Consider the following 50355-nt stretch of genomic DNA (forward strand, 5'->3'; position numbering starts at 1 on the left):
AGCCCGTCCGCGCCACCGAGTGCCGTGTCCGACGTCGCCTGCACGGACGCCGTACCGCCGGCCGGGACGGTCACCGAGTCGGCGCTCAGCTTCAGCGCACCGGCCGGAGCCGCCGTACCGTCAGGCCCGTTCAGCACCGACGTCAGCGACAGCGTGACCGCGGTCTCGCCGAGGTTGCGGAACGTCACGTCGCGCGTCACCGGCTGGTCGTCGGAATGCGGGTACGTCGCCTTCCCGAACGACACGCTGCCGGACTCGGTGACCACGGTCTGCTTGATCGCCGTGGTCAGGTCGATCCGGCCTGCGCCCTGCTGGAACGACGTCTGGCCGGCCGCGACCTTCGCCGAACCCATCAACGCCGCCTTCACCTCGGCCGGCGTCCAGGACGGGTGCTCCTGCAGCAGAATCGCGGCAGCGCCGGCGGTGTGCGGCGTCGCCATCGACGTACCGGAGAGCCGCAGGTACTTGTCGCCAACCGGTTCACCGATCGACGAGTCCTTCGACTTCGCCGCCACGATGTCCGTACCCGGCGCGGTGACGTCCGGCTTGAGCGCGCTGTCCCCGACGCGCGGCCCGCGGCTCGAGGTCGGGTTGAGCTGGTCCTGCTTGGTCACGTTGCCGACGGTCAGCGCCGCGTCCGCGCTTCCGGGCGAGCTGATCGTCCCGTCCCCCGGACCTTCGTTGCCAGCGGCAATCACAAACAGCGTGCCGGACTGCGCGGTCAGCCGGTTCACGGCCTCCTCGACCGGGTCGAGCTCCGGCGTGTCCTGGCCGCCGATGCTGAGGTTGACGATCTTCGCCTTGACCTCGTTCGCGGCCCATTCCATACCGGCCAGGATCGCGGACTCCTCGCAGCCGTAGACCTCACAGATCTTGCCGTCGTAGATGCGCGCGTCCGGTGCAACGCCCTTGTAGCGCCCGTCCGACGCGGCGCCGGTGCCGGCGATCGTCGATGCGACGTGCGTACCGTGGCCGACCACGTCGTCCGCGGACTCCGTGGTGAAGTTCTTCTCCCCCGCGACCTGCGTCGCGAGATCCGGATGGGTCGCGTCGACACCTGAGTCGAGCACCGCGACCGACACCCCCTTGCCGGTGTACCCGGCCTGCCACGCGGCCGGTCCACCGATCTGCGGGACCGACTGGTCCAGCAGCAACTTCCGCCTGCCGTCCAGCCACAGCTTGCTGAACCCGGCCGACGACATGAACGCCTTGGCGTTGCTCTTGCTGACCTTCATCGCCGCGCCGCTGATCGACGGCAACTGCCGCGTGACCCGCGTTCCGGACGGTACGGCGCGCTTCGCGGTGCCGGCGTACGTCGTCAGCACCGGGATCGTGCTCGTCGACGCATCGTCGTACCCGTCCTTGACCAGCTGCACGACGTCGAACAGCCGGCGATCGATCCGGCCGTCCCCCACTGCCTTGTAGACGTCGGCCGGGATCACGTAGGCGTGGTCCCGGATCCGGTAGGTGTTGAAGCCGACGTGCTCCCGGCCGGCGGCGGGCTCGACCGTCGCCTTGGTGATGTCACCGCCGGCCAGCCGCACCCGGTCGCCGGTGATCAGCGTGACGCTGACGTCCTTGCCACCGGTTGCCGGCTGAGCAGCAGGTGCTACCGACGCCGCGTGCGCCGGTGTCAGCACCCCGACAGCAAGGCCCGCGACCGCCAGTACGGCGATCGCGGGCTTTCCTCTGCGCGTAGATCTCGAACTCACTGCCTCACCCCAAATGTCGGTTGTCTGCGCAACTCGTAGAACGCGACAACCGGCCCCCGGGGTTGCGTGCTCAGCCCAACCCGTACGACCTGATTACGGTCAGGTCCGTTACGTTGCCCGAACCGTCGACCAGATGCGACCGCAACGAGACCGACTGCCCGGCCGGTGTCGCGAAGATCGCCTTGTACCGGCCGTGACCGATCGGCGCGACAGCGGCGTTCTTCCAGGTCTTGCCGTCGTCGCCGGACACCTGGACCGTCAGCTTGCGGATCACCGGCAGCTGCTGCCCGGCCTGCGGGTCCACCACGACGGGCAGGACCGTGACCGGCTTGCGCTCGGCCACGTTGTGGACGTCCACCGTGGGCTGGTAGCGGATACCCAGCAGCGGCAGCCTGGTCGCCGCCGACGTGGCCGCCGAGCTGAACGTCCACCGCAGATCGGTCCGGGTGGCGAACGGGCTCTTCGACTGTGTCTGCGTCGACTCCAGCGTGTACGTCGTCTTCGCCGCGGGCAGCTCGGATGCCTCGACGTACCCGAAGAACGGCGACTCGGCGACGACCTTCCCGTCCTGGATCAGCTTGCTGGACTCGGAATCGGTGGCGATGAACCCACCGTTCCCGTCCGCGTCACCCAGGCCGTAGGCCGACAGGAACAGGAAGTTCCCTTCGCGGACCGCCGCGTCCGGCGCGATCGAGAACGCCGCCGCGTTGAATCGCTCGTCGTACGACTTGCCGGCCCGGTACTCCTTCGACGGCGACATGAGCCGGCTGATCGTCTGCGGGAACGGGTCCTCCGGGTCGGTGCTCGGGATGATCTCGTCGATCTCGGTCCGCCACGTGGCCGGCTTGGCGTCGACGTACGCCGTCAGGGTCAGCGGGGCCTTGCCGTACGTCAGCCCGACCGCCCAGCCGCCGTTCATCCCCGGCCCGCTGCCGAACACGATCCGCTCGTGCTCCCGGTCGCTCGTGGCGTTGACGGTCTGCTGGAGCGTGGCCTGCTCCTTCGCCTGCACGTTGCGCACGAACCCGGTCGGGAACACGCCCGGGAACGTGTTGACCTGACCGACGACGTACGGCGAATTGCTGAACGAGCCGTCGGCGTCCGGCTTCGCCCACTGCGACGCGACATGGCCGGTGAACTGCTCCTGCGGCAACACCGACGATCCCACCTGCGCGGAGTAGATCGCCCCGAATCCGAACGACAGGTTGGCGGAGCTCAGTCCGTACCGGCCGTCCGCGGACGTCCGGTCGAATCCGACGTCGGCGAGCGCGGCCTCCGCGCCTGGCTGCGGCACGGTCACCTTCACCGGCTTCGTCGTCCGCGCGTCGAACACCACCGTGGTGTCCTCGGCGAGCTTGATCGACGGCTGCACGAGCCCGTAGCTGGCGAAGCTGCCGTCCGCCTGCTCGACGAACTGACTGCTCTGCACCAGGTACTCGCCCTTCAGCAGGCGCGTCGTCAGCGAGTCGGTTCCGTCGCCGAGGAACTGGAACAGGCTCCGGTCCATCGCGAACAGCACGCCGTCGAACTGGGCCGGCTTTCCGTCCGCACCGATCGCCTTCAGGGTGAGGTTGTAGCTCTCCTTCTCCTTGTTCACACCGATCGCCGACGTGACGCTGACGTCGCCCGCGCCCGCGGTGAGGCGGCCGGAGTACGTGCCGTCCGGGCCGTCGTGCTTGGTGTTCGAGGTCGCCTGGACGGTGGCGGTGCCGCCCGCCGGGACCGTGACTGTGGTTGCACTCAGCTTGAGCGCGTCCGCCGGAGCAGCGCTGCCGTCCGGTCCGGTCAACGTCGCGGCCAGGTTGAGCGTCACCGCCTGGTCGCCGAGGTTGCGGTACGTCACGGCCTTGGTGACGGGTACGTCGTCGTCGTGCGGCCAGACCGCCGTACCGAACGAGACGTTGCCGGGCTCGGCGATCACGGTCTGTTTGATGCCCTTGGCAACATCCACCCGGCCGGCGCCCTGCTCGAACGCGGTCTGCTCCGCGGCCGGCTTGGCCGAACCCATCAGCGCGCCCTTGAGCTCGGCGGCCTTCCAGTTCGGGTGTTCCTGCGCGAGGATCGCGGCCGATCCGACCACGTGCGGCGTCGCCATCGACGTACCGTCGAGGCGCAGGTAGTCCTCGCCGACGGGTTCGCCGATGATCGAGTCCTTCGCCTTCGCGGCGACGATCGAGACACCGGGGGCGCTGATGTCCGGCTTCACGGCCCCGTCGCCGACCCGCGGGCCGCGGCTGGAGAAGTCGGCCAGCTGGTTCTGCTTGTCGACCGCGCCGACGGTGAGCGCGGCGTCCGCGCTGCCCGGCGAGCCGATGGTCTGCTCACCCGGGCCCTCGTTGCCGGCGGCGATCACGAACAGGGTGCCGGTCTGCGCGGTCAGCCGGTTCACCGCCTCCTCGAGCGGGTCGATCCCCGGTGTGTCGGTGCCGCCGAGGCTCAGGTTGACGACCTTGGCCTTCACCTCGGTCGCGGCCCATTCCATCCCGGCCAGGATCGCGGAGTCTGGGCAGCTGCCGAAGTCGTCACAGACCTTGCCGTCGTACAGGCGGGCGTCCGGCGCCACGCCCTTGTACTTGCCGCTCGACGCGGCCGCCGTACCGGCGATCGTCGAGGCGACGTGCGTACCGTGACCGAAGTGGTCGCCGTCGGGCGAGTCGGTGAAGTTCTTGCCGCCGGCCACCTGGGTGGCGAGGTCGGGGTGCGTCTTGTCGATCCCGGTGTCGAGGACCGCGACCGGGATCCCCTTGCCGGTGTAGCCCGCCTGCCACGCGGTCGGCGCGCCGATCTGCGGGACCGAATGGTCCAGCGTGACCTTGCGCTTGCCGTCGAGCCAGATCTTGTCGATCCCGGCCCCGTCCAGCACCTTGGAGTCCTTCGTGACCTTCAGCGCAGCGCCGTTGATGACGGGCAACTGCCGCGAGACGGTCGCTCCCGGAATCGCCGCGCGCTTCTGCGCCTTGCCGGTGTACGTGACGATCAGCGGCAGCGTGTCCCTCGAGTTGGCCCCGTACCCGTCCTTGATCAGCGCTGTCACGTCGAACAGGCGGCGGTCGAGCTTGCCGCCGGCCAGGCGCGCGCTGACGTCGGACGGTACGACGTACAGGTGGTCCTTCAGCCGGTACGAGCTGAACGCGACGCCGGTCCGGCCGTTACCGGGCCGAATCGTGGCGCGCGCCGGGTCTCCACCGCGCAGGGTGACCCGGTCGCCGGTGATCAGCGTGACGCTCTGGTCCTTCCCCTGCGCGGGGGCTGGTTGGGCTTGGGGGCCGGCCAGTGCCTGGCCCGGGGCAGCGAGCCCGAAGGCAGCGATCAAGGCGACGGCGGCAACGCCGATGCGCCTCGATCGTGGTGTGGATACCACGATGAGTCCCTCCCGATCGGTTGTCCTCACAGCGGGCCGCACCAGACCGCTCACAGAGCGGAGCCGTGCGACCACTCACCGATAGATGTCCGGACTCTATCGAGTGGTTGCCAGAACCACCTGCCACGGCAGGTTGTTGCCTCGTCACTGCCCGTAAGGGAACCCGTGCTCAGGCCGATGGGGCAACGGCTGCGTCCGCCTGACCGGAGGCGGCCAGGGACGCGGCGATGAAACCCGACGCTTTCAGGTCCTCGATCAGGTCGTGCAGGTAGGCGACCGTCTCCGGGTGCTTCGACTTCGCGGTGCCGACGGCCTGCTGGATCTGCATGAACCGCTCGTCGATCAGGCGCAGGTCCGGGTGCTCGGCGACGTACCGCGTGATGGGCTGCCGGATACCGGCCGCCACCTCGAGCCCCTGCTCGCGGAACACGTCGACGCCCTCCTCCCCGCGGACAACCGTTGCCTGCTGCAACGTCCTGGTCAGGTAGAGGTCGTACGCCGACCCCTGCTTCACCCCGATCCGGACTCCTGGCGCATCCATCGCGGCGACGGTCGTCAGCGCGGAGTCTCGCGGTACGGCGAACACTCCCTCGATCACGACGTACGGCGCCGTGAACGCCACCTCAGCCGCCCGCGCCGGATCGATCGCGAGAAAACACAGATCCGCCCGCCCGGTCGTCATCGCCTCGAACGACTTCCGCGCCGCATCAAAACACACCAACTCCAACGACACCCCGAGCCGCCGCGCCAACTCCCGCGCGATATCCACCGTCACCCCACCCGGGTCCTCCGCCGTTCCCCGAGCGAGCACCGGGTTCCCCAGGTTGATCGAAGCCCGCAGAACCCCGGACGGCGCGAGATCACCGGCAACAGTCGTCATACCGGCATCCTAGTTTTTGCAGAGTCATTGCGTAAGTCGGGGTGGGGTCCTACTGTGTGCGCAGGAACCGTCCGATGGGGGTGTTATGAGGCGTCGGAGTGTGGGGCTGCTGATGGCGGCTGCGCTGGTCGCGCCAACGACTGCCGCGGTACCTGCCGAAGCGCACGGCAGCACCAAGCGAGTGGTGGGGTACTACACCAACTGGAGTGGGTACGGCCGGAACTTTCTGGTCAGCGATCTGGTGAAGAACGGGTCCGCGGCCCGGCTGACCCAGATCAACTACGCGTTCGGCTTCGTCGACGCCCAGGGGAACTGCCTGAGCAGTGACCCGTGGGCCGACTACCAGCGACCGTTCACCGCCGAGCAGAGCGTCAACGGCAAGGCCGACGAGCCCGGCCAGGTGCTCAACGGCAATCTCAATCAGCTCAAGCAACTGAAGCAGAAGTACCCGAAGCTCCGGATCAGCATCTCGCTCGGCGGCTGGACCGGCTCGGCGCACTTCTCCGACGCGGCACTCACGCCCGCCTCCCGGACCGCGCACGTGAAGTCGTGCCTGGACCTGTGGCTGAAGGGCAACCTGCCGGGCCTGCCGGCCGGTGCCGCGAAGGGCATCTTCACCGGCATCGACCTGGACTGGGAATGGCCGGCCAGCGAAGGCAACCCAGGGAACGTGATCCGGCCCGAGGACAAGCAGAACTTCACCGCGCTGGTGCACGAGTACCGCAAGCAACTCGACCGGCTGCCGGGCAGACACGACCTGACCGCGTTCCTGCCCGCGAACCCGGCGATGATCGACCGCGGCTTCGAGGTCCGTCAGCTGTTCAAGGACCTGACCTTCGGCACGACGCAGGGCTACGACTACCACGGCCCGTGGGAGACGCTCACCAACCAGCAGTCCGCGATCGACGGACCGGCAGGCGATCCGACGACACCGGAGTTCAGCTCACAGGTGACGATCGACGCCTACCTGGCCCGGGGCGCGCCGCGGAGCAAGCTGGTGATGGGAGTGCCGTTCTACTCACACGGCTGGACGGGAGTGACTGATGTGAACCACGGTCTCTTCCAGCCGTCGACCGGACCGGCGCCGTCGACGTTCGACGCCGGCACCGAGGACTACCGCTACCTGAAGGCCCAACTGGCGAACTACACGGTCTACCGCGACAATCGCGCCGGTTTCGCGTGGCTGTTCGACGGTACGACGTTCTGGACCTGGGACGACCCGGTCGAGATGAAACGGAAAGCGCAGTACATCTCGCACCGCGACCTGGGCGGCGCGATGATCTGGTCGCTCGACGGCGACACCGGAAATGGGGAGCTGATCTCGGCGTTGCACCGTAACCTTCGCTGAGTGGATCTGAATCTTCTCCAGGACCGGTTCGGCGCCGACAGCGCCGAACCGGTCCATGTCGGCTGCTCCGGCGCTACGGTCGTCCGCCTCGACCGTGGCCCGGAACGCCTGTACTACAAGGCGGGTGACGGCGTCTCTGATGAATCCGACCGATTGGCCTGGCTCGGCTCGACCGGGTTCCCGTGCCCCCAGATCGTTGATCGCGGCAACAACTGGCTGCTCAGCACCGAGTTACCCGGCCGCGATGCCTCTCAGGAGTGGCCCGCTGCCGACCGTCCCGGCGTCCTCGCCGCGATGGCCGATGGCCTCCGTCGGCTCGACGAGCTCAGCGGCTGTCCGTTCAGGTCGCTGTTCCCGGGCGTCGGCGAGGCGGTCACACACGGGGACTATTGCGCGCCGAACGTTTTCATCGACCCCGAAACCCTGCGTTTCACCGGCGTCCTCGATCTGAGCCGGCTCGGCGCCGGCGACCGGTACATCGACCTGTCGCTCATGTTCGGCAGCCTCCGCGGCGACCTCAACCCGCAGTACGGCGGCCTGCCCGCCGCGCGGCGATTCGTCGAGCTCTACGGCGGCGATCCGGACGACCCACGCATCGAGCACTACCTCACCCTCGACTACCTGCCCTGATACGCGCGGCGGTAGGCGCTCGGGGTGGTGCGGAGCGCGGCGCGGAATCTTCTGCGCAGATTGGTCGCCGAGGAGAGGCCGACCCGGGTCGCGATGGCGTCGACGGAAAGGTCCGTTTCCTCCAGCAGAACACGTGTTCTGGCGATCCGCTGGCCCAGCAACCACTGCCCCGGCGCCATCCCCAGCTGCTCCTCGAACCGCCGCGCCAACGTCCGCCCCGACACGTTCACCCTGCTGGCGAGGTCGTCGACGGTGATCGGCTCGCCCAGGTGCGCGACGGCCCAATCCAGGACCGCACCCAACGACTCACTACCTCGGTTGATCAGTTCCGGACCCTCGGAGCGGTACTGGACCTGACCGCCTTCACGATGCGGTGGCATCACCATCCGGCGCGCAACCCACGACGCGTAGGACGCCCCGTGATCGCGGCGCACCAGATGCAGGCACAGATCGATCCCGGTCCCCGACCCGCCGCTCGTCGCCACATCCCCGTGGTCGACGTACAGGACGTCCGGATCCACCTGTACCGCGGGGAATCGGCGCTGCAGTTCGTCGGCGTACCGCCAATGCGTCGCGACCCGGCGCCCGTCGAGCAGGCCGGTCGCGGCGAGCAGGTACGCACCCGAGCAGATGCTGACGAGCCGCGCGCCGCGTCGATGGGCCCGCGTGAGTGCGCGGAGGACCTGCTCGGACGGTTCGCGATTGATCGGCAGCCACCCCGGCACGACGATCGTGCCGGCGCTGTCGAGCGCGCGCAGACCGGACGTCACCACCATGTCGAATCCCTCGGTGGTGCGGAGGTTTCCGGGCTGTTCGGTGCAGACGCTGAAGCGGTACGGCGGATCGCGGAAGACCGCCGCCGCACACCCGAGCTCGAAGCTCGCCTGCGGAGCGGTCACCAGAGCGACGACGCGATGCCTGCTTCGGGGCATGGCAGAAAAGTACCTGACCGAGACTATCCTGACACTGGGGGCAACCGCGTGGACGAGGCGAGGATCGGAGGTATGGAGAACTACGAGTGGGCGTCGGTCGACGACGCACCGGTCCGCGAACTGTTTCCGGGCATCAGACTGCGGCCGCTGTGGTCCGGGTCGGTCGCCAAGGCGTTCGTACTGCAGATGGATCCCGGATCACGCTGGGAAGGGATCGACGTTCACGATCCCGGTCCGGAGGAGGTGTTCGTCGTCGACGGCGTGTTCAACGACGGCGACCGCGACTACCCGGCCGGATCGTTCATCCACGCCCCGGCCGGGTCGTCCCACGTTCCGCAGTCCGCCAAGGGCTGCACGCTGTTCCTGTTCTACCCCGAGGGCTGATCAGGGCTTGTCGAGCTGCACCACGTCGAAGTCGGTGCCGGCCGGCGCACCAGGTCCGAACGGGGGCGGGAAGCCGAGGTCGAAGCGGCCGTTGACCAGCGCCAGCCGGTGGCCGTCCTCGGCGACGGTGGTCGGCACCCTGAACAGGGAACTGGAGACGGCGGCAACGATCTCGCCGCTGGTCAGGTCCGCGCCGAGCTCGACCTTGACGAGGCGGTTGGCGAAGTTCTCCACCACCCACAAGGTCTTGCCGTCGAGCAGGATGCCGTCCGGCGTACCGGGTGTGATCGTGCCACCGGTGATCGCGATGGCCCGGCTGGCGCCGGTCCCGGGATCCACCAGGTACATCGTCGCGCGCGACGAGTGCCCGACGATCAAGTGCTTGCCGTCCCGGGTGGCGTCGATGCCGTTCCAGTTCGGGAAGTCCCCCATCACGGCCGCCGGACCACTGTACGGGATGGTCTGCGGTGCGCCGATGCGGCCGCCGGGCTCGATCGGGACCTTGTAGAACACCGGGCTGAACGTGTCGGTGAAGTACGCGGCGTCGTTGGTGACGACGACGTCGTTGATCAACGTGCTGGGCGCCGAAGTGAGCACCAGGTCGGCGACCGTCGAGCCGTCGCGGGTGCTGTAGACGTAGGCATGGCCGCTGGCCCCGCCCGCGACCCAGAGCCGCTGCTCAGCTCGCTCGACCTTCATCCCGACCGCAGTCCGGCCCGGCGGCGCGTCGACGAAGATCGCTCCCTCGCCGGTCCGCAGGCTGCCGCGATAGATGTCACCGCTGCGCAGCGAGCCGGCGTAGAACGTGCTCTGCGGGCCGGTGGCGATGCCTTCCGGCTGGAAGTCCACCGGCAACGGAATCCTCGCCGGGAACGGTGCGGCCGCGGCGACCGTCAGTGCTACCGCGGACACGATCAGCGCAAGTTTCCGCAAGTACGACATGATGCCCCCTGCAACTTCCCCGAATCCCCTTGCTGCGAAGGTAGATCCGGGGGTTGCCGGTGTCCAGGGGCGGGACTCCTCGGGACTGCTCGGGACTACTCGGTACTGCGGAGTTCCGTCGGAGCGCCGTGGACGGCCGGGATGCTGCCGAGTTTGCCGGCCTGGAAGTCCTCGAACGCCTGGATGACCTCGGCGCGGGTGTTCATCACGAACGGCCCGGCCATCGCGACCGGCTCCCGGATCGGACGGCCGCCGATCACCAGTACGTCGAGGTTCGGCTCGGCCTGCGGCTGCGACGTACTCGCCGCCGTACGGATCGTGTCGCCCGGACCGAAGACAGCCAGCTGACCCTTGCGGATCGGGCGCCGCTCGGAGCCGACGGTGCCCTGACCGGCCAGCACGTAGACGAGCGCGTTGTAGTCCGGCTGCCACGGGAGGACCATCTCGGCGCCAGGGCTGACCGTCGCGTGCACCAACGTGATCGGGGTGTGGGTCGAACCAGGCCCGTTGTGCCCGTCGACCGAGCCGGCGATCACGCGGATCAGCGAACCGCCGTCCGGCGTGGACAGCAGCGCGGAGTCGCCGCCGCGGATGTCCTGATAGCGCGGCGGGGCCCACTTGAGCGCCTTCGGCAGGTTCACCCAGAGCTGGATGCCGTGGAACAGGCCGCCGCTCACCACCAGGTGCTCCGGCGGGGTCTCGATGTGCAGCAAGCCGCTGCCCGCCGTCATCCACTGGGTGTCGCCGTTGGAGATCACGCCGCCACCACCGTTGGAGTCCTGGTGCTCCATGATCCCGTCGAGCATGTACGTCACGGTCTCGAAGCCGCGGTGCGGGTGCCACGGCGTACCCTTCGGCTCGCCCGGCGCGTACTCCACCTCGCCCATCTGGTCCATGTGGATGAACGGGTCCAGGTCACGGAGGTCGACGCCCGCGAACGCCCGGCGTACCGGAAAGCCTTCGCCCTCGTACCCGCTCGGCGCCGAGGTCACCGACTTCACCGAACGCTCGTTCACCGAATCCTGCGCACTGACGCGGGGCAGAACGGTGATGTCACTGACGGTCACGGCGGGCATGATGTGCTCCTCGCTGATTGGTAGTTCAACAATAAACTATCTTCCCGAACCACTGCAAGGGCGCAGGTATTCCCGGCTCACAGCGAGCTCCCAGCCGACGCCCAGGGAGGCCGAAGACCCACTTGTCATCGTCACCAGTGGAAGCCGTACGCCGAACTGGAGACGATCATGACGACGCTGCTCGACCGACCCGCTCGCACTCTTGAACCACCGGCCGCGGATCCCCCGCCCGGTCCTCCGCCAGGGAGGCTCCGGCGGCTCGTGCGCGGACCTGCCGGGCAGGCGGCGTACGTTCGGCCGGCGGCGCTGGCGATGCTGGCCGGTACGGCGTTGCTGTACCTGTGGAATCTGACCGCCTCGGGGTACGGGAACAGTTTCTACGCCGCCGCGGAGCTGGCCGGGACGCAGAGCTGGAAGGCTTGGCTGTTCGGGTCGCTCGACGCGGGGAACGCGATCACCGTCGACAAGCCGCCGGGCGCGCTGTGGGTGGCGACCGCGTTCGCGCGGCTGTTCGGGTTCAACAGCTTCACTGTGCTGGCGCCGCAGGCGTTCATGGGGATCGCGGCGGTCGGCCTGACGTACCTGACCGTGAAGCGCGTGGCCGGTCCGGCCGCAGGGCTGATCGCGGGTAGTGCGCTGGCGTTGACGCCGGTCGCCGTACTGATGTTCCGGTTCAACAACCCGGACGCGTTGCTCGTGCTGCTGATGGTGACCGCGGCGTACTTCGTCGTACGGTCGCTGGAGAAGGCGTCGGCGCGCTGGCTGGCGCTGGCCGGGGTGGCGATCGGGTTCGCGTTCCTGACCAAGATGGGGCAGGCGCTGCTGGTACTGCCGACCTTCACGCTGGTGTACCTGATCGCGGCGCCGACGTCGTTGCGCCGGCGGCTGCTGCACCTGCTCGGCGCATTGGGTGCTCTGATCGTCGGTGCCGGTTGGTACGTCGCGCTCGTCGAGCTGTGGCCCGCGTCGAGCCGTCCTTATATCGGTGGTTCGACCAACAACTCGCTGCTCGAGCTTGCGCTTGGGTACAACGGCCTCGGGCGCCTGCTGGGTGGTTCGGGCAACGGTGGCGGTGGTGGCGGGAGCGCGAACACCGGGTTCGGTGGGAGCACCGGGATCACGCGGATGTTCGGATCCGCCTTCGGCACCGAGATCTCCTGGTTGTTGCCTGCGGCATTGATCGCACTGGTCGGCGGGCTGTGGCTGACGCGTCGCGCGCCGCGGACCGACCTGTTCCGCGCCGGGCTGGTGCTGTGGGGCGGCTGGCTGCTCGTGACCGCGGGTGTCTTCAGCTTCATGAGCGGGACGATCCACCCGTACTACGCCGTTGCGCTCGCCCCGGCCATCGGCGGTCTGGTTGGGATGGGTGTTGTGATCGCGTGGAAGCAGCGGGCGGCGCTGGCGGCGCGGATCACGTTGGCCGCGATGGTGCTGGCGACGGGCGTTTGGGATTACGTACTGCTGGGCCGTACGTCGGACTTCCTTCCTTGGGCGAAGTACGTCGTACTCGCGGCTGGTGTTCTGGCTGGGCTTCTGCTGCTGGTCGGGCACCGGATGCGGCGGGTGCTGCCTGCGGTTGTTCTGGCGGTGGTGGTTTCGCTCGGCCTCGGCAGCACGGCGTACGCGGCGGCTACGGCGGCGCAGACGCACAACGGTTCGATCCCGACGTCGGGGCCGGGCAGCAGCGCGATGGGCGGAGGCGGCGGCACCCGCGGAGCAGGCGGCCCCGGCGGCTCGGGCGCGCCCTCCGGCACACCTCCCAACGGAGCAAACGGATCCACGAGCTCAGGTTCCAACGGGTCGAGCAGTTCGGATGATGGTGGAGGTGGGATGGGTGGGGATGCCTCGGCCAGTAGTGAGCTGACGGCTCTGCTGTCGAACACCACCACGACCTGGGCAGCCGCCACCAGCGGCTCGCAGTCGGCAGCCTCGCTCGAGCTCGCCACCGGAAAGTCCGTCATAGCCATCGGCGGCTTCAGCGGCACCGACGACGCACCGACCCTCGCCCAGTTCAAGCAATGGGTAGCCGAAGGCAAGATCTCGTACTACATCTCCGGCGGCCAGGGCGGCGGCGGACGCGGCGGCTCCTCCGCCGCCAGCGAGATCCAGTCCTGGGTCGAATCCAACTACACGGCGACCACCGTCGGCAGCACCACCGTCTACGACCTGACGAGCTGACCCGGACGCCCAGCCCATCACAATCGCCCACCTCGGCCGGGCGGCCCGCGTGGCCGCCCGGCCGACGAGCATTTGTGATGGCCTGGCGATCCGGACCCCCGGTCCGGGCGTGCGGGTGGGGAGCCGGGGGTGGCGCGTGGCAGACTCTGGGGTCGTGACGGCGCAGATTCTGGATGGCAAGGCGACGGCGGCGGCGATCAAGGACGAGTTGAAGGTCCGGGTCGCGAAGCTCGCCGAGCAGGGCGTGGTGCCCGGGCTCGGCACGATCCTGGTGGGTGACGACCCGGGCAGCCGGGCGTACGTGGCGGGGAAGCACCGCGACTGCGCGGCAGTCGGGATCTCCTCGATCCAGGTCGAGTTGCCGGACACCGCGACCCAGGACGAGATCGCCGCGCAGGTGCAGGCGCTCAACGACAACCCGGAATGCACCGGCTTCATCGTCCAGCTCCCACTCCCGAAGCACGTCGACACGAACACGATCCTCGGCCTGATCGACCCCGCCAAGGACGCCGACGGCCTGCACCCGGTCAGCCTCGGCAAGCTCGTCCTCGGCCAGGACGGTCCGCTGCCGTGCACCCCGAAGGGCTGCGTGGAGATCCTCCGGCGGTACGACGTACCGATCGCCGGCGCGCACGTGGTCGTCGTGGGCCGCGGGGTGACCGCGGGACGGCCGATGGGGCTGCTGTTCACCCGGCGCAGCGAGAACGCGACCGTGACGCAGTGCCACACCGGCACGAAGGACCTCGCCGCCGTCGTACGGACCGGCGACATCGTGATCGCCGCCGCGGGTTCGGCCGGCCTGATCACCGCGGACATGGTGAAGCCCGGCGCCGTCCTCCTCGACGTCGGCACCAGCCGCAACGCCGAAGGCAAGATCGTCGGCGACATCGAGCCCGCTGCCCGCGAGCACGCCGCCTGGATCGCCCCGATGCCCGGTGGCATCGGCCCGATGACCCGCGCAATGCTCCTCACCAACGTAGTAGAAGCCGCCGAATCGAGCCTCCCCCAGTGACCCCCAGCGGTACGGCGTACGGGGTCGAGTTGGGTGTGGCGTGCTGATGGCGGGTGAGGCCCAGCGTCGGAGTCAATGGCCGTTGGGGTTGACGCTTCTGGTCGCACTGGTCGGCCTGGTCGTGCTCTGGTTCTACAACTGGCGCAACGGCGTCTTCGTGTTCGCCGGCGCCGTAGGCCTGGCGGGCCTCCTCCGAGCCACCCTCTCCGACCCAGCCGCAGGCCTCCTCCACGTCCGCAACCGCATGTTCGACACCACCTTCCTCTTCCTCACCGCCGCGGCCATCGCAGTACTCGCCATCATCGTCCCCAACTGACCCCGCCGTCGCCCACCGCAACTCATGGGTGGACGTCCGAGATGCTGGGTTTGCGTCCCGGATCCAGGACGCAAACCCTGCATCTTGGACGCCTACCCACCAACGCCGACCGGGGGTCGTTCGTCGGCGTCGGGCCGAGCCGGGATCCGATCGATCCCGAGCTGGGCGAGCTCGACACGATCGCCGTCGACCCGCCGCACTGGCGTCGAGGGGTTGGCACCGCCCTCATGCAGAAAGCCCTCGAAGAACTAGCCGCCCAGTACGACGAAGCAATCCTCTGGACCCTGGCCAACTACCCCCCAAGGCCAAACCTTCTACACCAAAACCGGCTGGACCCTAGCCCTCGATTCCCGCGACGACGGCCACCAGGTCGCGTACCGGCGCACCTTTTAGATAGTCCACTTCCACGGCGCGTACACGCTGACCTTCACGGCGTCGAGAAGGGGCGCGGTGTACTCGACCGAGCAACCCTTGGCGTACGCGTTCCGCGCGGCCAGAACCTTCGCACGGGTGAGGTTGGCGCGCTTGACCTCGTACACCGAGGACTCGTAACCAGCTCCCGCTCCGGGAACCTGGGTCTTGGGTCAGTGGAAGAAGTGGCGGGTGCCGGTGAAGTACATGGTGATGCCGGCTTTGGTGGCGGATTCGATGGCTGCTTCGTCTCGGATGGAGCCGCCGGGCTGGACTACTGCTTTGACGCCGCCTTCGATGAGGACCTCGAGGCCGTCGGGGAAGGGGAAGAAGGCGTCGGAGGCGGCGACCGAACCGGACGCACGCTCGCCCGCGCGGGAGACGGCGAGGCGGCAGGAGTCGACGCGGTTGACCTGGCCCATGCCGACGCCGACGGAGGCGCCGTTGGAGGCGAGAAGGATCGCGTTGGACTTGACCGCGCGGCAGGCCTTCCAGGCGAAGGCCAGGTCGGCCAGGACCTCGTCAGAGGCAGGAGAACCAGCGGCGAGGGTCCACGCGGACGGGTCGTCGCCGGAGGCCTGGAAGCGGTCGCGGTGCTGCAGCAGCAGGCCGCCGCTGATCGCCCGCAGCTCGACGGTCTCGTCCGACAACACCTCGGGCGCGACGAGCAGCCGGATGTTCTTCTTCGCCTGCAGGATCTCGACGGCGCCGTCCTCGAAGCCGGGCGCCACCAGCACCTCGGTGAAGATCTCCGCGACCTGCTTGGCGAGGTCGACGGTGACCGGGCGGTTCGTCGCGATCACACCGCCGTACGCCGAGACCGGGTCGCACTCGTGTGCGCGCCGGTGGGCTTCGGCGATGTCCTTGCCGACGGCGATGCCGCACGGGTTGGCGTGCTTGATGATCGCGACGGCCGGCTCGCTGAAGTCATAGGCGGTACGCCGGGCCGCGTCGGCGTCGACGTAGTTGTTGTACGACATTTCCTTGCCGTGCAGCTGCTCCGCCGCGGCCAGCCCGCCGCGCCCGTTCAGGTACAGGGCGGCCGGCTGATGCGGGTTCTCGCCGTACCGCAGCACAGCGGACTTCTCCCACGAAGCGCCCACCCACGCGGGGAAGCCGGAGCCCTCGGAAGAGTCGGTGAGCACGTTGCCCATCCAGGACGCGACCGCGATGTCGTACTCGGCCGTGTGCACGAAGGCCGCCGCAGCCAACCGGGCCCGATCCTCCAAGGAAAAGCCACCCTCGCCGAGCGCGGCGAGAAGCGCGGGGTACTGCGCAGGGGACGTGACCACCGCGACGTTCGCGTGGTTCTTCGCCGCGCCGCGCACCATCGACGGACCGCCGATGTCGATCTGCTCGATGCACTCGTCGACCGACGCGCCGGACGCGACCGTCTCGGTGAACGGATACAGGTTGCTGACCAGCAAGTCGAACGGCTCGACCCGCATCTCCTGCAACTGCTCGACATGATCGGCCTTGCGCAGGTCGGCGAGCAGACCGGCGTGCACCAGCGGGTGCAGCGTCTTGACCCGCCCGTCCAGGCACTCCGGGAACCCGGTCAGTTCCTCGACCTTGGTCACCGGAACCCCGGCCGCCGCGATCCGCGCCGCGGTCGAACCGGTCGACACCAGCTGAACACCGGCGGCGTGCAGCGCGGAAGCGAGCTCCTCCAGACCGGTCTTGTCGTACACGCTGATCAGCGCGCGGCGGATCGGCCTGCGGTCGGTGCTCACTTCAGTCGAACCTTTCGTCCAGTGATAGTCCAGCCGTCCCGGACCAGGCGGCCGACCCACTCCACCAGCTGGCGGCGTTCGACGTCCTTGATCCGTTCGGTCAGGTCTTCTTCGGTGTCGTCGTCCAGCACGGGTACGACGACCTGCGCGATGATCGGCCCGGTGTCGACGCCGCCGTCCACGAAGAACAGCGTCGCCCCGGCGACCTTCACGCCGTACTCCAGCGCGTCCCGGGGACCGTGGATCCCGGGGAACGCCGGCAGCAGCGCGTTGTGGGTGTTGATGTAGCGGTCGCCGAACGCCTCGAGGAAATCGTCCCCGACCAGCTTCAGGAACCCGGCCGAGACCACCAAGTCGGGCTTGTAAGAAGCGACCGACGAGGTCAGCGCCCGATCCCAGTCGGCGCGCTCGGCGAACGACTTCACCTTGTGCACGAACGTCGGCACACCGGCGGCCGCGGCCCGGTCCAGGCCGGCGATCCCGTCGCGGTCGGCGCCGACGGCGACGACCTGGGCGCCGTACGCCGGGTCGGCGCAAGCGTCCAGCAAGGCCTGCAGGTTCGACCCCGACCCCGATACGAGCACGACGAGGCGCGCAGAACCGGGACCGGCAGCAGAAGTCACGGCGGGAAGCTTATCGCCCGCTGTCGGGCTCCCCGTCAGCCGGTCGCCGCGCCGAGACCACCGCGGCCGTGATCGCCGCCCCGATCGCCATCCCGGCCGCCAGTACGCCGGCCGCCGGCAACGCCCCCGGAACTCCGACCGCGGACATCCGCCCGGGCCCCGCCGATCCGCCCGACAGCGCCAGCAGCGCGAACACGATCACGCCCGCGACAAGCGCCGCCATCGCACCGCGCAGCGCGAACGCGTCCCACCCGAGCGCGTCGGCGTCCCGCTCCGCGAGCCCACGCCGTACGACGACCAGCCCCGCGACCGCACCGGCGACCAGCGGCACCACGGCCGTCAGCACCAGCAGGTACGACGGGGTCGCGCCGTCGGCAGGTACCGCCGCCAGGAGCGGGAGCGCGGGCAGGTTCCCCACGTCCACGCCGGTCGGCGCGATCGTCGTACCGGTACCGAGCTGGAACCCGGGTCCGGCGAGGAACGCGACGACGTACAGCACCATGTTCGGCACCAGCATCAGGCAGATCGCGAACAGTACGACCGACCCGATCACGCCGGCGTTCAGCAGTTCGAGCATCCCGGTGATCCGGGAGAAATGGATCGCGAGCAGTACGCCGTACAGCAGCGAGGCGATCGCGATCACGGTCAGGACGGCGGCCAGCGCGGCGGGTACGGCGTCCCGCAGGCCGGCCGGTGTGGCGTCGGCGAGGTCCTCGGCCGCTCCGGACTCGACCGCGATCCCCGCGAGCCCGGCCACCAGCGCCAGCGAGAACGCACCCAGGAACGCGGCCAGCGGCGACACCTTGAGCGGGCCCTCGGCCGTGAGCAACGCCACGACGAGCCCGCCGAGGCCGTAGACGAGCGCGAACGCCCCGGCCAGCGAGATCAGGTCACGGGTCCGGTCGGCCGCGCTGGACCGGGCCGCGGACCTGCCGCCGCGGTACAGGCACCAGGCGAAGAACAACGTCAGGCCGAGCGGCGCGATGCTGATCCGGCCGGTGCCGATCGTCACCCCCGCCTTGTGCGCGATCAGCCAGGCCGAGGCGCCGGCCCGGACCGCGCCGGAGGCGCCGCCGAACGTCGCGCCCAGCCAGCCGACGACGGCGACCGCGGCGCAGGTGAGCAGACCCGTCAGCAGACACGCTCCGGCGGAGATCACGGCCGACACGACCAGCGGCTTGGTCTGGGCGGCGATCTCCGACGTCTGCGCAGCGCTCGTTTCGCCGTCCCGCGCGCCCGGGCGGCTCAGCATGTCGGTCATCTGACTCCCATGGTCTCCCCGCGCACGGACGCCACTCGTCCTGACACGCCGGATGTGGGAGACTTCAGCCCGCCTGCTAGGTCGTGCCTGGTGGTCCAGCGCCGTAGCGAGGAGGTGCTCGGTGCGGTAGCTCGGCGTGCGGGGGCGAAGGTCTCGATGCGGAGCATCGTGGCCTTTGCACCCGTGCGGCGAGGTGCCGTGCCGAGTGCCCCGCAGTAGGCGATGGACCACCAGGCACGACCTGACGCTCAGTACTGGCGAGTTCGCCTGTTGGTAGCTGAGTGGGAGCTGCGTGGGTTCACCCGGTACTGTCGGGTGGAATCAGTCAGGAGGACGAGCTTTGGCCGGTTCCCACCGTGCATCACGCGGCGGCGGTCGCGCCGCTGCCCGGGAGGCGCGTCGCCAGAAGGCGCGCAAGCGGAACCAGACGATCGCAGCAGGCGTCGCGGTCGTGGTGCTGGTCGGCGGCGGCGGTGTCGCCGCGCTGAACGCGTTCGGCGGCGACAAGGAGCCCGGCGCGAAGGCCGGCAACGGCCCGTCGGACGACAAGCCGTCCAATTCCGACGTACTGGCCGACGACAAGGCGCTGCTGGACGCCGCGGGCGCGAAGACGCTCGGCGCGACCGGCACCTGGGCGGTCACCAAGACCGCGGACGGCGACTCGGCCCCGGACAACGCGTTCGCCTGCCAGTCACAGCGGTTCGCCGACCCGTCCGGCCTGCGGACCTGGGTCCGCACCCTGCAGAACTCGGCCACCAAGGACACGGCCGTCCAGTACGTCGACGTGTCGAACGACAAGGCCACCGCCGCGAAGACCTACGCCACGGTCGTCCACTGGCTCAGCCAGTGCACGACACCGCAGACCCGGTTGTCGGCCGGTTACGTGACCACCGGCGTCGGCGAGCGCGGCGTGATCGCCGTCTTCGGGCAGGTCCCCGGCGCGAAGACGAAGTACCGGACCGTCGCGGTCACGCTCGCCGGGCAGGCGACCATGGTCGTCGAGCACGACACGATCGCCGCGACACCGCCCCGCCCGGACCTGGTGCTGGCCACCGCGAGCGCGGCGGCGAAGAAGATCTGCGCCCAGACCGGCGGCTGCGCGACCGGCGCCCCGATCGCGAAACCGGCCCTGCTGCCGAACACCGACACCCCGGGTTTTATGGCCTCGGTCGACCTGCCACTGCTGGATGAGATCGACAAGCCGTGGGTGAGCGCCCCCGCGACGAGCAATGACGGCACCGGCTGCGAGAAGCTCGGCCTCAAGAAGGCGAAGGCGACGAAGTACGGCACGGTCACGTATGTGACGCCGGAGGCGAAGGTGCCGACCGAGTTCGGGCTCGACGACACGGTGATCAGGTTCGCCACCGCGGCCGCGGCCGCGAGTTACGTCAGCCAGATCAAGAAGAACGTCGACGCCTGCGAGAAGAACGTCTCGAACGCGAAGGTCGACTCCACCGGCACGGTCAAGACCAACACCCTCGCCGGCAAGAGCTGGAAGGCGACGTACGACACCGGCGACGGGAAGAAGTTCGTCTACCGGATCGGGATCGCCTCGTCGGGGAACCGGGCGGTCTACGTCCTGTTCCCGGTCCTCAAGGCGCTGGATCTCACCGACGCGGCGTTCAACGAGACGCTGGCCCGCGCGGCCGACCGCTCCGCCACCTACAAATAGCAACGGGACCCACCCCGTGAGGGGCAGGTCCCGCTGCACGCCTGGTCGTTACTTGTTCAGGCCCTGCATGATCTCGCGCATCAGGTTGGCGGTCTCGGTCGGCGTCTTGCCCACCTTCACGCCGACGGCCTCGAGGGCCTCCTGCTTCGCGGCCGCGGTGCCGGACGAGCCGGACACGATGGCGCCGGCGTGGCCCATCGTCTTGCCCTCCGGTGCGGTGAAGCCCGCGACGTACCCGACGACCGGCTTGGTCACGTTCTCCTTGATGAACGCGGCCGCCCGCTCCTCGGCGTCGCCGCCGATCTCACCGATCATCACGATCGCGTCGGTGTCCGGGTCGTCCTGGAACGCCTGCAGTGCGTCGATGTGCGTGGTCCCGATGATCGGGTCGCCGCCGATCCCGATCGCGGTCGAGAACCCGAAGTCCCGCAGCTCGTACATCATCTGGTAGGTCAGGGTGCCGGACTTCGACACCAGACCGATCCGGCCCTGGCCCGCGATGTCGGCCGGAATGATGCCCGCGTTCGACGACCCCGGGGTGATGATGCCGGGGCAGTTCGGGCCGATGATCCGGGTCTTGCCGGACGCCTGCGCGGCGGCGAAGAACGCGGCGGTGTCGTGCACCGGCACGCCCTCGGTGATCACCACGACCAGCGGCACCTCGGCCTCGACGGCCTCGAGTACGGCGTCCTTGGTGAACTTCGGCGGGACGAAGATGACCGACACGTTCGCGCCGGTCTCCTTGACCGCGTCCGAGACGGTGCCGAAGACCGGGACGGACTTGCCGTCGAAGTCCTGGCTCTGGCCCGCCTTGCGCGGGTTCACGCCGCCGACGATGTTGGTGCCCGAGGCGAGCATCCGGGTGGTGTGCTTGGTGCCCTCGGAGCCGGTCATGCCCTGGACGATGACCTTGCTGTCCTTGGTCAGGAAGATAGACATTGTTCGGCGATCCCTTACTTCGCAGCCAGCTCGGCGGCGCGCTTGGCGGCGCCGTCCATCGTGTCGACCCGCTCCAGACCGGCGAGACCCGCCTCGTCGAGGATCCGGCGGCCCTCCTCGGCGTTGTTGCCGTCCAGCCGGACGACCAGCGGCTTGGCGACGTGCTCGCCGCGGCTCGACAGCAGCTCGAACGCCTGCACGATGCCGTTCGCGACCGCGTCACAGGCGGTGATGCCGCCGAAGACGTTCACGAACACGCTCTCCACCTGCGGGTCGGAGATGATGATCTCCAGCCCGTTCGCCATCACCTCGGCGGACGCGCCGCCGCCGATGTCGAGGAAGTTCGCGGGCTTCACGCCGTCGAACTGCTCACCGGCGTACGCGACCACGTCCAGCGTGGACATGACCAGGCCGGCGCCGTTGCCGATGATGCCGACCGAGCCGTCCAGCTTCACGTAGTTCAGGCCCTTGGCCTTGGCCGCCGCCTCCAGCGGGTCGGCCGCCGAGACGTCCTCGAACTCGGCGTGCTCCGGGTGCCGGAAGTCCGCGTTCTCGTCCAGCGTGACCTTGCCGTCCAGCGCCTCGACGTTGCCGTCCTCGAGCTTGACCAGCGGGTTCACCTCGACCAGCGAGGCGTCCTCGGCGATGAACACGTCGTACAGCTTGACGATCTCCGGTACGACGGCGTCGATCACGTCGGCCGGGTACTTCGCGGCGACCGCGATCTCGCGCGCCTTCGCCTCGTCCACACCGGTCGCCGGGTCGATCGAGATCTGCGCGACCGCGTCCGGGTTGGTGTGCGCGACCTCCTCGATCTCCATGCCGCCGGCGGCGGAGGCGATGCAGAGGTAGTTGCGGTTGGCGCGGTCGATCAGGAACGAGAAGTAGTACTCCTCGCCGATCGCCGCGGCCGGGACGATGTTCAGGATCTTGACGACGTGACCCTTGATGTCCAGCCCGAGGATCTCGCGGGCCTTCTCCTCGGCCTCGTCCGGGTTCGAGGCCAGCTTGACGCCGCCGGCCTTGCCGCGGCCACCGGTCTTGACCTGGGCCTTCACGACCACCCGGCCGCCGATCTTCTCGGCCGCCGCGCGGGCTTCCTCCGGAGTCGTGACGACCGCACCCACGGTCGTCCGCACTCCGTGCTTGGCGAAGACCGTCTTCGCCTGGAATTCCATCAGATCCACGAGTGTGGTCCCTCTCTCGCCTGTACGGGGCTTCTGACAGTAGCCACCCTCGTGCCGCGAGCAACAGCCGGGGTCCTTCCTGAGACGACTGTCACAGCCTCCGTGCCCGGCATGTCAGGCTGGTTCGCATGAGTAATCCAGTGCCTGATTCCGGGACCAGACCACTCGACGACTGGTGGCGTAGCGCCGTCGTCTACCAGGTGTACCCGCGGTCGTTCGCCGACGCCGACGGTGACGGGACCGGCGACGTGAACGGGATCCGCGCCCGGCTGCCGTACCTCGCCGAGCTCGGCATCGACGCGATCTGGATCAGCCCGTGGTACCCGTCCCCGCTGCTCGACGGCGGGTACGACGTCGCCGACTACCGCGACATCAACCCGGAGTTCGGCACCCTCGCCGACGCGGACGCGCTGATCGCCGAGGCGCACGCGCTGGGCCTGCGGATCCTGATCGACCTGGTGCCGAACCACTGCTCCTGGGACCACCCGTGGTTCAAGGCCGCGCTGGCGGCGGGCAAGGGCTCTCCGGAGCGCGAGCTGTTCTGGTTCCGCGACTCCGAGGACGGCAAGCCGCCGACCAACTGGCCGGCCGCGTTCGGCGGGCCCGCCTGGCAGCAGATTGACGACGGTCAGTGGTACCTGCACCTGTTCGACATCTCCCAGCCGGACTGGAACTGGGACCACCCGAAGGTGATCGAGGAGTTCGACGCGATCCTGCGGTTCTGGTTCGACCGCGGCGTCGACGGCTTCCGGATCGACGTGGCCGACTCGATGGCGAAGGACCCGGCGTTGCCCGACGTACCGCTGCACAACGGGGAACCGACGCGGGAGAAGTACGTCGGGAACCCGTTCTACGACCAGCCCGGGGTGCACACCATCCACCAGCGCTGGCGCGCGATCGCCGACGAGTACGCCGATACGCCGCAGGGACCCCGGGTGTTCGTGGCGGAGGCGTGGCTGTCGCCGGCCGAGCGGCTGGCGCAGTACGTGCGGCCGAACGAACTGCACTCGGCGTTCAACTTCGACGCCCTGCGCGCGGCGTGGGACGCGAAGGAACTGCGTGAGGTCATCGACCACACCACCGACAACCTGTGGGCGGTCGGGGCGCCGGCGACGTGGGTGCTGAGCAACCACGACACGATCCGGCACCGCACGCGGTACGGCCGCGACCGGAAGGACGCTCTGGAGGGCGCAGGCGTCGTACCGACCGATCTGGAGCTCGGACTGCGCCGGGCTCGGGCCGCCGCGCTGCTGGAGCTGGCACTGCCCGGCGGCGCGTACATCTACCAGGGCGACGAGCTCGGGCTGCCCGAGGTCGAGGACCTGCCCGAGGACGTCCTCGACGACCCCACGTGGGAGCGCTCCGGCCACACCGTCCGCGGCCGCGACGGCTGCCGCGTCCCGATCCCGTGGTCCGGCTCCACTCCGCCGTACGGCTTCGGGTCCGGCACCAAGCAGCCGTGGCTTCCGCAGCCGGCCGACTGGGCCGGCCTGACCGCCGAGGCCCAGGCGGGAGACCCAGACAGCCATCTCAGCCTCTACAAGGCGGCCCTCAAGATCCGGCGCGAACACCCCGCCCTCGGCGAAGGCCGCCTCGTCTGGGACCCGGACGCCGCCGACGGCATCCTGTCGTTCACCCGCGACCCCGGCTTCCGCTGTGTGGTGAACCTGACCGACGTCTCGGTCCCGCTTCCCCCGCACCAGAAGGTCCTGCTGAGCAGCGAGCCGCTGCCCAGCGGCGAACTCCCGGCAGACACGACTGTCTGGCTCGAGGTGTAGCCGACTGGGGCCTCAGGTTAGGCCGGGCCTGGTGTGCGCCGACGTACAACCAGTCCGAGCACGCCCAGCAAGACGCCGAGGATCAGGAGCACGAGCGGACCCCAGGACTCGATCCAGGCGAGTTCGAGTCCTGCGGCGTCGACGTCTTTCACCGCCTGCTGCACCGATGCCTGATCGGCGGTGACGTCGATCGCCAGGACGGGCAGCAGCGGTATCGGCGTGCTGCCGAGCGCCACGTTGGCAACCACCGAGCGGTTGATCTTGGTGTCGAGCGGAGCACCGAGCTCGGCGTCGGCCCAGACGTCGTACGTGCTGGAGGCCGTGTAGCTGAGTGGCACCTGTTCCGGCAGTCTGGATACGAGCGGAGCGAGCAATTGCTGGGTCTCCGCCGGCAGCAAAGCCAGCAGCGCAGGTGCGAGTGTCCTCGGCAGTGCGGCCGGCAGTTGCTGCTGCATCGCAGGATCAGCGAGCGCGCCCGACGCGGTGGCCCGGTAATGGTAGGTGTCACGCCCGCCGCGCTTCTCCGTTCCGACGTACTTGACCGGTACGGCGGTGCGGGTCGGCGTGTCCCAGTACATGTACACGTCGGACGCGGCCTTCGGATCGACCGGCATCGTGATCGTGAGGCCTTGGTGCTTCTCGACCTGGGCGCCGTTGACGGTCTCGGCCTCGGTGAGCTTCGTCCGGTCGACGGCGTACGTGTGGTTGTCCTTGGACGACGAGGACCCTGCCTTCAGGGTGCCGTCGTCGTGGACGATGGCGGTGCCGCCGTCGGTGTCGCTGACGTAGACGCGCCGGTCGAGAGTGACCGGAATGTCCCGGGCGATGGCGTTGGCCATGTCGCCCGACTGCAGGGCGGCCGCGTTGAGCACGGTGCCCTTACCGCTGTACGTCGTCGTGCTGTCGGTGTCGCCGGGCAGCTTCGTCGCGGACGGTGCGACGACGAACCTGAGCAGTGCCGCCAGAACCACCAGCAGCACCCCGAACCCGACGAGAATCCATGCTGAACGTCGCATGGCGCGCCCCCTGACTGCGACGGCCGCCGGCTGACGGCCCGGTCCCTTGGGGCATCGTCGCAGGACCATGCGGCCCGCAGACCCGTCATCGGTCCCCGATCCGGACCCCATGCGGCCCTATCCGAACCGCCCGTCGCAGTGGTACAGAACCCAGAGGGCCGGGACCTGTCCGGTCCCGGCCCTCTGCCACTCACCTAGCGATACCGGTTGCGGCGGTCCCGGTCTTCCCGGTCGCGCCGGTCCCGATCCTCGCGGTCCCGGCGGTCCCGGTCTTCCCGGTCCCGGCGGTCACGGTCCTCCCGGTCCCGGCGGTCACGTTCCCGCCGGTCCCGCCAGTTCACTTCACGCCACCTGCCGTGAGGCCGGCGACGATACGGCGCTGGAACAGCAGTACGGCGATCACGAGCGGGATCGTGACCACCACACCGGCGGCCATCTGGCTGCCGAACGGTTGGTCACGGCCCGACGTACCGGTGAACTGGGAGATGACGACGTTCGCGGTCTGGAACTCCTTCTTGTTCACCATGCTCAGCGCGATCAGGAACTCGTTCCACGCCGCGATGAAGGTGATGATCGCCGTGGTGAACACACCGGGCGCCGCCAGCGGGATGATCACCTTGCGGAACGCCTGCGCCGGGGTGCAGCCGTCCACCATCGCCGCCTGCTCGAGTTCCCGCGGCATCTGCCGGAAGAACGCGGTCAGGTTCCACACCGCCAGCGGCAGCGCGAACGACAGGCTCGGCACGATCATCGCCTGGTAGGTGTTGATCCACTCGATGTCGCTGAACAGCTTCTTCAGCGGGATCACCAGCGAGATCCCGGGGAACATCGAGGTGGTGATGATGATCGCCAGCACGAAGTTCTTGAACTTGAAGTCCAGTCGCGCCAGCGTGTAGGCCGCCACCATGCCGATCACCAGCGTCAGGATCGTCACCGTGCCGGCCACGATCAGGCTGTTCAGCAGACCGCGGCCGAACCCGGTGCCCGCCTTGAACACGTCGGTGAAGTTCGTGAACGACCAATGCCTCGGGATGATCGAGTTGTCGAACTGGTCGGTCGGCCGGCGCAGGGCCGACACGATCATCCAGTAGAACGGCAGCAGGCAGTACAGGACGATGATCCCGACACCGATCAGCGGCAGCCACCGGCGGTACCAGGGCGCCTCGGCGGCCTTGACGTCGACCACCTTCGGAGCTTTCTCAGCGACGGCCATCAGACACCTCCTCCACCGGCAGTGACGCTACCGGTCGCCGCGCCCGCCGCCGCACCCGGCTCGAGCTTGTTGTCGCGGCGCCCGCCGCTCTTCTTGTTGTTCTTGGGCGTCTTCGCACGGGCCTCACCGATCACGTCCGCACCGAGCACCTTCACGAACATGTACGCCACGAGCGCCACGTAGACGAACAGCAAGGTCGCGTAGGCGGCGGCCGGCCCGTACCGGGTCTGGTTCGCCTCGAGGTACGCCAGGATCGACAGCGTCTCCACCGACGACTTGTTCGGCCCGACAAGCACGAACGGCAGGTCGAAGATGCGCAACGTGTCGAGGATCCGGAACAGCACCGCCACCAGCAGCGCCGGCTTCACCAGCGGCAGCGTGATCCGGGTGAACGTCTGCCACGGGTTCGCGCCGTCGACCTTCGCGGCCTCGTAGACCTCGTCCGGGATGGTCTGCAGGCCCGCCAGCACCAGCAGGCCGATGAACGGCGCCGTCTTCCAGGTGTCGGCGATGATCACCGACAGCACCGACTGCCAGCCTTCGGTGGACCACAGCACCTGGGTGCCGAGGATCGCGTTCGCGATGCCGTCGGCCTGGAAGATCCACTTCCACAGCAGCGCCGAGACCACTGTCGGGATCGCCCACGGGACCAGGATGCTGGCCCGGACGATCCCCCGGCCCTTGAACGCCTTGTGCATCACCAGGGCCATCGCCACACCGAGCAGGGTCTCCAGGACCACGCAGGTGACGGTGAAGAACGTGGTGTTGTAGAAAGCGTTCCAGAATCGATCCGCGGTCTCGCCCTGGAAGATCGCGGCGAAGTTGTCCAGCCCGACGAACTCCGAGCCCTGGACGATGAAGCCGTCCGCGTCGACCCGCTGGCCGCTCTGGTAGAGCGACTCGCGCAACGCCGACAGGATCGGGTACACGACCACGAGGACCAGCACGATCAGGGTGGGCGACAGCAACATCGCCGCCAGCCGCCCGGTGCCCTCGTTGAACGAGGTCTGCCGCCGAGGCTTGTTGTTCTCCGGCTTCGCCGGTCGCTCTGCGACCGGGGCGGATGTACTCACCTCTGCCTCCTTCACTCTGCCCGCCTTCAGCGGGCATCGACGGGGCGGGGCCGGCCCGCAGCAGTGTCGCTACGCGCCGGCCCCGCCGCTTCGGTCATTGGGTGATGAGCGTGCTCAACTTGGTCTGCAGCTGGCTGAGCGCGTCCTTGGGAGGCGTGGTGCCGGACAGTGCGCCGTACGCCGCTTCCTGGATCGCCGTCGTCACATCGCCGTACTTGACGACCTTCGGCCGCGACTTCGCGGTCTCGATGGAGGCCTTCAGCGGGGCCAGGTACGGGAACTGCTTGTTCAGCGTGGCGTCCTCGTACAGCGAGGCCCAGGTCGGCGCCTGCGAGGTCTTCTCGATGTTCGCCTTCTGACGCTCCTCGCTGGACATGAACTTGATGAAGTCCGCCGCGGTCGCCTTGTTCTTGGCGAACTCGGAGATCGCGTAGTTGTGCCCGCCGAGGGTCGACACGCCCGGGCCCTTCAGACCCGGCAGCGGCGCGACCGCGAACTTGCCGGCGATCTTCGAGGAGCCGTCGGTCTTGCTCGCCAGCGCGTACACGTACGGCCAGTTGCGGTGGAAGATCAGGCTGCCTTCCTGGAACGCCCGGCGGCCGGGCTCCTCCTGGTAGGTGATCGCGGCCTTCGGGATCTCACCGGTCTTGAACCCGTTGACCAGGAAGTTCAGCCCTTCCAGGGCCTCCGGGGTGTCCACGTTCGGCTTGCCGTCGTCACCGACGACCACACCGCCCGCACCGTTGACGGCCTCGGAGAAGTTGACGGTCAGGCCCTCGTACTTCTCGTACTGGCCTGCGTAGCAGCTCATCGACTTGGCCTCGGGCAGCGCCTTGACCTTGTCGCAGGCGGCCTTCATCTCCGCCCAGGTCTTCGGCGGCTGTACGCCGGCCTTGTCGAGCAGATCCTTGCGGTAGTAGAGCAGTCCACCGTCCGACGTGACCGGGACGGCGTACAGCTTGTCGCGGTACTTCGCGGTGTCGACCGTCGACGGCAGCAGCTTGCCGAGGTCCGGGAACTGGTCCTCGGGCAACTGGGTCACCCAACGGTTCGCGGCGAACTCGGCGGTCCAGACCACGTCGAGGTTCAGCACGCTGAACGCGTCCGACTTGATCTGGGCGTTCTGGATCATCTGGGCCCGCTGCTGGTCCGCGGACTCCGGCAGCTCCGACACCGTGACTTTCTCTTCCGGGTGCTGGGAGTTCCACGCCGCGACCTGGTTCGTCAGGTTCCCGGAGGTGTCCTTGCCGGTGGCAAACGTGATCGGGCCGCGGCCCTCGAGTGCGCCCCCCGACGACCCGCTGCCACTGCCGCTGCTTCCGTCGTCTCCACCACCACACGCCGACACGAGCAGCACCAGGCTGCCCACGGCGGTCAGCGCGACCGCCCTACGTGTGTGTGATCGTTCAAACCTCATCGTTTACCTGCCCTCTCCCGATGGGACGTATCGCTTGGTCCGGCCCGGCTGATCGCAGACCCCCACCGCACTGCGATCCGCCATGTCCGGACAGTAACCGAGAACGGGGCCGATGTGTTCTGAGCCACACACACAGTCCTGCTCGGCGGTCTCTGAAACGGACAGCCGCATGGCTGTATGCGACCGCGTTTGGGAAGCCCGCACAACCGGGCATTTCCTAACGATTCGGTATTACCGATTAGTAACCTTGCTGAATCGGGCAAGAGCGTTCAGAACGACTCCAGGCAGTCGCCATCACGCTCCGGAGCGGATGCGCCACTCCGGAAGCCTCCCGGACAGTCCCTCAGGCGGGCGAGGCCGACGCGTCGCCGACGTTGCCGCGGACCCACTCGACGATCTCGGTGGTGGTCGCGCCCGGGGTGAAGATCTTGTGTACGCCGAGCTCAGCCAGCGGCTGCAGGTCGGCGTCCGGGATGATGCCGCCGCCGAACACCACGATGTCCTCGGCCTCCCGCTCGGTCAGCAACTCGCGGACCCGCTTGAACAGCGTCATGTGCGCACCGGACAGCACCGACAGCCCGATCGCGTCGGCGTCCTCGGCGATCGCGGTCTCGACGATCTGCTCCGGGGTCTGGTGCAGCCCGGTGTAGATGACCTCCATGCCGGCGTCCCGCAGGGCACGGGCGACGACCTTGGCGCCACGGTCATGACCGTCCAGACCGGGCTTGGCGACGACAACGCGCAACGGGCTCGTAGCAGACATGTGGGCAGGCTAACCGCTGCCGTTCCTCACGGATAAGACACGGCGGCGTGTGTTCGCCCACACGCCGAACGGGAACCGGTTACCGTTGAAAGTGATCGGACCACCGGGGGGTCTGGTTTGGTGAGGAGGCGCGCATGGGCTCCTGGCAGGACGATGTCCGCGGCGCACTGGACGGACTCGCGTACGGCGCCCGCTCCGCGCTCTCGCCCCGTGTGCTGCACGGCGCGGCGGTCGAGCTCGGCTGGCTGACCACACACCTGGCGATGTACCCGCTCGGCCTCGTCAGCAGTGCGCCCGCGCTTCCCGCGCGGCTGAACCTGACCGGCCTCGGCCCGGTGCAGCGCGGCCTGCTGGTCAGCGACATCCAGGCGGCCGGTACGCCGATCCTGCTCGCGCACGGGATCATCGACAACCACACGGTCTTCGCGATGATGCGCCGGCACCTGGTGCGCCGCGGGTTCAGCAGCATCCACACGTTCTCGTACTCACCGCTGACGCTGGACGTACGCCGTACCGCGGAACGGATGGGCCGGGAGATCGAAGCGATCTGCGAGGCGTCCGGGTCCGACCAGATCCATGTGATCGGGCACAGCCTCGGCGGGCTGATCGCGCGGTACTACATCCAGCGACTCGGCGGCGACGCCCGCGTGCACAGCTGCGTCACGCTGGGGACGCCGCACCAGGGCACGCTCGCGGCCAAGCTGCTGCCGTGGCCGCTGGTGAAGCAGGTGCGGCCGGACAGCGACCTGATGGCGGAGCTGGCCGAGCCGGCGCCGGACTGCCGGACCCGGTTCGTCGCGTTCTACAGCGACGTCGACCAGTTGATCGTGCCGCAGCGCCGGGCCCGGATCGGGCACCCCGACCTGCTGGCGAGTAATGTCCGGGTCCACGGCGTGGGCCACCTGTCCCTGCCGTTCCACGGCGAGGTCGTGCACCGCATCACCGGCGTACTGGCCCACCTGGACGACGAAGAACCCAAAACTGCCTGATCGGGAAGCTTTCTGGGCGATTCGGGCGGATGCACGTGCAGCGGCTCATGCAAAGGTTTCGTGAAGGAGCCGCGGAAAAGTGGGTGGCGGGGTTTGTCACCCCGTGACCCTTCCGTTATGGTCTGTGAGTCCTCCCGGGGAATAAACCCCCCGAGAGGAGGAGAGAGCTTCCCCCTCCGCTCTCCCCTAGCCCCTCCCCTGTGACCGAAAGGCCACGTTGTGTCCCAGCACCGTGCCGCGGGAGACCGCGTCACGCCCGGCAACGCTGCGCGCAAACCCGGCGCAGGACGTCACAGTGCCAAGCATCGCGTCGCCAGGCGTAATACCCCCAGCAGCTCCCAGATCGTCGGTTTGACCGCTGCGCTCGCCGCGGCCGCCGGAGCTGTCGGCTTCAGCCACAGCTCGCTGGCGTCACCGACCCAGGCCAACTCCGCGGTGAACCTCGCCGCGCTCAGCCTGGACAGTGGGCAGCAGCTGTCCGGTATCACCACGGCACGCATCCAGGCGCGCCAGCTCGCCACCCGTGACTCCTCCCGGGTTCAGCTGGCCGACACGACGACCACCAAGAAGCAGTCCGCGGCCGCCAAGCTCGCTCAGGCCCGCGCCGCGAAGCTGAACGCCACCCAGGCCCTGACCGCGAAGCGCGCGAGCGCACTGGCCACCGCGAAGGCGAAGGCCGAGGCCGCCGAGCAGAAGGCCCGCGAGTCCGCCACCCGCTGCGAGATGATGCTCTCCGGCTACCACATCACCGCGACCTTCGGGCAGGGCGGCAGCCGCTGGGCCCGCAACCACACCGGCACCGACTTCGCCGCCCCGATGGGCACCCGGATCGGCGCCGTGATGAAGGGCGTCGTGATCTTCGCCGACTGGGCAGGCCCGTACGGCCGCCAGGTCCAGGTCCGGCACGAGGACGGCACCGTCACCTGGTACAACCACATGTCGAAGTTCAGCGTCGAGGTCGGCGAGACCGTGTACGCCGGTGACCAGGTCGGCGCGGTCGGGATGACCGGTAACACCACCGGCCCGCACCTGCACTTCGAGGTCCGGCCGGACGGCGGCGAGCCGATCAACCCGATGCCGTGGCTGCGCAACCACTGCGGTCTCAACCCCTGACACTCGCCTGACTAAGCTGCGGGCATGCGCCCGGCAGCTGGTGAGGTTCTGCACTTCTCCGAAGATCCGTCGATCGAGATCTTCCGGCCGCACGTCGCGAAAACGGCGCAGCAGGCCACGGCGTACGTCTGGGCCGTCGGCCACGACCGCGCGCCGGACTACTGGTTCCCCCGCCAATGCCCACGAGCGATGGCCTGGGTCGGACCGAACACCACTTCCGAGGACCGCGACCGAATCATCGGCGCCGGCTCCGGCTCCCGCGTCCACGCCGTCGAGTACGGCTGGCTGGACGCGATGCGCTCCGTCGAGCTGTACGCCTACCGCCTTCCCGCCGACGCCTTCGTCGAGCACGACGCCGCCGTCGTCGCGACCACCGACGTACGGCCCCTGAGTACGCCGGAACGGGTCGGCGATCTGTTCGCGCTGCACGAGGAGGCCGGGATCCAGCTGCGCGTCATGCGGCGGCTGCACGAATTCTGGGCCGCGGTCACCGCCAGCACCCTCGAGTGGAGCGGTATCCGGCTCCGGAACGCCCGGCCATGACGTACGGCGAGATCGGCGAAACGGCCTGGGGCTGGGTCATGGGCCAGGTCCGGTGGGACGACGACGGCCCCTGGATCCCCGAAGTCGGTGACGGCGACACCCCGGACAAGTACCCCGACGGGATGCACAGCGGGATCGGTGGGCTGGCGCATGTGCTTGCCGAGATCCGGCTGACGCGAGACTGGACGTCCGCAGAGCAGTCGTTGGTCGTCGGGATCGCCGATCGGCTCCGTGCGGCGATCCCGACGACCACATGCAGCACGTTCTTCGACGGGCTGGTCAGCTCGATCGGCGTGTTCACCGCACTCGACCAGCCCGGCGCCGGGAGCGCGCTCGCCCGAGCGCTCGAACTGGCGACCGACAACGGCTGGCACGAGAGCTTCCTCGACGGTGACCAGTACCGCCCGGGCGCGGTCGCCAACGACGCCACGTTGGGCACCGGCGCGCTGCTGATGGGGGCCCTGTGGGCCGCGCGTCACGGCGAGGACGGCGCCGCGCTCGCGCATCGGGCCGCGGATCTGTTGCTCGGCGAACAGGAGGAGTTGCCGACCGGGGTCAACTGGCAGTTCGTGTCCCGCCGGTTCCGCACCGACGACGAGCCGACCGAGATGCCGAACTTCACGCACGGTCTCGCCGGGATCGCGGCGGTGCTCGCGGTGGCAGGCGTGGAACTCGGGCGACCTGAGCTCGTCGACGTGGCGCGGCGCGGGGCCGAGCATCTGGTGACGCTCGGGATCAACGACGACAAGGGTTTCCGGGTGCCGCGGGTGATTCCGTGGACGGAGCGGCACGGCGACGAGTACACGTTCAACTGGTGCCACGGCGGGGCTGGGACCTTGGCGACGTTCAGTGCGCTCGAGTACGCCGACGTACCGGAGATCGCCGGTGAGACGCCGCAGACGTGGCGTCGCCGGTGTTTGGACGGCGTCCGGTACTCCGGCATCCCCGAGCGGCTGCATCCGGGTTTCTGGGACAACGACGGCCGCTGCTGCGGTACGGCGGGAGTCGGCGACGCGTTCCTCGACGCGTGGCACCGCGACGGCGACGAGCAGGACCTGGAGTTCGCCGTACGGATGGGTGACACGCTGGTCGAGCACGCCTACCCCGACGGGTACTGGCGGTTCGTCGAGTACCGGAACGAGGATCCGCTGCTGCCGCCGGGCGTCGGCTGGATGCAGGGCGCGGCCGGGATCGCGGCGTACCTGCTCAGGCTCCAGCGGGTGCTGGGCGGCGACCAGCGGGCTGTCGAGCGGATGGAGAACTGGTTCAGCCTGGGTTAGGGCGCCCTTAGCGCTGCCAGACCTCGGCGGTGGTGAGGAATGCTGACGAGCCCGGCTTGTCCGGTGAGCCGTCGACCTGGACGAAACCGGGCACCGAGGCGCCGCCGATCGACACCGTCGCGGACCGGACCGGGGCGATCACCAGGCTCAGACTGTGGTTGCCGTCGGCAAGCTGAAAGTTGTCGGTCGCGAACAACCGCCGGTCCAGGACGCCGCTCATCTCGATCTGGATGTCCGCGGCCTTGGCGCTCAAACCGTCGGCCAGGTTCATCGAGACCTGGACCAGGTCCCGTTCGACGGCGGGCTCGTGCCACGGCAGGCCCTGGACCTCGAGGAACGAGCGGACGAAGTACTGCTCCAGCCAGGAGGCGAGATCGACGTCCTCGGACACCACGCGGACGATCCCGTCGAACCACAGCACGACCGCCGTACCCGAGCCGCGGATCGACCAGTCGACCATCCAGATCGACGCGTACGCCGTCACCTTGCCGTGCTCGTCGAACAGCCGGAGGCCAGGATTCGCTCCCGCCAGGATGATCCGGCGGTTACTGGCCGACGACTTGGACATGAGGGGCGCTTCCGGGAGGGGCCGAAGATCCTTGATTGTCTCAATCTCGGGGTCAGATGCAACGCAAACTCCCGAAAGCTTCACGTCGATCTGCTCACGGTCGCCACGGATGGGCGCGTTCCGCGGCGGCGACCGGATCGTCGGGCCAGACGATCGGGTGGGTGGCGACGCCGGCGCGACCCGGCAGCTTCCGCGCCGACTCGACCGCGCTGAGCAGGGCCTTGGCGGTCACGTCCGCGGAGTAACGCTCCGTGATCCAGTCCCGCGCCGCGGCACGGACGGGATCGTCCGCGGGTACGTCGACCAGCTCCAGGGCTCGATCCGCGAGCAGGTGCGGCCGCGCGTCGTCGATCCGCCACGTGCCCGGCGCCTCGAACAGTTCCTCGCCGCCACCGGCCGGGTACCCGACGACCAGGCAACCGGCGGCGAGCGCCTCCGCGACCGGCAGGCCGAATCCCTCGGAGATCCCCAGTGCGATGAACACGGAGGTCCGGCCGAGCGCCTCCACCACTTGGCTCTCGGTGAGCTCCGCGAGTACGGCGAGGTGGATGCCGTCGGCTCGTGGATCGTTCCGCAGCAGGCGTTCGAGGACCGCGGCCTCGAGCGGGCGACGCCGCGGCATCCAGGCGATCTGCCGCGAGCGGGCGCCGGGCCGGAACAGGTCGGTGTCGATCGGGTTGGGCACCAGGCGGACCGGGAGTTCCGGGTGCAGGCGGCCGAGGACGTCATGGCTCTCCTGCGACACGGCCCAGACCTCTGGCGCCGGGTCCCAGCCCGGGTACCCGGTGGTGTCGCGCCATGACCAGAAGGTCAGGAAGTGGTTCTGGTTGAAGATCACTTTCCGTACGCCGGGCGCGGGATCCACACCTGGCAGCAGGTACAGCTCCGGTACGACGAGCAGGTCGTCGGCGCCCAGCTCGAGATGATCGTTCCCGAGGATCGGCGCGGTCGTCTCGAACCACGGCAGCCGGTAGCCCGGCGTACGGAACCACAGCGCGGCGTCGATCCCCGCCGCACGCAACAGCTCGACGTGACGCGCCTGCACCCGAATCCCACCGCCGGGAGAATCAGGCTCCTTGACGGCGTAGACGACCCGGGGACTCAGATCTTTTCCACAGGTGCATACCGCAGCAGGAGCCGCTTGACGCCTTCCGAGCCGAAGTCGATGTCGGCCTGCGCCTGCTGGCCCTCGCCGCGGACCACGACGACGGTGCCCATCCCGAAGCTGTCGTGCACCACCCGGTCGCCTGGGTTGAGGCTGATCACCGGTTTGTCGGACGCGGTCCGGCGGGCAGGCTCGTACCGGCTGGGGATCCCGCTGCCGCGGGTCGTCCCGGTGCCGGACCAGCGCGTGATCGCCGACTCGTCGCGGCGCCAGTCGAGCAGCTCGGCCGGGATCTCCTCCAGGAACCGCGACGGCGGGTTGTGCTGCGGAGCGCCGTACGCCGAACGCACCGCGGCGCGGGAGATCGCCAGTCGCTGCCGGGCCCGCGTGATACCGACGTACGCGAGCCGGCGCTCTTCCTCGAGCTCTTTCAGGTCGGTCAGCGACCGGGAGTGCGGGAAGACGCCGTCCTCCATACCGGTCAGGAACACGACCGGGAACTCCAGGCCCTTCGCGGTGTGCAACGTCATCAGCGTGACCACGCCGCCGTCGTCGGCCGCGTCCGGGATCTGGTCTGCGTCGGCGACCAGCGCGACCCGCTCCAGGAACGCCTGCAGGTCCGCGGCCTCGCCGGCGGCGGTCCGCTCCTCGACGAACTCACGCGCCACCGAGATGAACTCGTCCAGGTTCTCCAGGCGGGTCTCGTCCTGCGGGTCCGGGGACTTCTGCAGCGTCTCGTAGTAGTTGGAGCGGTGCAGGGCGACGTCGAGGATGTCGTCCGGCGGCGCGCCCGAGTCGACCATCGCGGTCAGCTCGTCGAGGATGTCGACGAACGCCTGGACCGCGTTCACCGAGCGTGACGCCATCGCCGGGGCGTCCTCGGCCCGGCGCATCGCCTGCGCGAACGAGATCCGGTCCCGCTGGGCGAGCGCCTCGATCGCGGCCTCGGCCCGGTCGCCGATCCCGCGCTTCGGCTCGTTCATGATCCGGCGCAGCGAGACGGTGTCCTCGGGGTTCACCAGGACGCGCAGGTACGCGAGCGCGTCACGGACCTCCTTGCGCTCGTAGAACCGGACGCCGCCGACCACCTTGTACGGATGGCCGGTCCGGATGAAGACTTCCTCGAACACCCGGGACTGCGCGTTGGTCCGGTAGAACACCGCGACATCCGACGGCTTCACCCCGTCTGCGTCGGTCAGCCGGTCGATCTCGTCGGCGACGAACTGCGCCTCGTCGTGCTCGTTGTCCGCGACGTACACCGCGATCTGCTCGCCCTGGCCCTGATCGGACCAGAGGTTCTTCGCCTTGCGGCCCTCGTTCCGGCTGATCACCGCGTTGGCCGCGGTCAGGATGGTCTGGGTGGAGCGGTAGTTCTGCTCCAGCAGGATCGTCTCGGCCCCGGCGAAGTCCTCCTCGAACGCGAGGATGTTGCGGATCGTCGCCCCGCGGAACGCGTAGATCGACTGGTCGGAGTCGCCCACCACCATCAGCTCGGCGGCCGGCGCGGTCGGGCCGTTGGAGTTCGGGTCGTCCTCACCGCAGAGCTCGCGGATCAGCGTGTACTGCGCGTGGTTCGTGTCCTGGTACTCGTCGACGAGCACGTGGCGGAAACGGCGCCGGTAGTACTCGCGAACCTCCGGGAAGGCCTGCAGCAGGTTGACCGTGGTCATCAGCAGGTCGTCGAAGTCCAGGGCGTTCGCCTGGGCGAGCCGCTCCTGGTAGATCCGGTAGCACTCGGCGTACGTCTGCTCGAGATGATTCTCCGCCTTCGCCGCGGAGGTCTCGTGGTCGATCAGCTCGTTCTTCTGGGTGCTGATCCAGTTCAGCACGGCACGCGGGTTGTACCGCTTGACGTCCAGGTCGAGCTCGCGGCAGACCAGTGTCATCAGGCGGCGCGAGTCGGTGTCGTCGTAGATCGAGAACGTCGAGTTGATCCCGAACCGCTTGATGTCGCGGCGGAGGATCCGCACACAGGAGGAGTGGAACGTCGAGACCCACATCAGCTTCGCCCGCGGGCCGACCAGGTCCACCACCCGCTCGCGCATCTCCGCGGCGGCCTTGTTGGTGAACGTGATCGCCAGGATCGAGCCGGGGTGCGCGTCGCGGGCCGCCAGCAGGTAGGCGATCCGGCGGGTCAGCACCCGTGTCTTCCCCGAGCCCGCACCGGCGACCACCAGCAGCGGTTTCCCGGCGTGCACGACCGCGGCGCGCTGCTGCGGGTTCAGTCCCTCGAGCAGCGCATCCGGGTCGGCCCGAGACGTCTTCGACTCCTCCAGCGGCACCGGGAGCTCATCAGGCGAAAACAGCGTAGTCATCACCCAACACCTTAGGCGCTCCCCCGGACACTTTCCGAAAACGGGTTCGAAGCGCGCGTCCCGGACTGCGAGGATCAACCCCATGGACGCCTCTGAGCTGCGGTACGACGACCTGGTGGACCGGGTCGAGGTTCTGTACAACGACCACCACTACCGCGCCGCCGCGGACCTGCTGGCCGCGGAGCGCACCGGCCTGGAGGCGTGGGCCGCCGAACTCGCCCACGTGCGGGCCTGCATGCTCGGCGCGGACGGTGACGCCGACGGGGCGATGCAGGTCCTGCTGGACGCGAGTACGGCGGGTGCGTGGTGGGCGCCCGAGATCTTGGTGGACGACGACCTGGAGGCTTTGCAGGACCGTCCCGCGTTCCGCGAACTGATCAAGCTGTCAGAGGCCAGAGTGGCCGACGACCCGGTCCCACCTCTCGTCGCCCTGCCGGACGGGCAGCCGGTCGGGGTTGTTGTGGCGCTTCATGGCGCGGGACAGCGAGCGGGGCATGCTCGGCGGGACTGGAGTGGGGTGCTGGAGCTCGGGTACGCCTTGGTCTGTGTGCAGTCGTCGCGGCGGATGTCGCCGATGTACCGCACCTGGCCGGATCCCGAGCACGCGCGCGCGGACATCGCCCGCGCCCTCGCCGAACTGCCCGCCGAGGTCGAACACCTGCCGTTGATCGCGGCGGGGTTCTCGGCGGGTGGGCGGGTCGCGATCGACTGGGCGCTCCGCGGCCGGCCGACGCCGGTCGCCGGCGTACTCGCGGTCGCCCCCGCGCTGCGTGAACTCCCGGACGCGACGGCCGAGAAGTTGTCACCGGCAACGATCTGGATCGGGACCGACGACGATCTGCTGGCGGTCGTCGACGGCGCGGCGGATCAGCTGACCGGGTTCACGATCGAGCGGCTGCCGGGACTCGGTCACACGTTCCCCGCCGGCTTCAGCGAGTTGTTGGCCCGCGTTCTCCAGCGTCCCACGCCAGAAGTCCGCGGCATAAGTCCGATCACGCGCTGACACCCCTTGGAACCAGCTCCCCGAACCAGCCCTCCTTGACGCCCCCGCTCCCCCCCAAACCGGTTTGGGGAGGCTTTCCACCAGGACTGGGGAGCGCTACAGCCCGATCCGGGAGGGTAGGACTCCCCACACGCCGTCGCGAAGTTGCAGCGCAGGACGCTAGGACTGCTGGCGCGTCAGATGGAGGGTGACCGGAGTGGTCGTGCCGAGCCAGTGCAGCTTCGCGTTGTGGTCGTCGTACGACGTGACGCGCAGGCCGGGAACGCCTTCGATCGTGCCCTCGTAGTCCTTCGCCGCCAGGTGCGCGACGACGTCCGCGAGCTCGGGGCCGTCCATCCACTCGAGGCGGGCGAGGTCGGGGCGAGCGGCCCACATGTCCACCCAGGCGGCCGGGTCCTCGCTGAACAACGTCGTACGAAGGATCATCGACACCGCCCCGAGCAGCGTCGCGGCCGGCGTGGCCGTCAGCTCCAGCAGCGCCCGCTCCTGCTCTGACAGTTCGTCAGTCAACATCACTCGCAGGAGATTGCCACAGGAACGGCTTCGCTGTGGGCAGACTTGCCGTCAGCAGAAAAGCTGGGACGGCGCGGTTCGCCGCGTCAGGGTGGATGACATGGCAGAAGACATGAAACCGCCGATGTTCAACGAGACCGCGCGGCAGCGGTTGCTCGGGCAGCGGATCGTCGTCCTGGACGGGGTTCTCGACGACGACAACGGGACCCTGCTGGCCAGCCAGATCATGTCGCTGGCGGCCGAGGACCCGGACACCGACATCGCGTTGTGGATCCACTCGCCCGGCGGTTCGGTGCCGTCGATGCTCGCGATCCGGGACGTGATGCGGCTGGTGCCGTGCGACGTGTCGACGCTGGCGATCGGGCTGGCCTGCAGCGCGGGGCAGTTCCTGCTGTCGGCCGGTACGCCGGGCAAGCGCTACGCGTTGCGGCACGCCCGCGTCCTGATGCACCAGGGCTCGGCCGGGATCGGCGGGTCCGCCGTCGAGATCGAGATCCAGGCCAACGACCTGCGGCACATCCGCGACACCGTGCTCGGGCTGATCTCCGAGGACACCGGGCAGCCGTTCGACGTCGTGCACGAGGACTCGCGGCACGACCACTGGTACACCGCCGACCAGGCCCGCGAGTACGGCTTCATCGACCACATCGTCGAGTCCTTCGACCAGGTCATGCCCAGGAAGGCGGCCGCAGCATGAGCAGTTACACGATCCCGAACGTGATCGCCCAGCACCCGCGCGGCGAGCGGATCATGGACGTCTACTCGCATCTGCTGACCGAGCGCGTCATCTACCTCGGGACGGGCATCGACTCCGGGGTCGCGAACGCGATCATCGCGCAGCTGCTGCACCTGGAGACGGACAATCCCGAGGCGGAGATCAACCTCTACATCAACTGCGACGGCGGCGACATGTCCGCGATGCTCGCGATCTACGACACCATGCAGTACATCCAGTCGCCGGTAGCGACGTACGGCGTCGGGCAGGCGATCTCGGCCGGCGCGGTGCTGCTCGCGGCCGGTACGGCGGGGCGCCGGGCGCTCCTCCCGCACGCGCGCGTCGTACTGCACCAGCCCGCGGGCCGTAGCCAGGGCACGATCCCGGACCTGATCCTGCAGGCGGACGAGGTGGTCCGGGTCCGGAGCCAGGTCGAGGAGATCCTGGCACGGCACACCGGCCAGTCCATCGAGCGATTGCGCCAGGACACCGACCGCGACCATGTGCTGACCGCGGAAGGCGCCAAGGAGTACGGCATCGTCGACCTGGTGATCAGCGCGCGGACGGCGGTGCCCGTGCTGACGTAAACCTCCGGTGGGTGGGCGTCCGAGATGCAGGGTTCGCGCCCCGGATCCCGTGCGCAAACCCTGCATCTTGGACGTCAACCCATCAAAGGTCAGCGGCTGCGAGCACCGCGTCAGCGACCGCGGCGTGGTGGCGGAGGTCCGGCTGCGGGCGGCCGACCCGGTTGGTCAGGTACGCGTACGCGATCCGCCGATCCGGGTCGGCCCACCCGATACAGCAGTTGCTTCCGTTGTGGCCGAACGCCCGCGGGCTGCTCAGTGAGCCCAAGGACGACACGGCCCCCTCCATCCACCGCGGCCCGCCGAGCTGGAAGCCCTGAGACCACCGGACCGGCGCCCGCGCCACCGGGTCGTATTCACCCTCGCTGGTCGGCTCGAGCGCGATCGCGAGCGTCTCCGGCCGCAGCAGCCGGCCCTCCAGCAACGCCTGGTAGAGCGCGGCCAGGTCGCGGGCGGTCGCCGAGATCCCGGCAGCGGGTACGACGGCCTCGCGCGTACTGCGGCGGTTCACGACGGACTGGATGAACGGCCCCAGCGGACCCGACGCGCGGATCGGCACATGCCGGTCCCAGAGCTCGGCGGGCAGGCCGAGGTACGTGTCCACGACACCGAGCGGTTCCAGCACGGAACGCCGTACCAGCTCGTCGATCGGTGTCCCGCTGCAACGCCGTACGACCTCGCCGAGGATGAACCCGAACGCCAGCGGGCTGTACCCGACGGTCCCGATCGGCCAGCGCGGTTTGGCCTCCGCGATGCGGTGGATCGCGCGGTCCCAGTCGGTCATCGCGCGGACCTCGCCGACGTACGAGCCCGCGTTCGGGACGCCGGTCCGGTGCCGCAGGACCTCGCGGACCGTGATCTCGCGTTTGCCGTGCTGCGCGAACTCCGGCCAGTACGCCGCGACCGCGTCGTCGAGATGCAGCCGCCCGGACTCGACGAGCTGATGGACCACGATCGCGACGTACGGCTTGCTTGCGGAGAAGAGCCAGAACAACGCGTTCGGTGAACACCCGAAGGAGTGGTCGACCACCGTCCGGCCGTCCCGGACGACGCACAACTGCGCGACCCCACCACGCGCCTCGACCAGTCCGATCGCCTCCGCGAGGCGGTCGGGGTCGAAGCCGGCGTCCTGGGGGTCGCAGACCCCACCGAACTCCATGAGTCCACTGTGCCTGCCCGGGCAAACCCGGCGGGCGGTTAGGGTCCTGCTGTGAGCGTGCCTGAGGCGAATCCGCGACCGGACGACGAGATCGAGCGGATCCTGGTGGTCGTCGCGCACCCGGACGACATCGACTTCGGCGGCGCCGGCACGGTCGCGCTGTGGACCAAGGCCGGGATCGAGGTCCAGTACTGCATCGTCACGGACGGGCAGGCCGGCGGTTTCGAGCCGGATCGGGATCGCGCCGAGATTCCCGCCGTACGCCGGGCCGAGCAGACCGCCGCCGCGCAGCACGTCGGGGTCCGCGAGCTGCATTTCCTCGGGTACCAGGACGGGTCCGTCGAGCCGACCGCGGAGCTGGTCCGCGACATCAGCCAGGTGATCCGCAAGGTGCGGCCGCAGCGGCTGCTCACGCAGTCACCCGAGCGTTCGTGGCACCGGCTGCAGGTCTCCCACCCCGACCACATGGCTGCCGCCGAGGCGACGGTGCGCGCTTTCTACCCGGCCGCCGGGAACCCGTACGCGTACCCGGACCTGACCGAGGAGGCGTGGGAGGTCGGCGAGCTGTGGATGATGGACCACCCGGTCGCGAACCACTACGTCGACATCACCGACACCTTCGACCAGAAGCTGGCGGCGCTGATGTCACACACCAGCCAGCACCGCGACCCCGACGGCCTCCGCACCGGCATCCGCCGCAACTTCGCCGCCGTCGCCACAGCGGCGGGCTACCCCGCCAACCACTACGCCGAAGCCTTCACGGTCGTCCGTCTCTAATCAATTTGCTCCCTCCGGGTCAGGCCGTGGAGGGTGCAGCCATGACGATTTCTCATGACGTGACCGGGGACGGCCCGGATCTCCTGCTGGTCCACGCGGGCGTGGCAGACCGCCGGATGTGGGCCCGGCAGGTGGCGGAGCTGCAGTCGACCCATCGGGTGATCACGCTGGACCTCCGCGGGTACGGCGAGACGCCGCTCGAGCCGAAGTACTCCGACGCGGGCGATGTGCTCGCGCTCCTGGAAGAGGTCGGCGCGCGGGACGTGATCGCCGTCGGAGCGTCGTACGGCGGATACGTCGTACAGCAGGTGGCGAGCCGTCGGCCCGAGCTGTTCTCGCGCATGGTGCTGCTCTGCGCGCCGACGGACAACGTGCCGCCGGACGACGAACTGCGGGCGCTGTGGGCCGAGGAGAACGCGCTGCTCGAAGCCGGCGACGTCGACGGCGCGACCGACCTCACCGTACGGCGCTGGATCGGCCCGGACGCAGACGCCGAAGCCCGCGAACTGCTGCGGGCTATGCAGCGGCACGCGTACGACGTACAGCTCGCCGCCGGCGACGTGGACAACGAGGAATGGCCCGTCGAACCCGAGAAGATCACCGCCCCGGTCCGCCTGATCACCGGCGCCCACGACTTCACCTTCTTCACCGACAGCGCCACCTACCTGGCCGACCGCCTGCCGAGCTCGGAACACATCCACCTCCCGTGGGCCGGCCATTTGCCGACCCTCGAGAGGCCTGCTGAAGCACTAGGCCTGATCGGCTAGCGCGCCCATCGGGTCCCAGGCGGGGAGGACGATCGGGGCCTCGTCCAGGCGGGACTGCAGGTCGGCCGGCAGCGCGGAGCGGCGTACGGCGACCTCGAAGACGTGCTCGCCGAACCACGAGTCGTTCATGGTCCAGAAGCCGCTGTCGGCCTTCTCGTCGCCCCAACTGTTCTCGACCCGCCAGCGGCGCGGCTTGCCGTCCACCAAGTCGACGCCGGTGAACAGCATCGCGTGCGTCATCAGCGTCTCGTGGTGCACCAGCCGCTCGGCCTTGTCCAGCGTGAACTCGGTGTCGTACACCGCGCCGTAGTCGTACAGCTTGGCGTCCCAGAAGCCGAGGTCGGAGTTCATCTGCTTGCCGACGTCGCAGCCGAACCAGACCGGCTCGCCGCCGACGATCGCGTCCTGGGTGAGCTGCTTGATCAGATCCATCTCGACGTTCAGGTACACCACCGGCGGCGCGTCGATGACGTTGCCGAGGAAGTCGACGGTGAAGGTCCGCCCGACCGGGCTGGTCTCCCGCGGGTCGTGCACGAGACACACGTACTCGTCGACCGGCAGCTGCACGTACGCCGCCGCGAACTCGGTCGGCGTGGTCCACCCGTCGCGGTGGAAGCCCTTGTCGCTGTCCTTCCACTGCCACAGGAACTTCTGCGGCGGCGTACCGAGGTGGATGCTCAGCACCCGGTGCACGGTGGTCAGGATCTCCCGCTTGCGGTCGCGGCGTGCGTCGTCGGTGTCGAGCGCCCGCAGGTCGCGCGCGCCCTGGCGGAGCAGCTTGCGGAGGGCGTCGTTCAGCTGCGCGGTCGCGGACGAGCTCTCGGTCTCCGGCATCGCCGACTTCGGCACCAGGCCGTGCTTGCGGACCAGCGCGACGAACATGTTCCACTGGCCGCCGTCACCGATCGGGTCCGACAGCAGGTGCGCGACCGTCCGGTCGTCGGCGTCCCGCTCGGAGGTCTCGATGATCGCCTCGAGGAAGAAGTTCGAACGCTCGAACTTGTCCCAGAACAGCAGGTAGTTCTGGGAGAACTCGAAGTCCTTGACCCCGAGCTTGTCGGCCGCGCCGGCGCGCAGCAGGTTCAGCCCGGCGAACAGCCAGCACCGCCCGCTCTTCTTCTGATTGGTGACCTTCCAGTCGTCCAGCAGATTGGACACCGAGTGGTCCATCGACGTGACGACCTGGCGATCCAGGGCGATGCTGTTGACCGGCGTCTGCGTGACGGCGTTCTGCATCACCCGGTACTGCGGGTTCGACGCGAACTCCTTCTCGAAGAGCGCGAGCTGATCGGCTGTGAGATTCCGCTCCATAAGAGTCGACGGTATATCAGTCACCAAGCCCGTACCGAAGGATCGGAGTGGCGAATCTCTGCCCTGGCCAAATCGCGCCACCGATGAGACGTTGCGCTACGCTAGTTGAAAACGACATTCAACAAAGGAGGCCGTCATGGCCCGACGCCCGGTCCCCACCGGCAAGCGCAAGCCGAAGCAGAACCCACTGGACCGCGACGGCATCACCTTCATCGACTACAAGGACACCGCCCTGCTCCGGAAGTTCATCTCCGACCGCGGCAAAATCCGCTCCCGCCGAGTCACCGGCCTGTCGGTCCAGCAACAAAAACAAGTAGCCCGAGCCATCAAGAACGCCCGAGAAATGGCCCTCCTCCCCTACACCTCCTCCGGCCGGTAAACCCCAGGAGCGTCGAGTTAGCGGACGCAGAACGTCCGGAATCGGGGGTACGTTGGCGGTATGTCCGACGTCACGATCAGAGCGCTCACGCCGGAGACGTTCGACGACTTCGCCGCGCTCGTCGAGCGGAACAAGGGAATGTTCGCCAGCTGCTGGTGTACGCATTTCCACCCCGACTGCGCGGAGAAGGGCCAGAGCGCGGAGGGGAACCGGGCGCTCAAGCAACGTCTGGTGGCCGAGGGGATCGCGCACGCGGCACTGGTCTACGACGGCGATCGGGCCGTCGCCTGGGCGGAGTACGGATCGCCCGAGGAACTGCCCAACATCCAGCACCGCAAGGAGTACGTCGCCACTGCCGAGCGACTGCCCGACTACCGGGTCACCTGCATCCTGGTCGAGCGCAGCTATCGCGGTCGGGGTCTGGCGGCGATCGCCCTGCGCGGAGCTGTCGAGCTGATCGCGCAGGCCGGCGGCGGCGTGGTCGAGGGCTACCCGCACGACACCGGCGGGGTCCGGAAGAAGAACTCGTCGTTCCTCTACAACGGCACCCGCACGATGTACGAGCGCGAGGGTTTCACCTACGACCGGCCCAAGGGCCTGGGCAACTGCGTCATGGTGCGCGAGGTGCACTGACGCGGGGTCGGGCTGGAAACTCGTTTGTCGAGGGGCGGCGTCAGGTGCTTGGTTGGTCGGCGACCGAGTCCGACGAAACGAGATACCTGTGCTGCTGCCTACGCCGACGTTGTCCACCGATCGCCTGCGGTTGCGTCCGTTCGACGACGCGGATGCGGACGCGCTGTTCGCGCTGCACAGCAACGCGTATGTGCTGCGGTACTGGGACTCGCCGCCGTGGACTGAGCGCGGTCGCGCCGAGCGGTTCGTCGCCGTGTGCCGGACGATGGCGGAGGAGGGTACGGGCGCCCGCGTGGCCATCGACCGTGCCTCCGACGGGGAATTCCTCGGCTGGTGCAGCGTGAGCCAGTGGAATCCGGACTTCCGGAGCGCGTCCCTCGGCTACTGCTTCAACGAGGCGGCCTGGGGCCACGGCTACGCGACGGAGGCCGCCCGCGGCGTACTCCGATGGGCCTTCGACACCCTGGACCTGAACCGTGTCCAAGCGGAGGCCGACACCCGCAACCTCGCCTCCGCCCGCGTCCTCGAAAAACTCGGCTTCGTCCGCGAGGGAACCCTCCGCGAAGACTGCATAGTCAACGGAGACGTCTCCGACTCCTGGGTCTACGGCCTCCTCCGCCGCGAATGGACCCCAGAGTCCCACTAGGCGATTACACCAGGCGGCGGTCGGTGGCCCAGCGGGTCAGTTCGTGGCGGTTGGAGAGTTGGAGTTTGCGGAGGACCGAGGAGACGTGGGTTTCGACGGTCTTCACGGAGATGAAGAGTTCGCGGGCGACTTCCTTGTACGCGTAGCCGCGCGCGATCAATCGCAGTACCTCACGCTCCCGCTGTGACAGCCGGTCCAGGTCCTCGTCCACCGACGCGATGTCGATGGCACCCGAGAACGCGTCCAGCACGAACCCGGCCAGCCGCGGCGAGAACACCGCGTCACCCTCGGCGACGCGGTTGATCGCGTCGACGAGTTCGGTGCCGGAGATGTTCTTGGTGACGTACCCGCGGGCGCCGGCCCGGATCACGCCGATCACGTCCTCGGCGGCGTCGGAGACCGACAGCGCGAGGAACTTGATGTCCGGGTGCCGCTGGTGCACCTGCTTCATCACCTCGGTACCGCCGCCGCCCGGCAGGTGGACGTCGAGCAGTACGACGTCCGGCTCGGCGCCGACGATCGCCTTGACCGCGCTGTCGACGTCAGCTCCTTCGCCGACGATGTCGACCGAGGTGCCGATCTCGCTGCGTACCCCGGCCCGGAACATGTCGTGATCGTCGATGACGACAACGCGCCTGCTGCTCATCTGTCCATCTCCAGTCGCACTTCGGTGCCTGTCTCGGGATCGGACCGCACCGTCGCGCGTCCGCCGTGCCGTTCCATTCTGCCCATCACACTGTGCCGCAAGCCGAGCCGGTCGTCCGGGACCTCGTCCACGTCGAAGCCTTTGCCGCGGTCGCGGACGAACATCTCCACCCGGTCGCCGTCGACCTCGACGAACACGTCGATCTTCGCCGCGCCGGAGTGCTTGGCGGCGTTCACCATCGATTCCCGGGCGGCCCGGACCATCGACGCCAGCGGCTCGGTCAGGTCGCAGTCGCCGACCGTGACCACCTCGATCGGTACGCCGTGCGAGTCCTCGACCTCGGCGGCCGCCTGCTTGGCCGCGCCGACGATCGTCTGGTCGGCGTCGTGTTCCTCGTCGTACAGCCAGGACCGCAGCTCGCGTTCCTGCGAGCGCGCCAGCCGGGCCACCGCCTTCGGGTCCTCGGCCTGTTTCTGGATCAGCGCGAGCGTCTGCAGTACCGAGTCGTGCAGGTGGGCGGCCATGTCGGCGCGCGCCTGCGAACGCACCCGTTCCGCGCGCTCGGAGTTCAGGTCGCGGCTCAGTCGGTGCACCCACGGCCCCGCGATGACGCCGATGCCGACGACGGCGAGCAGCAGCGCGATCAGTACGTCGCCGACCATCGAGAGCCGGCCGTTCTGCACCAGGAACAAGGTGACCGCAGTGCCGAGCAGGATCAGACCGACGGCGATCCGGACCAGCGACTTCCAGCCGCCCTTGCCGAGCACCAGGCCGATGATCGGGACCCGGACGTCCCGCGCCCACTTGTCCTTCTGGCTCTCGTCCGCCTGCCGCCAGATCAGCGCCAGACCGGTCGCGGCGAACACCAACGGCCAGAACAGCTTCCCGGCGATGCCCAGTCCGGCGACCTGCAGCAGCAGGACCAGACCGATGCCGATGGCCACCAGCGCCGGCAGCTGTCCGCGGCTCTTCTCCCGCTTCCGCTGCTTCGCCTCGGCGACCGGCGGCGCCGGTTCGTCGGTACGCAGCCCTTTACGCGTATGCGCAGCCAGCCCGGGCGCTTCCGGCACGGTCTCCGGAGCGAGCGGCATCAGGAACCACAGCGCCGCATAGATCAGTAGGCCGAATCCGCCGGACACCGTGGTCGCGATCAGCACGAGCCGTACGACGGTGTCCGACACGCCGAGGTGGTCCGCGATCCCGCCGGCCACACCGGCAACGACCCGTCCTTCCGTACGCCGGTACGCCCGGCGCGGCGGGTCGGAGACCGCCCGCGGAGAGGACGCCTGCGCCGGTCCAGCAGCCGCCCCCGGACCGGCGTACTGCTGATTGCCCATCCGCGCGGCGTAGGCGGCGTACGGGCCTTGATACTGCCCCGGGCCCTGCGGCCCCCAGCCCTTGAAGCGCCACTGGTCCTGGTTCTGCCCAGGCGGCGGCTCGGGTGGGGCTCCGTTCGCGGAGGACCCGCCCGGCGGCGCGGCTGCTGGCTGGCTCATCACAACGATCGTCACATGTGGACCGGCCCGACACCAGCAGGCTTGTCCCCGGCCGCCTCCTCAGCGCCCGCCCGGCGGGCTCAGGGTCGCCTAGGGGAGAACCCCGATTTCCAGCGACTCCGGGGGTCCTCAGGGGCCATCCCCGATGTTCCACGCCAATGGTTGGTGTGACTATCGATGACATGGAGCAGAACCAGAGTGGACCCGCCGGGTTCGACCGCGACCGCCTGCAGAACCCCCAGAGCTGGCGGCGCAGCAGGTCGGACCGCTGGGTCGCGGGTGTCTGCGGCGGTATCGGCCGCGCGCTGAACATCGACCCGGTGCTGGTCCGCGTGGTGATGGCCGTCCTGATCATCAGCGGTCCGGGCGTGATCTTCTACATCGCCGCCTGGGTCCTGATGCCCGACGAGGGCAGTGACCGCTCCGCCGCGCAGGGCGTGCTCGGCGACCGGGTCCGGTCCGACCACCCGTGGTTCTGGCCGGTCGTGATCGGCGCCTGCGTGTTCCTGGCGATCGCGATGATGTCGTCGTTCAACTTCGGCCGCTTCATCCCCGGCCCGCTGATCGTGGTGGGCGTCATCTGGCTGATCGCCAAGCAGCGGAAGGGCAACAAGCCCAACACGCCTGGCCAGCGCCCCCAGGACACGGTGCCGCCGGCCACTTCGGCGTACGCCGGTCCGCAGCAGACCACGGCGTACACGCCTCAGACCGGCCCGTCGGCTCCCTCGGCGGGTCCGTCGTCCTCGGCCACACAGCGACCCCAGGACCGCACCGTCGAACCGGTCCAGCCTGTGTGGACCGAGGACGACCCCCTCGGCCTGTACGTCGACGAGCCGGCCGGCAGCGCCCCGCCGGTCGCGAACACCCCCGCCGGACCGCCCGCGAAGGGCATGCGCGGGATCAAGTCGATCATCGTCGTACTGACCGGTCTCGCGATCGGTATCGCCGCGCTGGCCGGTGCCCCGACAGCGACCATGCTGGTCATCGGCCTGGCGACGCTCGGCGGCGGCATGCTGCTCGGCGGGTTCGTCGGCCGCACGCTGGCGCTGCTGCCGCTCGGCATCCTGCTGGCCCTCGGCGCGATCGCCAGTACGGTGTTCGCCGGGGTGCCGCGGAACTTCGCCGACACGAACTACGTCGCGCCGGCCAGCCAGACGATCACCGCGACCGGGACGAGCTACCAGTTCGACGCCGGGTCGGTGCGCCTGGACCTGACCCAGGCGAAGTTCGGCCCGGGCGCCAAGGTCGAGGTGCACGGCGGCCTCGGCGAGGTCGTGGTCAAGCTCCCGCCGGACGTGGACGTGCAGGGCGCGCTGTCGACCGAGATGGGAGACGTTGCCTTCCTCAACGAGCACCGGGGCGGCCATAATGCCGAACTCAAGCTCAACGACCTCGGCACGGACGGCAAGGCCGGCCCGCAGCAGGTCACCCTGGACCTGGACCTCAGGCTGGGCAGCATCAAGGTGGAGCGCGGATGAACCAGCAGCCCCGGAAGACCCGGCCGGACGTGCCCGGCGTGGTGGCCGGCACGGTGCTGGCCGGGGGCGCCACGATCTGGATGCTGACCGACAACGGCGTACTCCAGACCGACGACCTCGGCGTCACCAGCGCCCTCCTCCTGGTCGCCGCCGGCCTCCTGGGCCTGGCCGCATCACGTCGCGCGTAACTCACCGGAGCCGCGGTCCCTGTCCGCAGCACCCGGAAGCTGTCGACCTCTCTCCGGGCAGAACTGGTGGCCGGAGACAGGAACTGGCGACTGGAGACACGCAATAACGGCTCTTGTGACTGACACGAAGAAGAACGTGACACGCTGCTCGGAACGTGGTTGGGGTGGGCTGGCGTCAGGTTGGGATGGGGTCGAAGCGGACGGTCAGGCCGAGGGCGTTGGCCTGGTTGGTGATGTGGCGCATGGTGCGTTGGGGGTTGCGGCGGGTGAAGTAGTCGGCGCCGAGGTCG

The 50355-nt window shown here is 69.0% G+C and carries 47 protein-coding genes and 1 pseudogene (1 of these 48 running past the window's edge); 23 read left to right on the plus strand and 25 right to left on the minus strand.

All coding sequences use genetic code 11. From position 1 onward, the window contains the following. The 3 genes from E0H50_RS08180 to E0H50_RS08190 form a co-directional block, all read right to left on the minus strand. Positions 1-1712: the 5' portion of a S8 family serine peptidase gene (locus E0H50_RS08180; RefSeq protein WP_131285974.1), read on the minus strand. Its footprint begins 1525 nt before the window's first position; only the first 1712 of its 3237 coding nucleotides appear in the window; it begins with the start codon at positions 1710-1712; its stop codon lies off the left edge, out of view. Positions 1713-1782: 70 nt separating this feature from the next. Then, complete coding sequence (locus tag E0H50_RS08185) at positions 1783-5073, minus strand: S8 family peptidase (RefSeq protein WP_165547032.1); 3291 nt, start codon at positions 5071-5073, stop codon at positions 1783-1785. Positions 5074-5242: 169 nt separating this feature from the next. After that, positions 5243-5953 (minus strand): transporter substrate-binding domain-containing protein, encoded by a 711-nt coding sequence (locus E0H50_RS08190; protein WP_131285975.1) that lies wholly within the window; start codon positions 5951-5953, stop codon positions 5243-5245. An 85-nt stretch (positions 5954-6038) separates the two neighbouring features. Between E0H50_RS08190 and E0H50_RS08195 the strand changes: the two genes are divergently transcribed. Next, positions 6039-7301 (plus strand): glycoside hydrolase family 18 protein, encoded by a 1263-nt coding sequence (locus E0H50_RS08195; protein WP_131285976.1) that lies wholly within the window; start codon positions 6039-6041, stop codon positions 7299-7301. After that, positions 7302-7931: a phosphotransferase gene (locus E0H50_RS08200; RefSeq protein ID WP_131285977.1), complete on the plus strand. Its 630-nt coding sequence runs from the start codon at positions 7302-7304 to the stop codon at positions 7929-7931. Here the strand turns inward: E0H50_RS08200 and E0H50_RS08205 are convergent. Further along, positions 7919-8863 (minus strand): helix-turn-helix domain-containing protein, encoded by a 945-nt coding sequence (locus E0H50_RS08205; protein ID WP_131285978.1) that lies wholly within the window; start codon positions 8861-8863, stop codon positions 7919-7921. The genes E0H50_RS08200 and E0H50_RS08205 overlap by 13 nt on opposite strands. 72 nt (positions 8864-8935) lie before the next feature. Between E0H50_RS08205 and E0H50_RS08210 the strand changes: the two genes are divergently transcribed. Then, complete coding sequence (locus E0H50_RS08210) at positions 8936-9247, plus strand: cupin domain-containing protein (protein ID WP_131285979.1); 312 nt, start codon at positions 8936-8938, stop codon at positions 9245-9247. Here the strand turns inward: E0H50_RS08210 and E0H50_RS08215 are convergent, their stop codons facing one another. Together E0H50_RS08215 and E0H50_RS08220 are read right to left on the minus strand one after the other, a co-directional pair. Further along, positions 9248-10189, minus strand: a complete 942-nt coding sequence (locus tag E0H50_RS08215; protein ID WP_131285980.1) for an SMP-30/gluconolactonase/LRE family protein — start codon at positions 10187-10189, stop codon at positions 9248-9250. A 95-nt stretch (positions 10190-10284) separates the two neighbouring features. Further along, positions 10285-11265 (minus strand): pirin family protein, encoded by a 981-nt coding sequence (locus E0H50_RS08220; RefSeq protein WP_131285981.1) that lies wholly within the window; start codon positions 11263-11265, stop codon positions 10285-10287. A 261-nt stretch (positions 11266-11526) separates the two neighbouring features. Here E0H50_RS08220 and E0H50_RS08225 point away from each other — a divergent pair, with 261 nt between their 5' ends. From E0H50_RS08225 to E0H50_RS44465, 4 genes and pseudogenes are all read left to right on the plus strand, one after another. Further along, complete coding sequence (locus tag E0H50_RS08225; RefSeq protein WP_238150837.1) at positions 11527-13443, plus strand: ArnT family glycosyltransferase; 1917 nt, start codon at positions 11527-11529, stop codon at positions 13441-13443. Positions 13444-13597: 154 nt separating this feature from the next. Then, entirely contained in the window at positions 13598-14455 is an 858-nt protein-coding gene (locus tag E0H50_RS08230; protein WP_131285983.1) for a bifunctional methylenetetrahydrofolate dehydrogenase/methenyltetrahydrofolate cyclohydrolase, read from the plus strand. 82 nt (positions 14456-14537) lie between these two features. Next, on the plus strand, positions 14538-14771 hold the full coding sequence (locus tag E0H50_RS08235) for a DUF3017 domain-containing protein (RefSeq protein ID WP_238150838.1): 234 nt from the start codon (positions 14538-14540) through the stop codon (positions 14769-14771). Positions 14772-14812: 41 nt separating this feature from the next. Further along, positions 14813-15031 (plus strand): annotated as a pseudogene (locus tag E0H50_RS44465) (GNAT family N-acetyltransferase); the annotation flags it as partial. Between the two features lie 129 nt (positions 15032-15160). Here E0H50_RS44465 and E0H50_RS42805 read toward each other — a convergent pair. Genes E0H50_RS42805 through E0H50_RS08255 form a run of 4 tightly spaced genes read right to left on the minus strand, consistent with a single transcriptional unit; the run spans position 15161 to position 18799 of the window. Continuing rightward, the gene (locus E0H50_RS42805; RefSeq protein WP_165547033.1) at positions 15161-15310 is read right to left on the minus strand and encodes a hypothetical protein; all 150 of its coding nucleotides are present in this window, start codon (positions 15308-15310) and stop codon (positions 15161-15163) included. Positions 15311-15355: 45 nt separating this feature from the next. Then, positions 15356-16915 carry a bifunctional phosphoribosylaminoimidazolecarboxamide formyltransferase/IMP cyclohydrolase gene (purH, locus tag E0H50_RS08245; protein WP_131285985.1) on the minus strand — a complete coding sequence of 520 codons (1560 nt, stop codon included), beginning with the start codon at positions 16913-16915 and terminating at the stop codon, positions 15356-15358. Then, positions 16912-17538 (minus strand): phosphoribosylglycinamide formyltransferase, encoded by a 627-nt coding sequence (purN, locus tag E0H50_RS08250; RefSeq protein WP_131285986.1) that lies wholly within the window; start codon positions 17536-17538, stop codon positions 16912-16914. The genes purH and purN overlap by 4 nt, the downstream gene beginning before the upstream one ends. Positions 17539-17548: 10 nt before the next feature. Continuing rightward, a complete protein-coding gene (locus E0H50_RS08255; protein ID WP_131285987.1) occupies positions 17549-18799 on the minus strand; it encodes a cell division protein PerM in 1251 nt (416 codons plus the stop codon). A 340-nt stretch (positions 18800-19139) separates the two neighbouring features. On the opposite strand from E0H50_RS08255, the gene E0H50_RS08260 reads away from it, so the two are divergent. After that, entirely contained in the window at positions 19140-20471 is a 1332-nt protein-coding gene (locus E0H50_RS08260) for a hypothetical protein (RefSeq protein ID WP_131285988.1), read from the plus strand. A 48-nt stretch (positions 20472-20519) separates the two neighbouring features. Here E0H50_RS08260 and sucD read toward each other — a convergent pair whose 3' ends face one another. Together sucD and sucC are read right to left on the minus strand one after the other, a co-directional pair. Continuing rightward, positions 20520-21410: a succinate--CoA ligase subunit alpha gene (gene sucD, locus E0H50_RS08265; protein WP_131285989.1), complete on the minus strand. Its 891-nt coding sequence runs from the start codon at positions 21408-21410 to the stop codon at positions 20520-20522. A gap of 14 nt (positions 21411-21424) precedes the next feature. Beyond that, positions 21425-22597, minus strand: coding sequence for an ADP-forming succinate--CoA ligase subunit beta (gene sucC / locus E0H50_RS08270; protein ID WP_131285990.1), 1173 nt, complete (start codon positions 22595-22597; stop codon positions 21425-21427). Positions 22598-22725: 128 nt separating this feature from the next. On the opposite strand from sucC, the gene E0H50_RS08275 reads away from it, so the two are divergent. Next, positions 22726-24375: a glycoside hydrolase family 13 protein gene (locus E0H50_RS08275; protein WP_131285991.1), complete on the plus strand. Its 1650-nt coding sequence runs from the start codon at positions 22726-22728 to the stop codon at positions 24373-24375. 17 nt (positions 24376-24392) lie between these two features. On the opposite strand, the gene E0H50_RS08280 is transcribed toward E0H50_RS08275, so the two are convergent. The 5 genes from E0H50_RS08280 to E0H50_RS08300 all read right to left on the minus strand — a co-directional run bounded on the left by E0H50_RS08280 (position 24393) and on the right by E0H50_RS08300 (position 29857). Further along, on the minus strand, positions 24393-25391 hold the full coding sequence (locus E0H50_RS08280) for a porin PorA family protein (protein ID WP_165547034.1): 999 nt from the start codon (positions 25389-25391) through the stop codon (positions 24393-24395). A 337-nt stretch (positions 25392-25728) separates the two neighbouring features. Continuing rightward, the gene (locus tag E0H50_RS08285) at positions 25729-26607 is read right to left on the minus strand and encodes a carbohydrate ABC transporter permease (RefSeq protein WP_420323239.1); all 879 of its coding nucleotides are present in this window, start codon (positions 26605-26607) and stop codon (positions 25729-25731) included. Then, positions 26604-27575 carry a carbohydrate ABC transporter permease gene (locus E0H50_RS08290; RefSeq protein ID WP_131286071.1) on the minus strand — a complete coding sequence of 324 codons (972 nt, stop codon included), beginning with the start codon at positions 27573-27575 and terminating at the stop codon, positions 26604-26606. The genes E0H50_RS08285 and E0H50_RS08290 overlap by 4 nt, the downstream gene beginning before the upstream one ends. A 196-nt stretch (positions 27576-27771) precedes the next feature. Next, the gene (locus E0H50_RS08295) at positions 27772-29094 is read right to left on the minus strand and encodes an ABC transporter substrate-binding protein (protein ID WP_131285994.1); all 1323 of its coding nucleotides are present in this window, start codon (positions 29092-29094) and stop codon (positions 27772-27774) included. Positions 29095-29437: 343 nt separating this feature from the next. Continuing rightward, the gene (locus tag E0H50_RS08300; protein WP_131285995.1) at positions 29438-29857 is read right to left on the minus strand and encodes a coenzyme B12-dependent isobutyryl CoA mutase small subunit; all 420 of its coding nucleotides are present in this window, start codon (positions 29855-29857) and stop codon (positions 29438-29440) included. A gap of 134 nt (positions 29858-29991) precedes the next feature. On the opposite strand from E0H50_RS08300, the gene E0H50_RS08305 reads away from it, so the two are divergent. The 4 genes from E0H50_RS08305 (at position 29992) to E0H50_RS08320 (ending at position 33782) form a co-directional block, all read left to right on the plus strand. Continuing rightward, positions 29992-30846: an esterase/lipase family protein gene (locus E0H50_RS08305; RefSeq protein ID WP_131285996.1), complete on the plus strand. Its 855-nt coding sequence runs from the start codon at positions 29992-29994 to the stop codon at positions 30844-30846. A gap of 351 nt (positions 30847-31197) precedes the next feature. Further along, positions 31198-31959: a M23 family metallopeptidase gene (locus tag E0H50_RS08310; protein ID WP_131285997.1), complete on the plus strand. Its 762-nt coding sequence runs from the start codon at positions 31198-31200 to the stop codon at positions 31957-31959. A 24-nt stretch (positions 31960-31983) separates the two neighbouring features. After that, entirely contained in the window at positions 31984-32502 is a 519-nt protein-coding gene (locus tag E0H50_RS08315; RefSeq protein WP_131285998.1) for a DUF6886 family protein, read from the plus strand. After that, positions 32466-33782: a lanthionine synthetase LanC family protein gene (locus E0H50_RS08320; protein ID WP_202868053.1), complete on the plus strand. Its 1317-nt coding sequence runs from the start codon at positions 32466-32468 to the stop codon at positions 33780-33782. Before E0H50_RS08315 ends, E0H50_RS08320 begins: the two co-directional genes overlap by 37 nt. Before the next feature lie 7 nt (positions 33783-33789). On the opposite strand, the gene E0H50_RS08325 is transcribed toward E0H50_RS08320, so the two are convergent. From E0H50_RS08325 to pcrA, 3 genes are all read right to left on the minus strand, one after another. Beyond that, the gene (locus E0H50_RS08325; protein WP_131285999.1) at positions 33790-34350 is read right to left on the minus strand and encodes a hypothetical protein; all 561 of its coding nucleotides are present in this window, start codon (positions 34348-34350) and stop codon (positions 33790-33792) included. Between the two features lie 94 nt (positions 34351-34444). Next, positions 34445-35395 (minus strand): glycosyltransferase, encoded by a 951-nt coding sequence (locus E0H50_RS08330; RefSeq protein WP_131286000.1) that lies wholly within the window; start codon positions 35393-35395, stop codon positions 34445-34447. Between the two features lie 56 nt (positions 35396-35451). Continuing rightward, positions 35452-37770: a DNA helicase PcrA gene (pcrA, locus tag E0H50_RS08335; RefSeq protein WP_131286001.1), complete on the minus strand. Its 2319-nt coding sequence runs from the start codon at positions 37768-37770 to the stop codon at positions 35452-35454. Positions 37771-37852: 82 nt separating this feature from the next. On the opposite strand from pcrA, the gene E0H50_RS08340 reads away from it, so the two are divergent. Continuing rightward, positions 37853-38773: an alpha/beta hydrolase gene (locus tag E0H50_RS08340; protein WP_131286002.1), complete on the plus strand. Its 921-nt coding sequence runs from the start codon at positions 37853-37855 to the stop codon at positions 38771-38773. 159 nt (positions 38774-38932) lie between these two features. Here E0H50_RS08340 and E0H50_RS08345 read toward each other — a convergent pair whose 3' ends face one another. Further along, positions 38933-39286 carry a hypothetical protein gene (locus tag E0H50_RS08345; RefSeq protein WP_131286003.1) on the minus strand — a complete coding sequence of 118 codons (354 nt, stop codon included), beginning with the start codon at positions 39284-39286 and terminating at the stop codon, positions 38933-38935. 100 nt (positions 39287-39386) lie between these two features. Between E0H50_RS08345 and E0H50_RS08350 the strand changes: the two genes are divergently transcribed. Together E0H50_RS08350 and E0H50_RS08355 are read left to right on the plus strand one after the other, a co-directional pair. Further along, entirely contained in the window at positions 39387-39983 is a 597-nt protein-coding gene (locus tag E0H50_RS08350) for a ClpP family protease (RefSeq protein ID WP_131286004.1), read from the plus strand. Beyond that, a complete protein-coding gene (locus tag E0H50_RS08355; protein ID WP_131286005.1) occupies positions 39980-40588 on the plus strand; it encodes a ClpP family protease in 609 nt (202 codons plus the stop codon). Before E0H50_RS08350 ends, E0H50_RS08355 begins: the two co-directional genes overlap by 4 nt. A gap of 82 nt (positions 40589-40670) precedes the next feature. On the opposite strand, the gene E0H50_RS08360 is transcribed toward E0H50_RS08355, so the two are convergent. Further along, positions 40671-41744 (minus strand): serine hydrolase domain-containing protein, encoded by a 1074-nt coding sequence (locus tag E0H50_RS08360; RefSeq protein ID WP_131286006.1) that lies wholly within the window; start codon positions 41742-41744, stop codon positions 40671-40673. A gap of 51 nt (positions 41745-41795) precedes the next feature. Here E0H50_RS08360 and E0H50_RS08365 point away from each other — a divergent pair, with 51 nt between their 5' ends. Continuing rightward, complete coding sequence (locus E0H50_RS08365) at positions 41796-42521, plus strand: PIG-L deacetylase family protein (RefSeq protein ID WP_131286007.1); 726 nt, start codon at positions 41796-41798, stop codon at positions 42519-42521. Between the two features lie 41 nt (positions 42522-42562). Continuing rightward, entirely contained in the window at positions 42563-43288 is a 726-nt protein-coding gene (locus tag E0H50_RS08370; protein WP_131286008.1) for an alpha/beta fold hydrolase, read from the plus strand. Here the strand turns inward: E0H50_RS08370 and E0H50_RS08375 are convergent. Then, positions 43271-44599, minus strand: a complete 1329-nt coding sequence (locus E0H50_RS08375; RefSeq protein ID WP_131286009.1) for a C1 family peptidase — start codon at positions 44597-44599, stop codon at positions 43271-43273. The genes E0H50_RS08370 and E0H50_RS08375 overlap by 18 nt on opposite strands. 136 nt (positions 44600-44735) lie before the next feature. Between E0H50_RS08375 and rpsR the strand changes: the two genes are divergently transcribed. The 3 genes from rpsR to E0H50_RS08390 all read left to right on the plus strand — a co-directional run bounded on the left by rpsR (position 44736) and on the right by E0H50_RS08390 (position 46257). Then, entirely contained in the window at positions 44736-44978 is a 243-nt protein-coding gene (rpsR, locus tag E0H50_RS08380; RefSeq protein ID WP_130382967.1) for a 30S ribosomal protein S18, read from the plus strand. Positions 44979-45038: 60 nt separating this feature from the next. Next, the gene (locus tag E0H50_RS08385; RefSeq protein WP_131286010.1) at positions 45039-45611 is read left to right on the plus strand and encodes a GNAT family N-acetyltransferase; all 573 of its coding nucleotides are present in this window, start codon (positions 45039-45041) and stop codon (positions 45609-45611) included. Positions 45612-45699: 88 nt separating this feature from the next. Then, the gene (locus tag E0H50_RS08390) at positions 45700-46257 is read left to right on the plus strand and encodes a GNAT family N-acetyltransferase (RefSeq protein WP_165547035.1); all 558 of its coding nucleotides are present in this window, start codon (positions 45700-45702) and stop codon (positions 46255-46257) included. Positions 46258-46261: 4 nt separating this feature from the next. Here the strand turns inward: E0H50_RS08390 and E0H50_RS08395 are convergent, their stop codons facing one another. Together E0H50_RS08395 and E0H50_RS08400 are read right to left on the minus strand one after the other, a co-directional pair. Beyond that, positions 46262-46903 carry a response regulator gene (locus E0H50_RS08395; protein ID WP_131286012.1) on the minus strand — a complete coding sequence of 214 codons (642 nt, stop codon included), beginning with the start codon at positions 46901-46903 and terminating at the stop codon, positions 46262-46264. After that, the gene (locus tag E0H50_RS08400; RefSeq protein ID WP_131286013.1) at positions 46900-48399 is read right to left on the minus strand and encodes an ATP-binding protein; all 1500 of its coding nucleotides are present in this window, start codon (positions 48397-48399) and stop codon (positions 46900-46902) included. The genes E0H50_RS08395 and E0H50_RS08400 overlap by 4 nt, the downstream gene beginning before the upstream one ends. Before the next feature lie 182 nt (positions 48400-48581). Between E0H50_RS08400 and E0H50_RS08405 the strand changes: the two genes are divergently transcribed. Together E0H50_RS08405 and E0H50_RS08410 are read left to right on the plus strand one after the other, a co-directional pair. Further along, positions 48582-49877, plus strand: coding sequence for a PspC domain-containing protein (locus E0H50_RS08405; protein WP_131286014.1), 1296 nt, complete (start codon positions 48582-48584; stop codon positions 49875-49877). Further along, positions 49874-50065, plus strand: coding sequence for a hypothetical protein (locus E0H50_RS08410; protein ID WP_131286015.1), 192 nt, complete (start codon positions 49874-49876; stop codon positions 50063-50065). The genes E0H50_RS08405 and E0H50_RS08410 overlap by 4 nt, the downstream gene beginning before the upstream one ends. Positions 50066-50355 lie beyond the last annotated feature (290 nt).

The organism is Kribbella sindirgiensis (genome assembly GCF_004331435.1).
Lineage (GTDB): Bacteria > Actinomycetota > Actinomycetes > Propionibacteriales > Kribbellaceae > Kribbella > Kribbella sindirgiensis.

Bases quoted from the DNA above. Each gene is read 5' to 3' on its own strand.
- E0H50_RS08190 (WP_131285975.1), bottom strand. From the start codon at position 5,953: ATGACGACTGTTGCCGGTGATCTCGCGCCGTCCGGGGTTCTGCGGGCT.
- E0H50_RS08195 (WP_131285976.1), top strand. From the start codon at position 6,039: ATGAGGCGTCGGAGTGTGGGGCTGCTGATGGCGGCTGCGCTGGTCGCG.
- E0H50_RS08205 (WP_131285978.1), bottom strand. From the start codon at position 8,863: ATGCCCCGAAGCAGGCATCGCGTCGTCGCTCTGGTGACCGCTCCGCAG.
- E0H50_RS08210 (WP_131285979.1), top strand. From the start codon at position 8,936: ATGGAGAACTACGAGTGGGCGTCGGTCGACGACGCACCGGTCCGCGAA.
- E0H50_RS08215 (WP_131285980.1), bottom strand. From the start codon at position 10,189: ATGTCGTACTTGCGGAAACTTGCGCTGATCGTGTCCGCGGTAGCACTG.
- E0H50_RS08220 (WP_131285981.1), bottom strand. From the start codon at position 11,265: ATGCCCGCCGTGACCGTCAGTGACATCACCGTTCTGCCCCGCGTCAGT.
- E0H50_RS08255 (WP_131285987.1), bottom strand. From the start codon at position 18,799: ATGACCGACATGCTGAGCCGCCCGGGCGCGCGGGACGGCGAAACGAGC.
- sucD (WP_131285989.1), bottom strand. From the start codon at position 21,410: ATGTCTATCTTCCTGACCAAGGACAGCAAGGTCATCGTCCAGGGCATG.
- E0H50_RS08275 (WP_131285991.1), top strand. From the start codon at position 22,726: ATGAGTAATCCAGTGCCTGATTCCGGGACCAGACCACTCGACGACTGG.
- E0H50_RS08280 (WP_165547034.1), bottom strand. From the start codon at position 25,391: ATGCGACGTTCAGCATGGATTCTCGTCGGGTTCGGGGTGCTGCTGGTG.
- E0H50_RS08290 (WP_131286071.1), bottom strand. From the start codon at position 27,575: ATGTTGCTGTCGCCCACCCTGATCGTGCTGGTCCTCGTGGTCGTGTAC.
- E0H50_RS08295 (WP_131285994.1), bottom strand. From the start codon at position 29,094: ATGAGGTTTGAACGATCACACACACGTAGGGCGGTCGCGCTGACCGCC.
- E0H50_RS08300 (WP_131285995.1), bottom strand. From the start codon at position 29,857: ATGTCTGCTACGAGCCCGTTGCGCGTTGTCGTCGCCAAGCCCGGTCTG.
- E0H50_RS08305 (WP_131285996.1), top strand. From the start codon at position 29,992: ATGGGCTCCTGGCAGGACGATGTCCGCGGCGCACTGGACGGACTCGCG.
- E0H50_RS08315 (WP_131285998.1), top strand. From the start codon at position 31,984: ATGCGCCCGGCAGCTGGTGAGGTTCTGCACTTCTCCGAAGATCCGTCG.
- E0H50_RS08325 (WP_131285999.1), bottom strand. From the start codon at position 34,350: ATGTCCAAGTCGTCGGCCAGTAACCGCCGGATCATCCTGGCGGGAGCG.
- pcrA (WP_131286001.1), bottom strand. From the start codon at position 37,770: ATGACTACGCTGTTTTCGCCTGATGAGCTCCCGGTGCCGCTGGAGGAG.
- E0H50_RS08340 (WP_131286002.1), top strand. From the start codon at position 37,853: ATGGACGCCTCTGAGCTGCGGTACGACGACCTGGTGGACCGGGTCGAG.
- E0H50_RS08345 (WP_131286003.1), bottom strand. From the start codon at position 39,286: ATGTTGACTGACGAACTGTCAGAGCAGGAGCGGGCGCTGCTGGAGCTG.
- E0H50_RS08350 (WP_131286004.1), top strand. From the start codon at position 39,387: ATGGCAGAAGACATGAAACCGCCGATGTTCAACGAGACCGCGCGGCAG.
- E0H50_RS08355 (WP_131286005.1), top strand. From the start codon at position 39,980: ATGAGCAGTTACACGATCCCGAACGTGATCGCCCAGCACCCGCGCGGC.
- E0H50_RS08360 (WP_131286006.1), bottom strand. From the start codon at position 41,744: ATGGAGTTCGGTGGGGTCTGCGACCCCCAGGACGCCGGCTTCGACCCC.
- E0H50_RS08370 (WP_131286008.1), top strand. From the start codon at position 42,563: ATGACGATTTCTCATGACGTGACCGGGGACGGCCCGGATCTCCTGCTG.
- E0H50_RS08375 (WP_131286009.1), bottom strand. From the start codon at position 44,599: ATGGAGCGGAATCTCACAGCCGATCAGCTCGCGCTCTTCGAGAAGGAG.
- rpsR (WP_130382967.1), top strand. From the start codon at position 44,736: ATGGCCCGACGCCCGGTCCCCACCGGCAAGCGCAAGCCGAAGCAGAAC.
- E0H50_RS08385 (WP_131286010.1), top strand. From the start codon at position 45,039: ATGTCCGACGTCACGATCAGAGCGCTCACGCCGGAGACGTTCGACGAC.
- E0H50_RS08395 (WP_131286012.1), bottom strand. From the start codon at position 46,903: ATGAGCAGCAGGCGCGTTGTCGTCATCGACGATCACGACATGTTCCGG.
- E0H50_RS08400 (WP_131286013.1), bottom strand. From the start codon at position 48,399: ATGAGCCAGCCAGCAGCCGCGCCGCCGGGCGGGTCCTCCGCGAACGGA.
- E0H50_RS08405 (WP_131286014.1), top strand. From the start codon at position 48,582: ATGGAGCAGAACCAGAGTGGACCCGCCGGGTTCGACCGCGACCGCCTG.
- E0H50_RS08410 (WP_131286015.1), top strand. From the start codon at position 49,874: ATGAACCAGCAGCCCCGGAAGACCCGGCCGGACGTGCCCGGCGTGGTG.